General features: G+C 63.3%; 50 protein-coding genes (1 of these 50 running past the window's edge). 13 read left to right on the top strand and 37 right to left on the bottom strand.

Annotated features, from left to right (window positions below; translation table 11 throughout):
• The 3 genes in view from ACCO56_RS31595 to ACCO56_RS31585 are tightly spaced (at most 11 nt apart) and all read right to left on the bottom strand, a layout consistent with a single transcriptional unit that may run on beyond the window.
• On the bottom strand, positions 1 to 2,462 hold the 5' portion of the coding sequence (locus ACCO56_RS31595) for a hypothetical protein (protein WP_433644934.1). It extends 136 nt beyond the left edge of the window; only the first 2,462 of its 2,598 coding nucleotides appear in the window; its start codon is at positions 2,460 to 2,462; its stop codon lies beyond the left edge, outside the window.
• Positions 2,463 to 2,468: 6 nt separating this feature from the next.
• Positions 2,469 to 3,185, bottom strand: coding sequence for a 3-oxoacid CoA-transferase subunit B (locus ACCO56_RS31590; protein WP_433644933.1), 717 nt, complete (start codon positions 3,183 to 3,185; stop codon positions 2,469 to 2,471).
• A gap of 11 nt (positions 3,186 to 3,196) precedes the next feature.
• Complete coding sequence (locus tag ACCO56_RS31585) at positions 3,197 to 3,877, bottom strand: 3-oxoacid CoA-transferase subunit A (RefSeq protein WP_433644945.1); 681 nt, start codon at positions 3,875 to 3,877, stop codon at positions 3,197 to 3,199.
• 581 nt (positions 3,878 to 4,458) lie between these two features.
• On the opposite strand from ACCO56_RS31585, the gene ACCO56_RS31580 reads away from it, so the two are divergent.
• Both ACCO56_RS31580 and ACCO56_RS31575 read left to right on the top strand, forming a co-directional pair.
• The gene (locus ACCO56_RS31580; RefSeq protein WP_433644932.1) at positions 4,459 to 5,811 is read left to right on the top strand and encodes an ActS/PrrB/RegB family redox-sensitive histidine kinase; all 1,353 of its coding nucleotides are present in this window, start codon (positions 4,459 to 4,461) and stop codon (positions 5,809 to 5,811) included.
• 32 nt (positions 5,812 to 5,843) lie between these two features.
• Entirely contained in the window at positions 5,844 to 6,410 is a 567-nt protein-coding gene (locus ACCO56_RS31575) for an ActR/PrrA/RegA family redox response regulator transcription factor (RefSeq protein WP_433644931.1), read from the top strand.
• Between the two features lie 59 nt (positions 6,411 to 6,469).
• On the opposite strand, the gene ACCO56_RS31570 is transcribed toward ACCO56_RS31575, so the two are convergent.
• From ACCO56_RS31570 to ACCO56_RS31530, 9 genes are all read right to left on the bottom strand, one after another.
• Complete coding sequence (locus ACCO56_RS31570) at positions 6,470 to 7,525, bottom strand: HD domain-containing phosphohydrolase (RefSeq protein ID WP_433644944.1); 1,056 nt, start codon at positions 7,523 to 7,525, stop codon at positions 6,470 to 6,472.
• 163 nt (positions 7,526 to 7,688) lie between these two features.
• Positions 7,689 to 8,774, bottom strand: coding sequence for a protein-glutamate methylesterase/protein-glutamine glutaminase (locus ACCO56_RS31565; RefSeq protein ID WP_433644930.1), 1,086 nt, complete (start codon positions 8,772 to 8,774; stop codon positions 7,689 to 7,691).
• Positions 8,775 to 8,780: 6 nt separating this feature from the next.
• Complete coding sequence (locus ACCO56_RS31560; protein WP_433644929.1) at positions 8,781 to 9,638, bottom strand: CheR family methyltransferase; 858 nt, start codon at positions 9,636 to 9,638, stop codon at positions 8,781 to 8,783.
• 29 nt (positions 9,639 to 9,667) lie between these two features.
• Positions 9,668 to 10,150 (bottom strand): chemotaxis protein CheW, encoded by a 483-nt coding sequence (locus ACCO56_RS31555; protein ID WP_433644928.1) that lies wholly within the window; start codon positions 10,148 to 10,150, stop codon positions 9,668 to 9,670.
• Positions 10,150 to 11,970: a methyl-accepting chemotaxis protein gene (locus tag ACCO56_RS31550; protein ID WP_433644927.1), complete on the bottom strand. Its 1,821-nt coding sequence runs from the start codon at positions 11,968 to 11,970 to the stop codon at positions 10,150 to 10,152. Before ACCO56_RS31550 ends, ACCO56_RS31555 begins: the two co-directional genes overlap by 1 nt.
• 26 nt (positions 11,971 to 11,996) lie before the next feature.
• On the bottom strand, positions 11,997 to 12,515 hold the full coding sequence (locus ACCO56_RS31545) for a chemotaxis protein CheW (RefSeq protein ID WP_433644926.1): 519 nt from the start codon (positions 12,513 to 12,515) through the stop codon (positions 11,997 to 11,999).
• Positions 12,512 to 14,563 (bottom strand): chemotaxis protein CheA, encoded by a 2,052-nt coding sequence (locus ACCO56_RS31540; RefSeq protein WP_433644925.1) that lies wholly within the window; start codon positions 14,561 to 14,563, stop codon positions 12,512 to 12,514. The genes ACCO56_RS31545 and ACCO56_RS31540 overlap by 4 nt, the downstream gene beginning before the upstream one ends.
• The gene (locus tag ACCO56_RS31535; protein WP_433644924.1) at positions 14,560 to 14,928 is read right to left on the bottom strand and encodes a response regulator; all 369 of its coding nucleotides are present in this window, start codon (positions 14,926 to 14,928) and stop codon (positions 14,560 to 14,562) included. The genes ACCO56_RS31540 and ACCO56_RS31535 overlap by 4 nt, the downstream gene beginning before the upstream one ends.
• Positions 14,925 to 15,245 carry an STAS domain-containing protein gene (locus ACCO56_RS31530; protein WP_433644923.1) on the bottom strand — a complete coding sequence of 107 codons (321 nt, stop codon included), beginning with the start codon at positions 15,243 to 15,245 and terminating at the stop codon, positions 14,925 to 14,927. The genes ACCO56_RS31535 and ACCO56_RS31530 overlap by 4 nt, the downstream gene beginning before the upstream one ends.
• Before the next feature lie 290 nt (positions 15,246 to 15,535).
• On the opposite strand from ACCO56_RS31530, the gene ACCO56_RS31525 reads away from it, so the two are divergent.
• Positions 15,536 to 17,218 carry a hypothetical protein gene (locus ACCO56_RS31525; protein WP_433644922.1) on the top strand — a complete coding sequence of 561 codons (1,683 nt, stop codon included), beginning with the start codon at positions 15,536 to 15,538 and terminating at the stop codon, positions 17,216 to 17,218.
• A 57-nt stretch (positions 17,219 to 17,275) separates the two neighbouring features.
• Here ACCO56_RS31525 and ACCO56_RS31520 read toward each other — a convergent pair whose 3' ends face one another.
• The 4 genes from ACCO56_RS31520 to ACCO56_RS31505 are packed head-to-tail and all read right to left on the bottom strand — an operon-like array spanning position 17,276 to position 22,124.
• Positions 17,276 to 17,680 carry a Zn-ribbon domain-containing OB-fold protein gene (locus ACCO56_RS31520; RefSeq protein ID WP_433644921.1) on the bottom strand — a complete coding sequence of 135 codons (405 nt, stop codon included), beginning with the start codon at positions 17,678 to 17,680 and terminating at the stop codon, positions 17,276 to 17,278.
• Complete coding sequence (locus tag ACCO56_RS31515; protein ID WP_433644920.1) at positions 17,677 to 18,852, bottom strand: thiolase domain-containing protein; 1,176 nt, start codon at positions 18,850 to 18,852, stop codon at positions 17,677 to 17,679. The genes ACCO56_RS31520 and ACCO56_RS31515 overlap by 4 nt, the downstream gene beginning before the upstream one ends.
• A 19-nt stretch (positions 18,853 to 18,871) precedes the next feature.
• Positions 18,872 to 20,965 carry a 3-hydroxyacyl-CoA dehydrogenase NAD-binding domain-containing protein gene (locus tag ACCO56_RS31510; protein ID WP_433644919.1) on the bottom strand — a complete coding sequence of 698 codons (2,094 nt, stop codon included), beginning with the start codon at positions 20,963 to 20,965 and terminating at the stop codon, positions 18,872 to 18,874.
• 25 nt (positions 20,966 to 20,990) lie between these two features.
• Positions 20,991 to 22,124 carry an acyl-CoA dehydrogenase family protein gene (locus tag ACCO56_RS31505; protein ID WP_433644918.1) on the bottom strand — a complete coding sequence of 378 codons (1,134 nt, stop codon included), beginning with the start codon at positions 22,122 to 22,124 and terminating at the stop codon, positions 20,991 to 20,993.
• Positions 22,125 to 22,229: 105 nt separating this feature from the next.
• Here ACCO56_RS31505 and ACCO56_RS31500 point away from each other — a divergent pair, with 105 nt between their 5' ends.
• From ACCO56_RS31500 to ACCO56_RS31490, 3 genes are read left to right on the top strand one after another with little or no spacing between them, the layout of a single operon-like run.
• A complete protein-coding gene (locus tag ACCO56_RS31500) occupies positions 22,230 to 23,027 on the top strand; it encodes an SDR family oxidoreductase (protein WP_433644917.1) in 798 nt (265 codons plus the stop codon).
• A gap of 40 nt (positions 23,028 to 23,067) precedes the next feature.
• A complete protein-coding gene (locus ACCO56_RS31495) occupies positions 23,068 to 23,850 on the top strand; it encodes an enoyl-CoA hydratase/isomerase family protein (protein WP_433644916.1) in 783 nt (260 codons plus the stop codon).
• Positions 23,851 to 23,900: 50 nt separating this feature from the next.
• Positions 23,901 to 24,692, top strand: a complete 792-nt coding sequence (locus ACCO56_RS31490; RefSeq protein ID WP_433644915.1) for an IclR family transcriptional regulator — start codon at positions 23,901 to 23,903, stop codon at positions 24,690 to 24,692.
• Between the two features lie 56 nt (positions 24,693 to 24,748).
• Here the strand turns inward: ACCO56_RS31490 and ACCO56_RS31485 are convergent, their stop codons facing one another.
• From ACCO56_RS31485 to ACCO56_RS31475, 3 genes are read right to left on the bottom strand one after another with little or no spacing between them, the layout of a single operon-like run.
• Entirely contained in the window at positions 24,749 to 26,053 is a 1,305-nt protein-coding gene (locus tag ACCO56_RS31485) for a TRAP transporter large permease (protein WP_433644914.1), read from the bottom strand.
• A gap of 13 nt (positions 26,054 to 26,066) precedes the next feature.
• Positions 26,067 to 26,606 (bottom strand): TRAP transporter small permease, encoded by a 540-nt coding sequence (locus tag ACCO56_RS31480; RefSeq protein ID WP_433644913.1) that lies wholly within the window; start codon positions 26,604 to 26,606, stop codon positions 26,067 to 26,069.
• 7 nt (positions 26,607 to 26,613) lie between these two features.
• A complete protein-coding gene (locus ACCO56_RS31475; RefSeq protein WP_433644912.1) occupies positions 26,614 to 27,714 on the bottom strand; it encodes a C4-dicarboxylate TRAP transporter substrate-binding protein in 1,101 nt (366 codons plus the stop codon).
• 234 nt (positions 27,715 to 27,948) lie between these two features.
• Between ACCO56_RS31475 and ACCO56_RS31470 the strand changes: the two genes are divergently transcribed.
• Positions 27,949 to 29,097 (top strand): acyl-CoA dehydrogenase family protein, encoded by a 1,149-nt coding sequence (locus tag ACCO56_RS31470; RefSeq protein WP_433644911.1) that lies wholly within the window; start codon positions 27,949 to 27,951, stop codon positions 29,095 to 29,097.
• 47 nt (positions 29,098 to 29,144) lie between these two features.
• Entirely contained in the window at positions 29,145 to 31,256 is a 2,112-nt protein-coding gene (locus ACCO56_RS31465) for an acetate--CoA ligase family protein (protein WP_433644910.1), read from the top strand.
• Positions 31,257 to 31,370: 114 nt separating this feature from the next.
• Here ACCO56_RS31465 and ACCO56_RS31460 read toward each other — a convergent pair whose 3' ends face one another.
• The 11 genes from ACCO56_RS31460 to ACCO56_RS31410 all read right to left on the bottom strand — a co-directional run bounded on the left by ACCO56_RS31460 (position 31,371) and on the right by ACCO56_RS31410 (position 42,491).
• Positions 31,371 to 32,666: an MFS transporter gene (locus ACCO56_RS31460; RefSeq protein ID WP_433644909.1), complete on the bottom strand. Its 1,296-nt coding sequence runs from the start codon at positions 32,664 to 32,666 to the stop codon at positions 31,371 to 31,373.
• Positions 32,667 to 32,672: 6 nt separating this feature from the next.
• A complete protein-coding gene (locus tag ACCO56_RS31455) occupies positions 32,673 to 33,527 on the bottom strand; it encodes an HpcH/HpaI aldolase/citrate lyase family protein (protein WP_433644908.1) in 855 nt (284 codons plus the stop codon).
• The gene (locus ACCO56_RS31450; protein WP_433644907.1) at positions 33,527 to 33,982 is read right to left on the bottom strand and encodes a MaoC family dehydratase; all 456 of its coding nucleotides are present in this window, start codon (positions 33,980 to 33,982) and stop codon (positions 33,527 to 33,529) included. The genes ACCO56_RS31455 and ACCO56_RS31450 overlap by 1 nt, the downstream gene beginning before the upstream one ends.
• A 61-nt stretch (positions 33,983 to 34,043) precedes the next feature.
• The gene (locus ACCO56_RS31445) at positions 34,044 to 35,204 is read right to left on the bottom strand and encodes a CaiB/BaiF CoA transferase family protein (RefSeq protein ID WP_433644906.1); all 1,161 of its coding nucleotides are present in this window, start codon (positions 35,202 to 35,204) and stop codon (positions 34,044 to 34,046) included.
• Positions 35,201 to 36,466 carry an acetyl-CoA hydrolase/transferase family protein gene (locus ACCO56_RS31440; protein WP_433644905.1) on the bottom strand — a complete coding sequence of 422 codons (1,266 nt, stop codon included), beginning with the start codon at positions 36,464 to 36,466 and terminating at the stop codon, positions 35,201 to 35,203. The genes ACCO56_RS31445 and ACCO56_RS31440 overlap by 4 nt, the downstream gene beginning before the upstream one ends.
• A gap of 6 nt (positions 36,467 to 36,472) precedes the next feature.
• A complete protein-coding gene (locus tag ACCO56_RS31435; protein ID WP_433644904.1) occupies positions 36,473 to 37,639 on the bottom strand; it encodes an acyl-CoA dehydrogenase family protein in 1,167 nt (388 codons plus the stop codon).
• A gap of 2 nt (positions 37,640 to 37,641) precedes the next feature.
• Positions 37,642 to 38,865, bottom strand: a complete 1,224-nt coding sequence (locus ACCO56_RS31430) for a CaiB/BaiF CoA transferase family protein (RefSeq protein ID WP_433644903.1) — start codon at positions 38,863 to 38,865, stop codon at positions 37,642 to 37,644.
• Between the two features lie 198 nt (positions 38,866 to 39,063).
• Entirely contained in the window at positions 39,064 to 39,525 is a 462-nt protein-coding gene (locus ACCO56_RS31425) for a MaoC family dehydratase (RefSeq protein ID WP_433644902.1), read from the bottom strand.
• Positions 39,526 to 39,562: 37 nt separating this feature from the next.
• The gene (dctP, locus tag ACCO56_RS31420; RefSeq protein ID WP_433644901.1) at positions 39,563 to 40,585 is read right to left on the bottom strand and encodes a TRAP transporter substrate-binding protein DctP; all 1,023 of its coding nucleotides are present in this window, start codon (positions 40,583 to 40,585) and stop codon (positions 39,563 to 39,565) included.
• A 40-nt stretch (positions 40,586 to 40,625) separates the two neighbouring features.
• Positions 40,626 to 41,912: a TRAP transporter large permease gene (locus tag ACCO56_RS31415; RefSeq protein WP_433644900.1), complete on the bottom strand. Its 1,287-nt coding sequence runs from the start codon at positions 41,910 to 41,912 to the stop codon at positions 40,626 to 40,628.
• Positions 41,913 to 41,915: 3 nt separating this feature from the next.
• Complete coding sequence (locus ACCO56_RS31410) at positions 41,916 to 42,491, bottom strand: TRAP transporter small permease (RefSeq protein ID WP_433644899.1); 576 nt, start codon at positions 42,489 to 42,491, stop codon at positions 41,916 to 41,918.
• Between the two features lie 309 nt (positions 42,492 to 42,800).
• On the opposite strand from ACCO56_RS31410, the gene ACCO56_RS31405 reads away from it, so the two are divergent.
• The 3 genes from ACCO56_RS31405 (at position 42,801) to ACCO56_RS31395 (ending at position 46,241) form a co-directional block, all read left to right on the top strand.
• Entirely contained in the window at positions 42,801 to 43,562 is a 762-nt protein-coding gene (locus ACCO56_RS31405; RefSeq protein ID WP_433644898.1) for an IclR family transcriptional regulator, read from the top strand.
• A gap of 122 nt (positions 43,563 to 43,684) precedes the next feature.
• Positions 43,685 to 45,271, top strand: coding sequence for a class I adenylate-forming enzyme family protein (locus ACCO56_RS31400; RefSeq protein WP_433644897.1), 1,587 nt, complete (start codon positions 43,685 to 43,687; stop codon positions 45,269 to 45,271).
• Positions 45,272 to 45,425: 154 nt separating this feature from the next.
• Positions 45,426 to 46,241 (top strand): type III pantothenate kinase, encoded by an 816-nt coding sequence (locus tag ACCO56_RS31395; protein ID WP_433644896.1) that lies wholly within the window; start codon positions 45,426 to 45,428, stop codon positions 46,239 to 46,241.
• A 130-nt stretch (positions 46,242 to 46,371) separates the two neighbouring features.
• Here ACCO56_RS31395 and ACCO56_RS31390 read toward each other — a convergent pair whose 3' ends face one another.
• Together ACCO56_RS31390 and cueR are read right to left on the bottom strand one after the other, a co-directional pair.
• Positions 46,372 to 46,872: an MmcB family DNA repair protein gene (locus tag ACCO56_RS31390; protein ID WP_433644895.1), complete on the bottom strand. Its 501-nt coding sequence runs from the start codon at positions 46,870 to 46,872 to the stop codon at positions 46,372 to 46,374.
• Positions 46,873 to 46,911: 39 nt separating this feature from the next.
• Positions 46,912 to 47,316: a Cu(I)-responsive transcriptional regulator gene (gene cueR, locus ACCO56_RS31385; RefSeq protein WP_433644894.1), complete on the bottom strand. Its 405-nt coding sequence runs from the start codon at positions 47,314 to 47,316 to the stop codon at positions 46,912 to 46,914.
• A 228-nt stretch (positions 47,317 to 47,544) separates the two neighbouring features.
• Here cueR and ACCO56_RS31380 point away from each other — a divergent pair, with 228 nt between their 5' ends.
• Positions 47,545 to 48,159, top strand: coding sequence for a L,D-transpeptidase (locus ACCO56_RS31380; RefSeq protein WP_433644893.1), 615 nt, complete (start codon positions 47,545 to 47,547; stop codon positions 48,157 to 48,159).
• A 333-nt stretch (positions 48,160 to 48,492) separates the two neighbouring features.
• Here the strand turns inward: ACCO56_RS31380 and ACCO56_RS31375 are convergent, their stop codons facing one another.
• The 5 genes from ACCO56_RS31375 to ACCO56_RS31355 form a co-directional block, all read right to left on the bottom strand.
• Complete coding sequence (locus tag ACCO56_RS31375; RefSeq protein WP_433644892.1) at positions 48,493 to 49,062, bottom strand: NifU family protein; 570 nt, start codon at positions 49,060 to 49,062, stop codon at positions 48,493 to 48,495.
• Positions 49,063 to 49,188: 126 nt separating this feature from the next.
• Positions 49,189 to 49,680 carry a universal stress protein gene (locus ACCO56_RS31370; protein ID WP_433644891.1) on the bottom strand — a complete coding sequence of 164 codons (492 nt, stop codon included), beginning with the start codon at positions 49,678 to 49,680 and terminating at the stop codon, positions 49,189 to 49,191.
• Between the two features lie 174 nt (positions 49,681 to 49,854).
• Entirely contained in the window at positions 49,855 to 50,922 is a 1,068-nt protein-coding gene (trpS, locus tag ACCO56_RS31365; RefSeq protein WP_433644890.1) for a tryptophan--tRNA ligase, read from the bottom strand.
• Positions 50,923 to 51,014: 92 nt separating this feature from the next.
• On the bottom strand, positions 51,015 to 52,607 hold the full coding sequence (gene murJ, locus ACCO56_RS31360) for a murein biosynthesis integral membrane protein MurJ (RefSeq protein ID WP_433644889.1): 1,593 nt from the start codon (positions 52,605 to 52,607) through the stop codon (positions 51,015 to 51,017).
• A 45-nt stretch (positions 52,608 to 52,652) separates the two neighbouring features.
• Positions 52,653 to 55,457 carry a [protein-PII] uridylyltransferase gene (locus ACCO56_RS31355; protein ID WP_433644888.1) on the bottom strand — a complete coding sequence of 935 codons (2,805 nt, stop codon included), beginning with the start codon at positions 55,455 to 55,457 and terminating at the stop codon, positions 52,653 to 52,655.
• A 180-nt stretch (positions 55,458 to 55,637) separates the two neighbouring features.
• Between ACCO56_RS31355 and ACCO56_RS31350 the strand changes: the two genes are divergently transcribed.
• Positions 55,638 to 56,900 carry an Hsp70 family protein gene (locus ACCO56_RS31350; protein WP_433644887.1) on the top strand — a complete coding sequence of 421 codons (1,263 nt, stop codon included), beginning with the start codon at positions 55,638 to 55,640 and terminating at the stop codon, positions 56,898 to 56,900.
• Positions 56,901 to 56,924: the final 24 nt, after the last annotated feature.

Here is a 56,924-nt window from a genome sequence, read left to right as displayed (position 1 = left end):
CTCGTCTCGATCTCGGCTCGGGATAATATCAGCGCCGAAGAACCGGCAGCCCGGACCATGTGCGCCCAGAGCTCCTGCGGCTTCTCGCTCGCCACCGCCAAAAACCGGACTCCGGCGGCACTGCCCAACAGATCCGAAGGCGATCCTGCAAACGCCGGATAGCTCGTTATGGCGCGGAGGATATCTGCACGCTCGCCGAGATTCGTTGTCGTGACCGATATCAGGCCGCCGGCATCGCCAGAGGTCGGTACGAATATCGAGACGCCGTATGCGTCCGGCTCGGAGGAGATCATCACGACAGCGCAATTCGCGTCATCGCCGCGTGCAATCATGCCTTCGCTTAACCGCCCATCCGTGGCTCCGGCAGCGTTGAAAACACCTGTCTTGCCTTGTCTGGCCGCCAAACAAGCAAGTTCGACAGGGCTTTGGCCAAGGGAAAGCGCCGCAAGGCCAGTGGCTTTATCAGTAGCGCCATTGGCGATATCAGCAGCCGGAAGCCGGAGAGGGCGCACTACCTTCGCCGCGAGCAGCCCTGCCAGCCGGGTAAAGCCGTTTCCATGCCAAAGCTCGGCGCTCTCGACGCTAAGCGCCAGGCCGTCAGCCACTCCAAGCGGCAGACCCGTTCCGTGTAGCGCCCGGGACACGAGCCTTCGAAGCTCGACCGGCGAGCAGACCTGCTCCTCGAATGTCTCGCGGCCCTCAACACCAGGGATGCTCTCGGCCGCGTCCCCGGCCGGCCGATACCTGACCGGATCAGCGGCATCGGCCAAGGGCGCGAGGGGAAAAGGCCAATCTCCTTCGCCGCGCCCGGCCATGAGATCGGCCATCGTCGGCGCTCCTTGGAGCAAGGCGCCGCGCACAGACTTGGGATACGTGGGATCGAGCTTGTCCATTCCATAGAAAGCAAGCTTCAGGCGCATCGCTGCAAAGGGCGTATATGCGGCATCCAGCCGGTTCTCATGCAGTTCGCCATAGGAACAGCCTGAAAGGGCCTGCGATCGGCGCGCCACATCGCGATGCTCGGGATGTTGCGCTAAAACATGCGCCAACGGGGTTTCGGCGGGCAAACTTTCCAGCAGCCGGTTCAAGTTGGCCACACGCCAGGCAGTGTCCATCCGCCATTCGAATTCAGAACCCGGATCTTGTTCTCGAACCCCAAGCCGCGGATCGAGCGGGGCGGCAATCGAGCGATACCAGAAGTTGCGGGCAGCATTCCTGGCGGTGAAGTCGTATTCCAGCGCCCAACCAAACTGTTCGCGCAGCAGGGTACGCAATTGGTCAGCCGTCTGCCTGAAATCCAGTTCCGGCAGTGCGGATGCCCGCATCGAGGCGCGATAGCGTTGAAGTCTTTCCTCGGGCAGGAGTTCGACCAGCAGCGCGTGAAAAACCTCTGCAACGTCTGGTTCCTGCGTCGCAAGCCGGTCGGCAAGGGTCGAACGAAAAGATTCGGGCGTCGGCCCTTCGGCTTGAGCCTGCGCCAGCACCAGCGGCTGCAAGGCCCGCAGCCCTGTTGCAATGGATATGTTCCCGGAAAATATCCCGTTTCCGTCGCGCCCATCCTCGGTGAAATACGCAATGGCTCGTTCAAGCAACGTCGCCAGCCGCCCTGCATCGACCGATTTCGCCGCGATCGGAAGTTGCCATGCCTCAGCAATGGCGCGTTCATTCAGGTCAATCCAGCGGTGAATGGTCGTGGGGTTTGCGGCCACATAGGCCACGAGGCCCGCTCCGGCGGCGTTACCAACACCCAGATAACGCCGATAGGAATCGGGCAATCTGATCGCGCTCGAGCTGCGTTGTGCTGCCATCGCATCGACCAGTTCGAAGACGAATTCCCGCAGGAGCATCGCGGAAACCATCTGCAAATAGTAGGGCAAAGCAAAGGGATGATCATCGCCAAGCCCCTCGAAAGGGCGCATTCCCAAGGCACCGTTGGCGATCAGGCCGGTGGTGCGCACGATATAGCCGACATCGGCCAGCCTTGCGGAGTCGGGCAATCGCCCGGCAGCCAGACTTTCCACGACGTGGTCGAACACCCGCCCGCTGCGATTGCCCCGCAAAGTGACCAGCGTGTCGTAGTCGAAGCGACCGGCGCGCTGCTTTGGCGTTTCAGCCAGCAAGTATGTCTCGCGCGCCGCCGACCACGCCCCTTCGCAGAGCACCGCCGAAATGTCCCAGTTCTCGCCGAAACTCCGGTCGGTCTTCTGATCCGCCGGAAAATTCTTCGATACTACGAGGAAATGAAAAGTCTGTGCGCCCCAGTCCAGCCGATAAAGCGCTGTGCCAATTCCTTCGGCGTTAATGTCGAAACGCAGACGGGTCAACCTCCAGTCGTGTCTTGCCAGATGCGCGACAGTCGAGCGGGCGAAGTTCAGCGCCGTGGGATAGGCAGCCAACAGGCGGCGAGGCGCCATCACGGCGGCGGAGGAACGCAAACCTGACATGCTGACGTTGGTCGCCATGCTGCGTTACCCTTTCGGCCCCAGCGATGTGGCCGGACCGTAAGGCTGGTCCTTTCGCAGGCTGGTGAAATCCAGCTTCGCGGCTGTCCTGTCCTGCAAGGACTCCGGTGTTAGCCCGGCAACCATCTCCAGAACGCAAAATCCAGTTTCGCGTATCTCAATCAACGCCAGATTTGTGTAGATTCGGTCCACGACACCCTTGGCAGTCAGCGGCAAATTGCAGCGCTCAACCAAGCGACTCTGACCGTTTCGCGTTTCATGTTCCATGGCGACCCACAGCCGCTTAGCGCCCGCAGCGAGGTCCATCGCCCCGCCAACAGCAGGTGCCGTCTTGCCCAGGGACGTTGCCCAGTTGGCGATGTCGCCATTGCAGGCCACCTCAAAGGCCCCCAGGACGCAAAGGTCCAAGTGGCCGCCCCGCACGACCACGAAACTGTCAGCCTGATGAATGAAAGCGCCTCCCGGCAGAAGGGTGACGTAGCCCTTGCCGGCATTCACCAGCCATGGATCGATCGCTTCCCCGGCTGGGGCCGGGCCCATTCCCAAAACACCGTTTTCACTATGGATGACGATCTCGCGGTCAGCCGGCAAGACGTCCGCGATCAGTGTCGGAATGCCAATACCCAGATTGACATACCAGCCTCCCTCGATGTCGCTGGCGATCCGGCTCGCCATATCGCGACGGCTGAGCGGGATGATCAAGGTATTGTCCTGCGTGTCCATATTAGGTCTCATCAGAATGTAGGAGGATTGCCGTAGGCGACGTGCACGACCTGATCCACGAATATTCCGGGCGTTACGATCGCCTCCGGGTCTAGTTCTCCCAGTCCGACAACATGCTGGGTTTGGGCCACGGTTCGCCGTGCGGCCATCGCCATTACCGGATTGAAATTCCTGCCGCTTTTCCGGTAGACGAGATTACCCCAGCGGTCCGCTTGCCAAGCTTCTATGAGCGCTAGATCGCCCTGCAGAGCTTGCTCCAGCACATAAGCTCGACCATCAAACTCACGCACTTCCTTGCCTTCGGCCAGTGCAGTTCCCACCGCAGTCGGCGTGTAAAATGCCGGGATTCCCGCGCCGGCGGCGCGCATTCGTTCAGCCAAGGTACCCTGCGGGACAATTTCCAGTTCGATGCGCCCGGCATCATAAAGCTTCTGAAAGACCACAGGGTCAGAGCTGCGTGGAAAACTGCAGATAACCCGGCGTACCCTGCCCAGATCCAGAAGGCGCGCCAGACCGGTCCGACCTACTCCGGCGTTGTTTGCGACGATCGTCAAGTCACGCGCGCCATGCTCGACCAATGCGTCAATCAGCGCGTGAGGTTGCCCCACCGCACCGAAGCCACCTATCAGCACCACGGCACCATCTGCGACGCCCTGCAGCGCCTCGGCGGCTGTTTCACGAAATTTGTTTATCATTCCAATCCAACAACTCTCTTCTGCGGATGAATACTGAAAGAGAGTTTTATTAAAGTCCAATAGCAATATTTTCGGCATTATCGAAAAATACTGATCAATAGAATTGCCAAGCGCACCCTCACACACGCAAAGCAGAGGGCCTTCTTCACATTGTGCGCGGAGCACGGCCAGGCCAGCCTGTTGCGTGGATCGAAAACCTCCTTGTTCCGGTAGAGGTTCTTCACCACATCGGCGTGGCACAGATCCTCGACTATGGGCGCATGCGGCCCACAGGTTGGGCCACAACTGTTCGGGTCGCTTATCGAGGGTTATTGGCCCCTGACAATGGCCGCAACGGGTCGGCCTTGGCCTGGGTCACAGCGCACCGAACACTCCGCTCTTGTAGTTTCGTAGCCTAAAGCCGGCCGTCAGCTTCGGCCCCTATCGAGACGTTCAACACCTCGGCACTGAGCATAGGGTTGTGGCGCAATGAACCGTGCAAGCCGTTCAGATCGACGTAGGAACTCAGCATCAGCGCATCCAGCTTCGTCTCGCACTAGCCATTTGCCCTTCAGCCCGCACTGGAGCATATACCTTCCATGCAGGAACTTCGACCCTTCGACCCCCACAGCAACGGGCTCAGGCTCAACACGCTGATCCGCCTGCGCTGGCTGGCGGTGGTCGGACAGAGCGCGGCGGTCGTCTTCGTCGCCTACTGGCTGGGCTTTCCGCTGCCGGTCAGCTTCTGCTTCGCGCTGATCGCCTGCTCGGCCTGGCTCAACCTGTTCCTCGCTTTCCGTTTTCCGGCTGCGCATCGGCTCGGGCCGCTCGCCGCGCTCAGTATCCTGACCTTCGACGCCCTGCAGCTCGTGGGCTTGCTTTTCGTGACGGGCGGCCTCACCAATCCGTTCTCGCCCTTGATGGCGGTGCCGGTGATCATCTCGGCAACCTCGCTGCCTCTTCGCATGACCGCGGCGATCGGCGGCCTGGTCGTGGTGGCGGCAACCGCGCTGGTCTTCTACCATATGCCGCTGCCCTGGGCGGAGGGCAGTCAGCTCGTCATGCCGTTCGTCTATGTCGCCGGCATGTGGGTGGCCGTGGTCTCGATGATCATCTTCACCGCTGTCTATGCCTATCGCGTCGCGCAGGAGGGGCGGCTTCTCGCCAACGCGCTCGCCGCCACCGAACTCGTGCTGCAGCGCGAGCAGCATCTGTCGGCGCTGGACGGCCTGGCCGCGGCCGCCGCGCACGAGCTCGGCACGCCCCTCGCCACGATCGCGCTCGTCGCCAAGGAGATGGAGCGCGCGCTGGGGTCCGATCCCCGCTTTCAGGAGGACGTGACCCTCCTGCGCAGCCAGAGCGAGCGCTGCCGGGAAATCCTGAAGCGGCTGACCAGCCTGTCCTCCGAAGCGGAAGAGCATCTTGCGCATATGCCGCTCACCTCGCTCATCGAAGAGGTGATCGCGCCTCACCGGGACTTCGGCGTCGACATCAAGCTCGAGCCGGGCGAGAGGATCGGGCCGGAGCCTGTCGGGCGGCGCAATCCCGGCGTGATGTACGGGCTCGGCAATCTGGTGGAGAACGCCGTCGATTTCGCCCAGAACGCGGTGACGGTCAACTGGCGGTGGAACGCCGACACGGTCGCGCTTACCGTGATCGACGACGGCCAGGGTTTCCCGCCCGACATCATCGACCGGATCGGCGAGCCCTATATGTCGACCAGGCGTGGCGGGGAGCCCGGCGGCGGGCTTGGCCTGGGGCTATTCATCGCCAAGACCCTGCTGGAGCGCTCCGGCGCCACGATGAGTTTCCACAACTCCTTCGTGCAGGGGCAAGGCGCGATCGTCGAAGTGTCCTGGCCGCGTGCGGTTTTCCAGGGTCACGTCGAGGCGGGCGTCAAGGAAGCGGATTCGCAGGGCAATTTTGATTCTCGCGCGCAAGCCCATATATAGTGGCAGAATATAGGCAGATCACGGAAGACACGATGACCACGGAAACCGACGCCGCGACGGCGGGCACGCTCGAAGGCGACACTTCGCTGCTGATCGTCGACGACGACAAGCCGTTCCTGACCCGACTGGCCCGCGCGATGGAAATCCGTGGATTCCATGTCGATACGGCGGAGAGCGTCGAAGAAGCCGTCGGCAAGGCGCGCGCCAATGCCCCGGCCTATGCCGTCGTCGACATGCGGCTCGGCGACGGAAACGGCCTCGATGTGGTGGCGGCGATTCGGGAAAAGCGCTCGGATTCGCGCACGGTCATACTGACCGGCTATGGCAACATCGCCACGGCGGTGACCGCGGTGAAGCTCGGCGCGATCGACTACCTGTCGAAGCCCGCCGACGCCGACGACATCTACGCGGCCCTCACGCGGATGAGCGGCGAGCGCGCCGCGCCGCCGGAAAACCCGATGTCTGCGGACCGGGTGCGGTGGGAACATATCCAGCGTGTCTACGAAATGTGCGATCGCAACGTGTCGGAGACGGCGCGCCGGCTCAACATGCACCGCCGCACTCTGCAGCGCATCCTGGCGAAACGCGCGCCGCGCTAAATTGAACCAGGCATGTCGCGCGAATTGGGATTCGCGCGATCTACCGCTGATCGCTAAGCTCAAGCGCTCATCAGAAGTCCGGATTGCGGGACGTCACCTGTCATGACGGCCCGGATCTGCGGCCATTGCCGGATGAAGGCCTGCACGCAAGCGGGATCGAAATGCCGGCCACGTTGCGCGACGATCTCGCCATAGGCTTCGTCGATCGGCCAAGCCCGCTTGTAAGGCCGCTCCGAACAAAGCGCGTCGAATACGTCGGCGACTGCGACGATGCGGCCCTCCAGGGGAATCTCCTCGCCCGCGAGCCCAGATGGATACCCCGTGCCGTCCCATTTCTCGTGATGCGTCCCGGCTATCAGCGCCGCTTTGCGCACCAGATCGGAAGAGCCCCCGTCAAGTACATGGCAGCCGAAATTGACGTGTTCGCGCATGATGGCCATTTCGGCGTCGGTCAGCCGACCGGGCTTCTGGAGAATGGCGTCGGGGATGCCGATCTTGCCGATATCGTGCAGTGGCGCGGCGAGATAGATGATGCGCGCGCGCTCCTCGTCGAACCCCAGGCCGACGGCGATCAGGCGGGATATTTCGGCTACGCGCGAAATATGGTCGCCCGTGACACCGTCACGATATTCGATCGCGCGAGCCAGTCGCCAGATCACCTCCTCCTCGCGCTCGGCGAGATGGCGCGTCGCCGCCTCCACCTGCCGGGCAAGGTCCTGCGCCCTGCCGGCCAGTTCGAGCTGTGCCCGGCGCAGGGCAAGAAGGTTGCGGACCCGCGCCAGCAGTTCGACCTTGTCGAACGGCTTGGTGAGAAAATCGGTCGCGCCGACATCCAAGGCCTCGTGCCGCACCTTCTGGTCGAGCTCGGACGTCACCATGACGATCGGCACGAGCGCGTAGCGCTCGAGCCCGCGGATATTGGCGATGAACTCCACGCCGTTCATGCCCGGCATCATGTAGTCGACCAGGATCAGGTCGAAGCTCTGCGTCTGACACATCACGAGCGCGCCGAGCGGATCGAGGCAGGTATCGACGGCGCAGGATTGGAGTTGCGCGACCATCCGGGCGATGGCAACAGCGCTTGAGCGGCTGTCGTCCACGACGAGGACCCGCAGTCCGGCCTCGATGGTGTGGGCTCCAGCCGGATATCGGCTTGTGATCCCGTTGTGCAATCGCTTGGTCATCGAGCCCCCAATACTCGTTGTGATGTCTGCCGCTTCGATACGGCAGCCAAATCGTGTGTCGAATCTTGCGCTGCCATGTCGATCCGTGCCCGAGCTACCAGCTTTGCGTGGACTGCATGATTTCGCCCGGCAGGCGCTCGATCGGCAGGACCTTGAGCGCGGCGTCTCTGGCGATCGCCTCTTTCGGCATGCCGAAAACGACCGATGTCGCCTCGTCCTGCGCGACGGTGTGCGCGCCTGCTTCCTTCATTTCGAGCAGGCCGCGTGCACCGTCGTCGCCCATGCCCGTCATGATGATGCCGACGGCGTTCGCCCCGGCACAACGCGCGGCCGAGCGGAACAGGACGTCGACGGACGGGCGATGCCTGGAGACGAGCGGTCCCTGCCTGATCGACACGTGGTAGCGCGCCCCTTGCCGCTCCAGAAGCAGATGGTGGTCGCCGGGGGCAATCAGGACATGGCCGCGCAGCACGGGATCACCGTGCTCGGCTTCCTTCACCTCCACCTGGCACAACGCGTCGAGTCTGCGGGCAAAGGCGGCGGTAAATCTTTCGGGCATGTGCTGGACGATGACGATGCCCGGCGCATTGGCCGGCAGCGCTTCCAGCACTTCGCGGAGCGACTCGGTTCCGCCGGTGGAAGCGCCGATGCAAACCACCTTCTCCGTGGTCTTGGCCATGGCACGGCCGCTGGGCGGCGGCAGCACGGCATCCGCCGTCAGCTTCTTTTCCGGTCCGCCCGCGGAAGCGCTGTAGCCGCGCCGGACAGAGCCGAGACGAGCCTGCGCGGCGCCCTTGACGACCTGGCGGATGCGCTCGCCGATCTCGCTCAGATGATCGGCGGCGGCGATCTTGGGTTTCAGGATGACGTCGACAGCCCCTGCTTCGAAGGCCTGCATCAGCGTTTCCGACCCGTTTTCGGTCAGCGACGAACACATCACCACGGGGATGGGACGCTGCGACATCAGCTTACGCAGAAAGGTGATGCCATCCATGCGCGGCATCTCGACGTCGAGCGTGATGACGTCGGGGATTTCCTCCTGAATGCGCCGCGCCGCCACGAACGGGTCGGAAGCCACCCCCATCACCTCAATGGCGGGGTCGGCCTCGAGAACCGCGACCAGAGTCTGACGAACGCTTGCGGAGTCGTCGATGACGAGGACTCGGACCTTGTTGCGCATGGCCCCTCAAACGCGCTGCAGAACCGTGTTCGCCACGGTGCGTACCGGCAGGTTCAGGCCGGCTATGGTTTCGGAATGGCCTATGAAAAGATATCCGCCGGGCTCCAGGCATTCGCAGAGCCGGTGCAACACCTTTCCCTGCGTTTCCTTGTCGAAATAGATCAGCACGTTGCGGCAGAAGATGACGTGCATGGGATCGCCGACATTGTAGCGCTGATCCATCAGATTCATGCGCGCGAAGCCGATCTTGGACCGCAGGTAGGGCGTGATCCGCACCTCCCGCCGCACCGCATTCGCTGCCTTGAGAACGAAGCGGCGGCGCAGGTCTTCCGGAACGGGTTCGACCAATTCGGTCGGATAGATGCCAAGCCGTGCCTTTTCGAGCACGTCGGTGCTGAGATCGGTTGCCAGGATGGAGTAGGTAGCGTCGGCCGACGTGTCGAGAAAGGCCTCCATCACCATCGCCATTGTGTAGGGCTCCGCCCCTGTCGAGCAGGCGGAGCTCCACGCCCTTATCCGCCTGATCCCCCGCCGTGCCAGGTCAGGTAGCGCCTTTTCGCGCAGGTATTCGAAATGCTTGGGCTCGCGGAAGAAGTCGGTCTTGTTGGTGGTGACGGCGTCGATGAGGTGAACCATCTCGCTTTCCAACCCGCCATCGTCGAACACGTAGTCGCAGTAGCCGTCGAAGGTGATGATGCGCGTCGCCCGCAGGCGACGGCGCAACCGCCCCTCCAGCATGGTCAGTTTCGTCGCCGGCATCTTGATGCCGCTGTATTGGTAGATGAATCGCGAGAGCCGGTCGAAATTCCGCTGGCTCAGGCGATCGTGGTGGGATTGAGTTTGCAGTGCAGCGCCCGATGCCATGATGTTGCTTGCGCCCGAAAAAGGTGGGATCAGGCTGCTCGCGGGGCTTCCGCGAGCAGGTTGGTGTCCTGGTGTGACAGCAGTTTCGCCAGATCGATGATCACGACGAATCCCTGGTCCCGACGGACCACCCCGGCGATATAGTCGGAACGCCATCGGCTCCCGATATCGGGTGCCGCCTCCACATGGTCATGCCGGAATGCAGTGACTTCATGCACCCGGTCCGCGACCATGCCCAGCGTCAGAAGCCGGTCGGCCATCGGGATGTCCATAACCAGAACCCGCGTGTGGGAGGTGGGTACGGTGCGCGAAAGCCCTAGCTTCAGGCGAAGATCGATCGTCGGGACCCCTTGCCCGCGCACATCCCTCAGGCCCAGAAGGTAATCCGGGCCATTGGGGATGCGAAAGGCCTCCTCGTGGTCGAGGATTTCCCGGACCACTTCGACAGGCACTGCGAAGACCTCTTCACCCAGGCTGAAGGTGACGTATTGGGCTTCGGCGGATGCGTTCATCACGCAGACTCCCGGAAATCGGCGTCATGCTCGTCAGGGCCGCCCATCGACATGTCGAGAGCGAAGCCCCTGGCGCGTTCCTGCTGGGCATGGATCGACCGGCTAGCCGGCGTCGCGGGCTTCCGAAGAGCGGGCTTCGGCGAAGGCGCGATGTGGGCTACCTGCGTCTTCGGCGCGGCGGCGGGAGCAGACGCGCGCTTTGCACCTGCGGCATCGACCCGGAAGAAGGCGATCGAAGCCTGAAGCTCTTCCGCCTGGGCAGCCAGCTCCTCCGACGTCGCGGACATTTCTTCCGATGCGCCGGCGTTCTGCTGGGTGACCTGATCGAGCTGCTGGATCGCCTCGTTGATCTGGGCGGCGCCGATATCCTGCTCGCGGCAGGCCGCGCTGATCTCGGCGACAAGCTCGGCGGTCTTGCGGATATCCGGAACGAGGCGGGTGAGCATCTCCCCGGCTTCGGCTGCGACCTTCACGGTCTCGTCGGAGACGGAGCTGATCTCGGCGGCAGCCGTCTGGCTGCGCTCGGCGAGCTTGCGCACTTCCGAGGCCACGACCGCGAAGCCCTTGCCGTGCTCGCCGGCGCGGGCAGCTTCCACGGCCGCGTTGAGGGCGAGCAGATCGGTCTGGCGCGCAATCTCCTGCACGATGCCGATCTTCTCGGCGATCGTACGCATGGCATGGACCGCCTTCGAGACGGCCTCGCCCGAGGCTTCGGCATCCCTCGAGGACTGACGGGCCATCTTCTCCGTCTGGGCGGCGTTGTCGGCGTTCTGCTTGATGTTGGCGGCCATCTGCTCCATCGACGAGGAAGCCTCCTCGGCTGCCGAGGCCTGCTCGGTCGCGCCCTGCGACAACTGCTCGGAGCTGGACGACAGTTCCTGGCTTCCGGAAGAGACGTTCTCGGCTGCCGCGGCGGCGTCCGCCACGACCGAACGCAGACGCTCCACCATGCTCTGCAGCGACAGGCCCAGCGTGTCCTTGTCCGAAAGCGGCGTCGGGCGCACCGTCAGGTCGCCTTCCGAGATCAGCTCCGCGATGCGGGCCGTCTCGCGCAGGTTGGCGGTCATGACATTGACGTTGTCGATCAGATCCTTGATCTCGTCATTGGTCGTGACCTCGACCTTCTGACCGAGATCGCCGATAGCGACGGCCTTGGCGAGATCGATGACCTTGTTGAGGCCACGGCTGATGCCGAGCGCGATCCAAAGGGCAATGGCGAGGGCGGCGACAAGCGCAATGCCGGTGATGGCGAAGATGATATTGCGCGTGTTCGCATACTGCGCGTCGGTGGCCTGATCCGCAGCGACCATTGCCTGGTTGTTGGCTTCGACGCGCGCGTTGATCGTGTTTTCGATGCCATCCATGATGGCCCGGCCTTCCTGATTTGTCAGTCGAACGGCCTCCGCGGTGTTGCCGCTGCGCACGACAATGCGGATTCTGTCGTCTATCTGCGCCAGCCGGTCGAACTGCGCGCGAACGTCAGCCCATTGGCGAGCGTCTTCCTCTGAAGCGGCGTTGTCCTGCAGCCACTGGACGGTTTCGAGGAAGAGCGTCCGGTTGCGGTCGCTTGAGTTGATATGAGTCTGAATTTCTTCCGGAGTGTCGGCGTCCGCCAGGTTCAGCTGCGCACGAGCGATCCGCAACTGGTAGTTGGCCAGATTCTGCGCGCGCTCCAGGCGCTCGGCAGGACCGGCGACCATGTCGGTGATCGCCTGGTTGAGGCTCGACAGGCTGTAGATGCCATAGCCTGCCGTAACCGACAGCATCAGGATCAGCAGCCCGAATCCCAATGCCAGTTTGAGTTTAATGGTGAAACGCATTTGTACTTCGGTCCTGTAAGAAGCGCTCAGTTTATCGAGCGCGACGCACCAGCTGCCGGCGCATCGTTTTCCGCGAAAATGGCCTGGAGGTTCGGGAGGATGATGAATTCGCCTCCCCGCTTGAACAGACCTTGTATGAAGTCTGGCCGCCAGCGCATGCCAACGCTGGGCGGCGGCTCGCTGGCCGTCATGGCCAGCGTGGTTACCTCGTTGACTTTGTCGGTACGCAGACCGATCAGGGTCGTCTCTCCCCTGAGATCGATTTCGATGACGACGATGCGGCTGTCGATCGTCGTCTCCGTCGCCTCCATGCCGAAGGCCAGCCGCAGATCGGCCAGCGGTATGACACGTCCGCGAAAGTTGATGACGCTGTCCACGAACCGCTTCGCACCGGGAACGCGCGTTTCGGGGAGCACGTCCAGAATTTCCTGAACCTTGGTGGCCTCGAGGGCGAAGACTTCGCCATGGAGATTGAAGGTCAGCACTTCCATCTCGTCTTCTCCTCCAGGATTCTTGCTCTTGTCCTGCTCGACCATCGCGCTCATCCGGCAGCCCGAAGCTGCGCCTCCTGCTGCTGACCCGCGGCGACCAGATGGCCGACGTCGAGAATGAGCGCGACCGTGCCGTCGCCGAGGATGGTCGCGCCGGAGAAGGTGTTGACCGCAGCATGCAGCTTGGACATCGACTTGATGACCGTCTGGTGATCGCCGATGATCTGATCGACCACCAGGCCGACACGCTCGGAGCCGGTGGAAATGACGACGATCTTCTGGTGCGGATCGGGCTTCGTGCCGGTCCGGAACAGCTCGCGCAGTCGCAGGAACGGCACCAGCTTGTCGCGCAGCGAGATGAAGGAGCGCCCACGCGAGCGCAGGTCGTCTTCGAGCGAGAGCTCCAGGCATTCCTCTACCGCCGCGAGCGGAATGACGTAGCGCCCGTCGCCGACGCGTACGAGCAGGCCGTCGATGATGGCGACGGTCAGCGGGATGCGCAGCGAGATTTCCGAGCCTTTCCCCGGAGTGCTCGTCAGGTCGATGGTACCCCGAAGGGACTCGATCGTACGCTTGACCACGTCCATGCCCACGCCGCGACCGGAAAGATTGGTCACCTTCTGCGCGGTGGAGAAGCCCGGATGGAAGATGAACTGCAGGAGCTCGTGGTCGCCGACCTGCTGGTCGGCTTCGAGCAGCCCGGAAGCCACTGCCTTTGCCCGCACCCGCTCGCGGTCGATGCCGCGTCCGTCGTCGGTGATGTTGATGATCACCTCGCCGCCGGCCTGGCGGGCTGAAAGCCGGATCTGGCCGGTCCGCGGTTTGCCCGCCGCTTCGCGATCAGCCGGCAGCTCGAGCCCATGGTCGATGGAGTTTCTCACGAGATGAACCAGCGGGTCCGCCAGACGCTCGATCACCGTCTTGTCGACCTCGGTGCTCTCGCCTTCCGTGACAAGTTCGATCGCCTTGCCGGTTTCACGCGCAAGATCGTGAACCAGCCGGCGGAAGCGGCCGAACAGGGTCGCGACCGGCACCATGCGCAGCACCATCATCGTGTCGCGCAACTCGCCGGATAGACGCTCGATCTCTTCCGATACGGAACGCAACTGCAGATCCGTGCTGGCCGACGCAAGCTGGCTCAGCCGCGACTGGGCAATGACGAGTTCGCCGACGCGGTCCATGAGTTCGTCGAGCCGTTCAGCCGGGACTCGCACGCTTTCGGACGATTTGCCGTGCTTGGCGTCTCCAGACCCAGCCACCGGTTCCGCAGCGGCGCGCGGCGCGATGCTCGACGGCGCGGCCGGCGCATCCGCAGATGCCGCGATCGACGGCGCTTCCGCAACGATCTCCTCGGCCGGTGCTCGCGGTTCCGTTTCGGCGGAGAGCGACTCGATCCGGAGCTGCATATCGTCCATGACGAAGATGAAGACATCGTCGATCGCGGAACGAGGCTGGTCGGTGCGCAAGGTCACGGTCCAAGCAACGTAGAGATCGGCCGGTTTCAACCCGTCGAGCGGCGGTACCGAAGACGTATCCGCCTCGACATGCATCTCGCCCAGTTCGCCCAGCTCGGCCAGCAGCGCCAGCGGGTTGCTGCCATTGGTCATGGCGTTGGCCGGCAAGCTGAACCACAGCTTCCATCCGGCTTGAGCGGCCGGCGCCGGCGCATCCTGCGTCGCCGCAACCGGGGCTGGATCCACGGGAGCCGGCGCGCTCGACTTTCCCTGCGCGCTTTCGACCGCGCGGCGCAGATCGGCGAGAAGCCCCGCGCCCGCATCGCGATGGGTCTGGGTTACCTCATCCTCCACCAGGGAACGCATATGGTCGCGCGCCGACAACACCGCCGAAACGAGTTCGACCGTGGCGGGGACTTCTCCCTTGCGCACGCGGTCGAATGCGGTTTCGCAGTGATGGGTGAAGGCGGCGAGATCGTCGAAGCCGAACATCGCGCCCGAGCCCTTCAGCGTGTGAAGGCCGCGGAACACCGCGTCCACGAGATCTTTGTCCGTCAGCCTGTGCGTCAGGTCCAGAAGGCCCTGCTCCACCTGCTCCAGCAGCTCGGCTGCCTCGATCCTGAATGTTTCGACCGGATCCATGCTCATCTGCCGAGCACTTTCTTGGCGATCTTGACCAGTTGTTCCGGGTTGAAGGGTTTGGTCAGCCAGCCGGTGGCGCCGGCTGCCTTCGCGCGCTGCTTCATCGCCTCGTCGGATTCCGTCGTCAGGAAGATGATAGGAATACCGGCATGCGCCGGGTTCTTGCGCAGCTCCTCGATCATCGTCAGCCCGTCCATGACCGGCATATTCAGATCGGTGATGATGAGGTCGAAATTGCCGGCGTTTGCCTTGGCAATGCCGGCGGCGCCGTTTTCCGCTTCGTCGACGGAATAACCGGCCCCTGTCAGAGCCATCTTGATGGTGACGCGTATACTTGCCGAATCGTCAACCGTGAGAATCGTTGCCGTCATTGCAGCAGAGCTCCCTCGCTCCAGAAACCTGAGTCGTCGGCCGCCAGGAAGCCACCGCGCTCGAGCACGTCGAGCAGCGGCCCTGAAGCGGCATTCTTGAGTCGGATAGTCTTTCCGGCGGCTCGCGCGCTGCACCGGGCCGAGATCAGCAGTTGAACGAAGCTGATGTCGCAATCCGAGTCAGCCGGAAGATCGATGGTGACCTCTTGGCCGGAGGCCAAGGCAAGCTGCAGCTTCTGATGGAGATTTGCTGCATTTCGAATCGTGAAAGGACCCGCGAGGCGCAATTCGCCTGCGGTCCCAATTCTGTCGTCCATGATGCCCCCGCAACCGGCCCGCCGTGAAACCCGGGCGGAAGACGCCATGCTTCGACTTAAGACTCGGTTAAAAGTTTACCCTTTGGACTCATTTTTGTGCAGGGCCACTTGTCGCGCATCCGCGGAGCCCCATCAGCCGGGGTTCCAACACGCCTTCCCGACACCGCCGCTGTGCTGAACAGCCGGCCCCTCCGACCGATGACGGTCAAGCGGCAAGTTAACCGGACATTCGCAGTTCGACATCATAACCAGACAAAACAGAATTGATAACAGGTGGGGCAGTGCATTCCTTGGCCATTAAGTCCGCTCCCGAGAGCCTGCTTCCGGGAGCCCATCTTTCCGACAATCTGGAACGGGCAAGAAGTCGCCTCGAGGACAGGTTCCTCGAAGGAGGGGCCGTTCTTGCGAGGGCGCTCGATTCGGTCAGCGAAATGATAAACACGCTCGATCGGATGATGGCTGCTCTCGGCAAGGATGCCGTCGAGGCCACGATCAGCGACATCGGCTCGACGAACAGACAGCTGGCTTCGTTGCCGCAGAGCCACTCGGAGCGGCAAGCCAGCATGCGCGGCCTCGCCCAGTTGGTGATGTCGTTGCAACAGCCTGTCGACAACATGCTGGAGACGCTTCGCTATCTGTGCACCCTTGCCGTATCCATGAAAATCACTGGCGCCGGCGCGACGGCCTTTTCGAGTTTCGCCGACGAGATGGTCGAGAAGATCCAGTACGGACGTTCTCAGGTCGACGATTTCTCCGATCGTCTCGAAGGACTTGTCCGGCAAGTCCGGCAGGCTGGTTCCGCCGGCGAGGAACTTCAACGGCAGTACGAGAACATCGTCCCAAAGGTGACCAACGATCTGACGGCAGACGCACAGCGGATGACCGCGTATTACGGCGACGTCATGTTGGTGGCGACCCAGCTTGCCGGGCTCGTGCGGCAAGTGCAGGGGAAGGTTGCGCGCGTTCTCTCCGCGTTGCAGATCGGCGACGTCACACGACAAAGGGTGGAGCACGTCTTGGCCGGACTCAATCTGTTGGACCGGTCGGACGACGCGGTCGCCAGATCCGTGATCATCCGGCTCCTGTCGGCCCAGATGGAAGACCTGCTCGACGAATTCATCGAGGGATGCAGCACGATCACCTCCAGCCTCGCCGGCCTCGCCGGCGATTCCAAGCAGGTGATCGCACTGGGAAAAAAGGCAGGCGGCGACCATGACGGTGGCATGTTCATGAAGGCACTGCAGCAAAGTCTTACGGCCGCGCGCCAACTCGTCGGGCAGATCGAAACATCGGGCCGCAATGCGGACGAGGTGCGCGACAACGTTGCCTCAGTCGCCGGCGAACTGTCGGCCGCGGTCGGCAATATCCGGGCAATCCGCAACGAAATCCAGTACATGACCATCAACACCAGCCTGCGCTGCAGCAGAATGGGAGATGTCGGCAAGCCGATGAACGTCATCGCTACCGAACTGCGCGTTTTCGCTGAACAAATGGAAGCCGTCTCCGAATCCATGCTTGAAAGGCTCGAAGCCCTCAGCAAGGCCGCATCCGACCTTGGGAGCGATTCGGCGGACCTCAGCCGTTCGGTGGGCAGCGCGCTCGATAACGCGCTTGCCACCATCGGCGAAGTAGGCGGACGTATGGAGGATGACTTGGGCAGGCTCATCATGTCGGGGGATCGAGTCGCGCGCGACATCATGCACGGCGTCTCGCGTCTCGATTTCACGAGCGAGCTGGGCGACGTTCTGGAGGCCTGTACCCTGTCCATGATCCGACAGGTGGAAGACGCCCCCTTGTCGGAGATGCCGAACGACCCAGGTAACCCCACGGTGGCGATGGCGGACGAGATCTTTGCCACCTACACCATGGCGCGCGAGCGTGATATCCACCGTCGCTTCCTTCCGGCCGGCAGCATCTCAGTCGCGACGTCCTCTGCGCAAGACACGGTCGAATTGGCTGACTGCCTGTTCTGAATGAGGGGCGGTAGCGACGGCTGGAAGTGCGTCTCGACCTTCGGCCAGCCGTTGAGCTCACCCTGCCGGTCGGAAGACGGGCACCGCGACGCCATTTTCGTCCGGCCGGAACCGGACCGAGACCCTCTGGCCGATCGAAAGCCCGTCCGGATCACAATCGACGATGTTCGTGAACAACGAAATGCCTTCGTCGAGGGTCACATAGGCTGGCACTTGGCCTCCGCCTCGGCGCAGCACGGTAAAGCTGTAGATCGTTCCGCCACCTGAGGCTTCGACCCATTCCGTCTCGGAGGCTCCGCAATGCGGGCAATGGCTGCGCGGATACCAGTGGTGCTCGCGGCAGGCCCCGCAGCGCTTGACGACGAGCCGGCCTTCGGCCGCTTCTCGCCAGAAATAGCCGGTCTCCGGATTGCCGAAGGTCTGGGGGTCCAACGTCGATCCTGTGGTCCGTTCAGCCATCATTGCTCCCTTTCCAGGATGATTACGCTGCCGCCGTGACGCATGCCGAGCGAGCCGCCGATACCGCTCGCCAGTGCAAGATCGCAACCGGGCACCTGCACGGCGGGGTGCGCCTCCCCTCGCAGCTGTCGGACCGCTTCGATGATCTTGGTCATCCCGCCGCGATTGTTGGGGTGGTTGTTGCACAGCCCGCCGCCGTCGGTGTTGAAGGGCAGGCGACCCACGCCGGATATGAGATTGCCGTCCGCCACGAAACGTCCCCCCTCTCCTTTCGAGCAGAAGCCGAGATCCTCGATCTGCATCAGCACGGTGATGGTGAAGGAGTCGTATATCGAGGCGTATTTGATGTCGGCCGGCTTGACGCCGGCTTCGGAGAATGCACGCGGGGCCGCCGCCGCAATGGCCGAATAGGTCAGGTCGACGCGGCCGCCACTCTGCCCCTTCATGGCCTCTCCCATGCCGATCACGCCGACGCGCGGCCGGCCAAGCTGTCGCGCGACCTCGGGACTTGTGACGACAAGGGCACCGCCGCCGTCGGTGATCACGCAGCAATCCAGCCGATGCAAGGGGTCGGCGACCAATGGCGAATTCACGACCTCCTCGACCGTGACGACGTCTCGCAGCAAGGCGCGTGAGTTGTGCTGCGCGTGATGCGATGCCGCCACCTTTACCCATGCGAGCTGCTCGCTCGTCGTGCCGAACTCGTACATGTGCCGCTTGGCGCACATGGCGTAGGAGCCCGCGATCACATTGCCGAAGGACAGCTCGAAGGGAATATCGGGCTGCGCGTGGTGATACGGACGGGGCGCAGTACCGGTCGAAGCCCCTTCGGCTCGAGGCCGCCCGCCAAGCGTGATGAGCGCGACGCTGCATTTTCCCGCCGCGATCGCCTCCACCGCATGCGCGACATGGATCATGTAGGAGCAGCCGCCCGTGTCGGTGGTGTCGACATGGCGCAGCTTCAAATTGAGATAATCGACGATGGCGAAGGCGCCGAGTCCCGGCATATCGTTGCCGCAGAAGAAGCCATCGACGTCGTTCAAACCGAGGCCGGCATCGGCCAGAGCCCCGAATGCCGCCTCGGCATGAAGCTGAGCTACAGTCTTGTCTGTCGCCAGCCGCGTAGGATGTTCATACGCGCCCATGATATAGGCGCGGCTTTTGCGTGCAGTCATTCGCCGAATGTTCCTTTCGCTAGTCTGCCCGAGCGCCGGCCTCGGCCAACGAGCCGCCCGCCTCGGCAAGTTCGCGCAGCAGCCGCGCCGGCCGCAGCTCCTCGTCGCCGAGCATGTCCGCCATGCGGTCGAGATCGTCGGCCACCGCCTTCAGCCCGCAGGCTTCGGCGTGGTGCATCGGCCCGCCTTTGTCGCGCGGCCAGCCATAACCATAGAGATAAACGACATCGATATCGCCCGGGCGCTCGACTATCCCTTCCTCGACGACCCGGAATCCTTCGTTGATCAAGGGAAAGAGCAGGCGTCGCTGGATCTCCTCGCGGTCGACATGCCGCCTGCGGACTCCCAACCGCTCCGCGACACCCGTGACGATCGCCGTCAGTTCCGGATCGTCCACCGGGGATCGAGTCCCCTCGGGATAGAGGTAATAACCCTTGCCCGTCTTCTGGCCCCAGCGGCCGGCGTCCGCGATCGTGTCGACCGGCTCCATCCGCTCGCCGCGCGCCTTGCGCAATCGCCAGGCCACGTCCACGCCCGCCAGATCCTGCATCTGGCAGGGGCCCATCCTGAAGCCGAAATCCGTGAGAACGGTATCGATCTCGCGCGGCGAACATCCTTCGAGGAGCAGTTTCTGCGTCTGGACAGTGCGCTGCCACAGCATCCGGTTGCCGACAAAGCCGTAACAGACGCCGACCACCACCGGGATCTTTCCCGTTTTCCTGGCCACGTCGAGCACGGTCGCAAGCGTCTCGGCGGAAGTGGCCGCCCCGCGCACCACTTCGAGGAGCTTCATGACGTTGGCCGGGCTGAAATAGTGCATTCCCACGACCCGCTCGGGCCGCGCCGTCTCGCGGGCGAGCGCGTCGATATCCTGGTAGGAGGTATTGGATGCCAGGATGGCGTGTTCGGGAGCCAGGCGCGACAGGTCGGCGAAGATCTGCTTCTTCAGCCCCATGTCTTCGTAGACGGCCTCGATGACGAGGTCGGCTTCGGCAACGCCTTCGGCCAGACCGCTGAACCAGCGCAAGCGGGAAAGGGCCGTCTCGGCGGCTTCAGTGCTCATCCGTCCGCGTGCGACGAGGTCGCCATAGGCGCGGCCGATGCGCTGCTTGGCGGCGTCGATTGTCTGCGGGTTTGCATCCACCACGCAGACTGAATAACCGGCGCTGGCGAGGGTAATGGCGATCCCTCCGCCCATGGTGCCGGCGCCGATCACCGCGATGGTGCGAACTGGCTGACGTGGCGTATCGCGATCGACGCCCCGGACATGCCGCGCGGCGCGCTCGGCAAGGAATGCATGGATCCGCGCCTGCGCCACCGGCCCCGTGCGCAAGCGTGTGAATGCTTCGCCCTCGTGAATAAGCGCCTCGTCGAAATCGCGATCGAGCGTGTGGGCGACGGTGGCGATCGCCTCTGCGGTCGAGACGGCCCCATCCTTCGCAAGCTCGGCCGCCTTGCGATCGACATCGGCACGTGCGTCCTCGATCGTCGCGGCCGCGCCGAGCGGGTGGCGATCACGTGCTCGAGGCAAAGCTTCCCCGGCAAGCAGCCTGTCGACCCAGGCACAGGCCGTTTCCATCAGGCCGTTCTCCACCACCGCGTCGACGGCACCGAGCCGCAGCGCCTCCTCGGCAGGCAGGTGCCGCCCCGAAACGATCATATCGAGCGCAGTGGCCGCCCCGACAAGTCGCGGCAGTCGCTGCGTGCCGCCTGCTCCAGGGATCAGCCCCAGCGTCGTTTCGGGCAGGCCGACGCGGATTCCGGAGAGCGCCACGCGGGCGTGGCACCCCAAGGCGATCTCGAAGCCGCCGCCCAGGGCCGAACCCTGCATGGCAGCGACGACGGGCTTGCGCATGGCTTCGACATAGGCGAGCAGATCGCCGATCGTCGGTCCGGTGCGCGGCATGTTTATGAGCTTGAGGTCGGCTCCCGCGATGAAGACCTTGCCGGTTCCCGTAAGAACCACGCCGCGAACCGACGGATCCGCGTCGGCCTTGCGGATCAGTTCGTTCAAGGCGAGACGCACATGCGGTGACAGCGCATTGACGGGTGGGTTGTCCACCCGCAGCACGGCGATCCCTCCGATCGTCTCGTAGTTTACACCCTCCGGCATGGCGCTCCTCCCTGCTAAGTCCGTTTCAAGCCGCCACGCGCTGCAGTGCCGGCAGAGAATGCTGGATGCGCTGGCGATGAAGGACTGGATTGCCGAGCCAGGCATTGAGCTGCATGATGCGCTTCACGTAGAGGCTCACGTCGCATTCGTGCGTGTAGCCGATGGCGCCGTGGAGCTGGATCGCCTGGCGCGCCGCCAGAAAGGCCGCGTCTCCGCACCGGCTCTTGCACCCGGCGATGCGCATGGCTCTGTCATCTGCATTTTCAGCCAGCAGCCGCGCAGTGTTGGCGAGCACCGAATTGGCCAGTTCGATCTGGACGAAGAGGTCGGTGGCGATGAACTGGAGTGCTTGGTTCGCCCCGATCGGTCGCCCGAACTGCTTGCGCTGGCGCAGATAGTCGAGGGTCATGGCGAAGACCGCCTCGGCCGCCCCAACCAGCTCGGCCGACGCCGCCAGGCGCCCCAGATCGAGGATCTCGTCAAGGCAAGCGGCGCCGCAGTCCGGCGCGCAGATCACGGCTTCGTCAGCCAGAAAGGCGTCCTGCAGAGCCACGCTCGCGATCTCCGACTTGTCGACGCCTGTTCCCGAAGAGATGGTCGCGGACGTGCCTGCCACGGGCATCCAGCCGAGCAGCAGGCCCTCCGGCGCGGCCGCGGCAATCACGATCGCGTCGGCTTGGCTCGCCCAGGGGACGAAGCGGAAAGTCCCATCGACTTTCCATCCGCCGGACACCCGTCGCGCATGCGCTCCGCAGCCTGCCGAATCGATTGCTCCGGCCGCTCCCTGCCAGGCCAGCGTCGCGAACACTTCACCCGCACAGAGCTGGTCCAGCCGCTCGGCGAAGGCCGGGTTGCCCGACCGCGCAAGAATGCCCGCGGCGAGGACTCCGCTCGCCAGCACCGGCTCCGGAAGCACCTTCCGCCCCAGTTCCCGGTGGAGCGCGGCGAGGTCGCTCGCGTCGAGCTCGCCTTCCCCGGAGAACACCATGCCGATCCAGCCGAGCTCGGCCATCTGCCGGAAGAAGCCTCGATCGAACGCCCGCTCCTCCGCCAGGGCACGAATCTCGGCGAGCGGCCGGGCGGCCAGAAATTCCGATGCGTTGGCGCGCAGGATGCGTCGGTGCTCGGGCTCATGGGTCGTGATTGCCTTGGCGAACATGCGCATCTCCCTTCTGCAAATTGCAAACCCTATTGCACGCGCACTTCATATGGTCAAGAATACGAATAGTGTTTTAATATATGAATACAAAAGGGAGAGGCTGTGATGCGTTTCGATTATGCCGGTACATCGGTATTCGTCGCCGGCGGTACGAGCGGCATAAATCTCGGCATTGCGGACGCGTTCGCCGAAGCGGGCGCGAAGGTCGCCGTGATGAGCCGCAATGCCGAGAGGGTGAATGGCGCCGTCCAGGAGCTTTCCAAGCACGGCGGCAAGGTCCTGGGTCTGCAGGGCGATGTCCGAGATTTCACCCAGGTGCGCACGGCCATGGAAGCCGCCAAGGAAGCGCATGGGGCCTTCGGTGTTCTCGTCTCCGGCGCCGCCGGCAATTTCCTCTGCCCAGCGCTCGACCTGTCGCCGAACGGGTTCAAGGCCGTGGTCGACATCGATCTCCTGGGCACATTCCATGTCATGCGGGCCGGCTTCGACTTTGCGCGCCGCCCGGGCGCGTCGTTCATCAACATCTCGGCCCCGCAGTCGATCTCGCCCGCTCCCATGCAGGTGCATGTCTGCGCAGCCAAGGCCGGGCTCGACCAGGTAATGCGCGTCCTGGCGCTCGAATGGGGCGAGCATGGCGTCCGCGTGAATTCGATCATGCCGGGGCCGATCGAAGGAACGGGCGGATTGAGTCGCCTGCTGACCGAGACCGAGCGGCCGCAATTCGAAAGCCGGGTTCCGCTCCGCCGCGTCGGGCAGAAGGACGACGTGGCGAACATGGCTCTGTTTCTCGGCTCGCCGCTGGCCAGCTACATCACCGGCGCGCTCATTCCCGTGGATGGCGGCGTGTCGCTTCTCGGCGGCCGCAACTACGCCGGCACGCCCCAGCCGACGCCCCGCGCCTGACCAATTCACGGCAAACCAAGAGACGTAGAAGGAACGAGCAATGACCGAACAGGCTATCACCCGCGAGCTGCGAGACGGGGTCATGATCTGGCAGATGAACCTGCCGCATTTGCGCAACCCGCTGTCGACAGAACTCAAGACCGCATTCGCCGAGGGCATCGCCGAATTCGCTCGGGATCCCGGGCAGCGGGTCCTGGTCGTCACCGGCCGGGAAGGCGCATTCTGTGCCGGCGGGGACCTGCGCACCATGGACAGCACGCCGGGAACGGTGGCCACACGCGAGCGCATGCAGCTCTCCCATGGCTTCGTCCGCGGCTTCGCACGGGTCGAGAAGCCGATCATCATGGCCGTCAACGGCACGGCGGTCGGTGCCGGGGCTTCGCTCGCCATGCTGGGCGACATCATCGTCGCCTCGGAGAAGGCCTATTTCGCCGCCGGCTTCCCGCGCGTGGGCGTGCTGCCCGATCTCGGCCTGCTCTGGACGCTGCCACGTGTCATCGGGCTTGGCCGCGCCAAGGACTTCGTGCTGAGCAACCGCAGCTATACGGCGCGTGAGGCGCTCGAGATCGGCATGGTCAGCCGGCTGTTGCCGGATGAAGGCTTTCTCGACCAGGTCATGGAGCTTGCCGCTTCCATAGCGCGGGGACCGGCTGTATCACTCGGCATGTCCAAGACGCTCATGGATCTCGGCCTGTCCGACACTCTTGACGCCTATCTGCTTCGTGAGGAAATGGCGCAAGCGGTCGTGTTCGGCACGGACGACTTCAAGGAGGGTACGCTCGCATTCCGGGAAAAGCGAAAACCAGTGTTCAAGGGGCGGTGATCAACTTCCTGCAGATTAGCGCAAAGACAGCTACGAAAGCCGGGAACGGAATGAACGAGAAACGAGCCATCCAGCACGCGACGCCCCGCTCGGCCGATCGTCTGCTTGCCATTCTGGAGATGCTTGCCGAAGAGGAGCGCGGCTGCACTCTCGCCGCCTTGAGCAAGGGCATAGGCACGCCGAAGAGCAGCGTCCTCAACCTCATGCGCGCGCTTAGCCAGGGCGGCTATGTCGACCACGCCGACGGCATCTACCGCCTGGGGGGCCGGGCCTTCAGCCTCGCCTCGGCGATCGTCGCGCGCAGGCGCTTCCCGGAGGCCGCGCTGCCGATCCTGCGGCGTCTGGCCGAGACCACGTCGGAAACCGCGATGATCTGCGAGATGGCTCCCGGTGGCGACGAGTTCGTCTACATCGCCAAGGCCGAATCGACGCAGGCGCTGCGCTTCGCCGCGACGGTGGGCGACCGGCGTCCTCTTTATGCAACAGCCGGGGGGCTGGTTCTGCTGGCCTACCTGCCCAAGCGCTTTGTCGACGACTATCTGAGCCGCACGACATTCCGGAAGCTGACGCCTTACACCAAGACAGACAGGGCCGACATCGAGGCGCTGCTCCAGGAGGTTCGCGAGCGCGGCTATGCCCTGACCACCGCCGGTTCGACATTGGGCCTTACCGGAATCGCGGCACCCATTTTCGGCAGTGGTGGCCTGGTCGGGGGTGTCGTTCTCGGCATCCCCACCGAACGCTACCAGCTTCACAGCCAGCAGCTGATCGACGAGACGGTAGCAGCCGCGCGCGACATTTCGCAGGTGCTGGGCCAGATCAGCCAGACACAATCCGTCTGAGCGGACTATCTGGAGATCCCTCGAGGAGCGGGGCGCCGACGCGCCCCGCTCCGACCCTACATACGGTTCGGCAGGACGAGCACGATTTCCGGAAAGATCGTCAGCAACAGGACGACGACGACCTCGGCAACGATGAACCAGCCGAGGCCGCGGAAGATCGTCCCGAGGCTGATGCTGTCGCCCACTATGCCTTTGACGACGAATGCATTGAGACCCACCGGCGGCGTGATCAGACCGATCTCGATGAACTTGACCACCATGATCCCCATCCAGACCTTGTCGTAGCCCGCCGTCTCAAAGAAGGGCAGGAAGATCGGCACAGTCAGAAGCAGCAGGCCCAACGGGTCGAGGAACATGCCCAGGATCAAATAGATTCCGCCGACGAACAGGAGCAGCAGAAGCGGGCTGAAAGCCATGGTCTCCGCAAGTCCGGCCATATATTGCGGCAAGCCGCAAAAGGTCAGGAAACGGCTGAAGAAGATCGCGCCGAACGAGATGAACAAGATCGATGACGTGCTCCTCAGCGCTTCTATGACCGAGTCGCGGACGACGCTCACTTTCAAAGTCCTGTTCATGGCAGCCATCGCGAGTGCGGCAAGGGCTCCCACGGCCGCAGCCTCGGTGGTCGTGGCCAGTCCGGTGTAGAGCGACACGATCACGATCAGGATCAGGATGGGGAGTTGCCAGATTTCCGCCAGCACCTTGAACCGTTCACCCCAACTCACTTTCTCGGCGAGCGGCGGAGCGAGCTTCGGATTCCATGTACAACGGGCAACGATCATGATGGCATAGACGAGCGCCGTCAGAATGCCAGGCAGGATGCCGGCGATGAAGAGCTTGCCGATCGAGGTTTCCGTCATCATGCCGAAGATGATCAGCATGATGCTCGGCGGGATCAGCGAGCCGAGGGTGCCTGCCGCGGCGACAACACCCGTCGCCAATCCCGGATCGTAATTGTATCGCCGCATTTCGGGAATGGTGAGGCGCCCCATGGACGCCGCCGTCGCCATGCTCGAGCCCGATGCTGCGGCAAAACCGGCGCAGCCGAAATTGGTGGCGACCGCCAATCCGCCCGGGAGCCGCGAGAACCAGAGACGCATGGCGCGAAACAGGCTGGTCGTAAGCCCGGAATAATAGGCTATCGCTCCCATCAGCAGGAACATGGGAACCGACGACAGTTCCCACTTGGCCACGAAGGCATAAGGCATGGTGCGCGCCGCGCCATAGACCGCGTCGAAGCCGCGAACGAGACCGATGCCGATGAGCGATACGGCCCCCAGAGCGACGGCAATGGGTACGCGCAGCGCCAGGAGCACGAGCAAGACTACGATTCCGGAGAATCCGATCATCAAGGGTGTCATTTCCGGCTCCGGATCAGTGGGCTGCGGGATCGCTGTGAGGAGGCTGTGATCCCGATCGGAAGCTCTGGGCGAGTTGAACGACGATCACGAAGCTCATGGCGGCGAGACCGAGCGGTACCAGGAGACGGGTCGGCCAAAGCGGGAAATCGGTCTGGATGACTGTCACCACTTCGTTGCGGGTGAACGACCTGACAGTCTCCATCCAGCCCCACCAGGCGATGAACGTCACGTAAGCGAGCGTGAAGAGCTGGGCTCCGCGATCCACCCAGAGATTGACCCGTGCCGGCATCAGCTGGGAGACGACCTCGACGATGACATGCCCTCGTTCTTCCTGAACACGGCCGAGCGGGAGAAAGACGACGGCGACCATATAGAGGTAGGTGACGTATTCGAGCGTGCCCACGATGGGGGTACCGAGAAAGCGCCGACTCAAGACGTCGGCGCAGATATGAAGCATCATGGCGACCATCGCGATGGAGCCGCCGAGCATCAGGAGGGAAGTGCCCGCCCGAACAGGGCGGGGCAGCATCTGCCGTTCGGATGTCGTGGTCATCGCCGGCTCAATGGATCTTGTCGTAGATTTCGGTCTTGAGAGCCGTCGCGTATTTGCTCCAGTCCTCGCCGGTTTCCGAAACCAGGCCATCCCACTTCGCGATCAATTCCTGGAAGCGCCCGAACAGTTCGTCCGTGTTCTCGAGGCCACGGCTCTTTGCAAGCTCACCGACGCGCTTGAGCTCGTCCTGCTTGAAAGCATCGAGCGCTTCGACCAGCGCGGGGTCGGGCTTGGCGAAAACGACGCCGGCCTCGGTTGCCACCTTGCGCGCATGGGCGTCCTCCGCGATCGCACCCTCGGTCAGGTTCGCCATGGCCTGAGGAATGTTGTCGACGAAGGCCTTCTTCTCGTTTTCCGTCAGCCCATCCCAGACCGACGAGTTCAGGTTGAAGACATGGGCGCCGTGAAAGGTGCCGATGGGAAGGTCCACGACATATTTGGCGACTTCGAAAAGCGAATAATTCGTCAGCGCCGGAACGTTGATGAGCGTGCAATCCACCTGCCCGCGCTGCAATGCCTCGTATTGCTCGCCGGAGGTGATGTTGACCGGCGTCGCCCCGATCGACGTCGCGAAGATCGCCCACGCACCAGTGGCGCGTATGCGTGTGCCCTTCAGGGATTCCAGCGTCTCGAACGGCTTGTTGCAGATCAGATGATAGGGCGCGCTGGCGTAGATCGCGAGGATCTTGAGATTGTTGTCTTCGCCCTCTTTGAGACAGGACGGACAATTGAGAAGCTGCATTTCGTTGATTGCCGCTGTCATGACGGCCGCGTCGGATCCGAGCATGGCGAGCTCGGTCAGGATCGTGCTCGTCTTCAGGTCGTTGGGCGTATAGAAATCGACGATCGTCGACATGTCGATCAGGCTGTCGCGTATTCCCTGCAGCGAGTCCCGCCCGCTGACCAGCGTGCCATCGGCCGCCAGTTCAAACGTCAAGGAGCCTCCAGTCGCCTGCTCCACGGCCTTCATCCACGGGACGACGCTGGTGACGTTCGTAGCGTGTCGGGCCGACAGATAGGTTCCGTAAGTCAGTGTCTTGGCCCCGGCAATCGATGGCGTCAGGACAAGTGCCGCGAAGGCGGCGGCAATGCGGATCGCGTGCTTCATACTGCTCCTCCCAAAAAATCACGCCGCACCGATACGGAGCGGACCGTGCAAAAAATCCCGATCCGGTACCCTCAGGCCCCCTCCCGGTCAGGTCCGATATGGGTAGCAGCCACAGACAAAGCGTTCAAGAATAAAAATATTGTTCGGATAATTGACCGATCCGAACACGGCGGATACGTTTTCCTCGCTCAGCGGACGAGAGCCTTTCCGCGGAATGGAGGAGATCATATCGACATGGCCGACTATAATTCGATGCCCGAGGCCGAATTCCGCGCGATGGTCCGCGAATTCGTGACCGGCATATTTCCGCCCGACCTGCTGCATGTTGCTCGCCGTGTCGGCCCGCTGGAGGTCGCCCAGTACAACAGGCAGATGGCAGGGAAAGGCTGGATCGCCCCGGCCTGGCCGGTGGAATATGGCGGCATGGGTCTCGACGTCGCCCATCAGATCGCATTCGCCGAGGAGCTGAGCGCCATCGGCGTCCCCCGCCTCCACGAAATGGGGCTGGTGATGCTCGGTCCCTTGCTGATGCAGTTCGGCACGGAAAAGCAAAAGCAGTACTATCTGCCGAAGATCGTCAGCGCGGAGCATGTCTGGTGCCAGGGTTATTCGGAGCCGAATGCCGGCTCCGATCTTGCCTCGTTGCGGCTCGCGGCACTGCGCGAAGGGAAGGAGTGGGTGCTGAACGGCCAGAAGATCTGGACCACGATGGCGCATCAGTCGAACATGATGTTCCTGCTCGCCAGAACCGATCCCTCACCGCGCATCCGGCAGGAAGGCATCAGCTTCTTCCTCGTCGACCTCGCAGCGCCCGGCATAACGGTGCGCCCGATCCGAACCCTTTCGGACGAGCTCGAGTTCTGCGAGGTGTTCTTCGACAATGTGCGCGTTCCCATAGAAAACCTGGTCGGGGAACTGCACAAGGGATGGACGATCGCAAAAGCCCTGCTTGGCCACGAGCGGCTGTTCGTCGGCAGCCCGCGTTATGTGAAGGGAGCAATGGATCGTCTCGATGCGCTCGCCGCCGCGTCCGGCCGCGAGGCTCCCGGCTTCAGCCCTGACCGCTACACGAAGTTGCATCTCGACTATCAGGACTTCCTGGCGCTCTACGCCGACTATTCCAGTTTCGTCAAGAACGGCGGCGAGCTAGGCGCCGAGGCTTCGATCCTGAAACTGCTGAGTTCGGAAACCTATCAGGCGGTCACCGAAGAGATCCTCTCGATGTCGGCCGAGGCGGGGGTTGCGGCCGGCGGGGACAATGCGGAGCAGGCGGAAGCAGCGACGATGTTCTTCCAATCGCGTCCCTCCACCATTGCCGGCGGCACAAGCCAGGTGCAACGCAACATCATAGCCAAGGCGGTTCTCAACCTGCCCTCAGCCTGATGAGCGCGATCCGCAGTACCGATTTCCCTGGCATCCAAGGTTTCCAAATGAGCGGCAGCTACGATTTCTCGTCGATCAAACACCTCCTCGAACCCAAGTCGGTCGCCGTGATCGGCGCGTCGTCGGACCGGAGCCGCATCGGCGGTCGTCCGATCTGGTGGATGCTGGAAGCCGGCTTCGAGGGCGCGATCTATCCGGTGAATCCGAACCGACCGGAAATCCAAGGGTTGAAGGCCTATGCCTCGATCGCGGATTTGCCGGCAGCCCCCGAAGCCGCGGTCGTCGCCGTGCCGGCGCCACAAGTCGCCGAAACGCTGCGGGCGCTGGGCCAGCGAGGCTGCCGTGCGGCAATCGTCTTTTCGTCCGGTTTCGCCGAAATGGGCGATGATGGCGCCAAGGCGCAATCCGAACTCGCGGCCATCGCCCGGGAGTCGGGGCTGCGCATGCTGGGTCCCAATTCGCTCGGCCTGTTCAATGCGCGCTGCGCCTGGTTCCCCACCTTCACGACGACATTCGAATCGGGCTGGCCGATCGACGGGGGCGTCAGCATCGTCAGCCAGTCCGGCGCCTTCGGCTCGCATCTCGCGACCCTGGCGCGCAACGCCGGCATCGGCGCGCCGCTCTGCGTGATGACCGGCAACGAGGCCGACGTGTCGGTAGGCGAAGTGATCGGCTATCTCGCGACGGATCCGAAGACGCGCGTCATCGCCGCCTATATGGAAGGCATCAAGGACGGCTCCACCCTGATGGCGGGCCTCGCCGCCGCCAGGGAAGCGGGCAAGCCGGTGCTGATCATGAAGGTCGGACGCAGCCAGCTCGGCGCCCAGGCGGCCGCCTCGCATACAGCCTCCATCGCCGGCGACGACCGCGTCGCCGATGCCATCTTCGAGGAATTCGGCGCGATCCGCGTCCAGTCAGCCGATCAACTCCTGGACTTCGCCCGCGTCGCCGCGCATGGCATCTACCCCGCGCCCAATCGCCTCGGAGTGATGACGGTGAGCGGTGGCGCAGGCGTGCTGATGAGCGATGCCGCCGAAGCGCGCGGCGTTGCGATGCCGGAAATGCCGGCCGAGACACGCCAGCGCCTGCAAGCGGTTCTGCCCTTTGCCTCGTTCCGCAACCCGGTCGACTGCACTGCCCATATCGTCAACGATTCGTCGCTGCTGCACACGTGCCTCGAGGCGATGATGACCGAGGGGGACTATTCCTCGATCGTCGCCTTTTTCGCGCAGGTGGCCGGGACAGAACATTTCGGCAAGCTGCTCTACGAAGAGCTGTCGGAAAAACGCCGTCGCTTTCCCGAAACGCTGATCGTCTTGGTCGCGGTGCTCTCTCGCGAACAGGCACGTCGCTACGAGGAGATCGGCGTGGCGGTGTTCGAGGATGCCGACAGAGCCGTCGCCGCCGTCGCCGCGATGGGCCGCCTCGGCGCAAGCTTCGCGGAGCGGCGGGACAGCAGCGGCACGGCACCTGCGCGACAGGCCGCGCTGCCCAGCGCCACACCGAGCGAGGCCGAGGCAAAGGAACTGCTTGCCGGACATGGAATAGCTTTCGCGGAAGAGCAATCCTGCGCCAGCGCGAAGGAGGCGGTCGCGGCGGCCGAGCGGATCGGCTATCCCGTGGTGCTGAAGATCCTTTCACCCGATATCCACCACAAGACGGAAATCGGCGGTGTGTTGCTCGGCGTCTCCGATGCCGCTGCCGTCGAGGAAGGCTATACGACGTTGATGGAACGCGCGCGCCGCGGCGTTCCCAATGCCCGCATCGAAGGCGTCCTGGTCGCGCGGCAAGTCTCAGGCGGAACGGAGGTTATCATGGGGGTCAAGAACGATCCCGTGTTCGGCCCGATCGCCGTGTTCGGCCCAGGCGGCATCTTCGCCGAGCTGATGGAGGACTCCGTGTTGCGCCGCTGCCCTTTCTCCGAGGCGGAGGCGCGTGCGATGATCGAGAGCACCCGGATCGCCGCCATTCTCAAGGGCGCACGCGGACGCCCGTCGGGAGATATCAATGCGGCGGTAAAGCTCCTGTCGAACCTCTCGAAATTTGCCGCCAGCGCCGACCAGCGGCTGCTCAGCATCGACCTCAATCCAGTCGTCATCCTCGAGGAGGGCAAGGGCGCGCTGGCGCTCGACGCGCTGATCGAGCTTCGGCCGGCCTGATCAAGGTTTAATGCCATCGGCGTTGAACTTCGACCGATCGCGAGTAGCCCATCACTGTCCTGCCGGGATTGGGTGACAGCTTTCTTATCAGCCGGCTAAGCCCGACGCGAAGGATCAGGGAGCGGGAGGCGGCAACTCCCGCGCTTCTACGAGACGACGTGTCACCAGGAACGGCGCCGCGGCCAGAAAAACGGAAAGGCAGGCAACGGCGAAGGCGGCGGTATAGTCGCCTGTCACGTCGTGCAGGAGCCCGGAGAGCCAGGCTCCGAATGCCGATCCGAACGACATGATCATGAAGATCAGGCCGTAGATCGAGCTGACCCGCCCCCGCGCGAAGATGCGGGCGTTGAGCGCGCTGATGACAGGACCGCGTGCCCCCTGGCTGGTGCCGAAAGCCACGACAAAAAGCAACACCCAGCCGACATGCGGCCAAAGCGCGAAACAGACCAGGCCCGATATGCCGAGGAAGGTGCCGATAAAGGATATAACCGTCGCGCGCCGTACGCCGAACCGCACCATGGCCCAGCCCGACACCATGACACCGCAGATCGACAGCATGCCGGCAACCCCGAAGGCGAGCGCCGCCTCCAGCGGCGGATAGCCGCGGTCGATCAGGAAGGCGATGACCTGGACCGAGGTGAGATAGGCGGCGACCGCCGTGAAGAAGAAGGCCTGCACGAGAAGCCAGAATTCAACGGTGCCGATCGCCGTGCGGATAGTCCATTGCGGGACATCATCGGCGGGCGTAGCGCCCCGCTGTCCTTCCTTCGTCACGCGGGCACGCGGATTGCCGGGCGCACCGATGGCAATGCGGCTCCATGGCAAAAGAAGCAGCAGCGGAACGATCGCCAGAAGCGCCAGGAACATCATCCTGTAGGTCTCGCGCCATCCGAACGCCTCGATGCCTGCCTGGGCCAGCGGCACGACGAGCAACATACCTGAACCGAAACCGGCATAGGCCAGCCCGATCCCCACGCTCATCTGGCGGTCGAACCAGCGACCTATCAGCGCCGCCGCCGGGACCATGCCCATCAGCGAGGACGCCATGCCGCACATGATGCCGATCGCCAAATAGAGCTGCCACATGGCGGAGGCTTGCGAGGCGAGCAGCATGGCGCCGGCCATCAGACCGACGCCTGCGAGATAGGATACGCGCGGCCCCCACCCGTCCAGCAGAGCTCCGGTCAGGGGTGACATGACGCCGAGCGTGATGAGGTAGGCCGAATAGACACGGGTGAGATCGGCATGCCGCCATCCGAATTCGTGCTCCAGCGGCAGCATGAACACCATGTAGGTGTCGACCACGCCGCGGGCGACGAAATTGCAGGCAAAGCCGATGACGACGACCAGCGTGGCGATGCGCGTCGTGCTCCAGAAGCCCGGGCGAGCATCCGGGTCCGCCGTCGTCATGCCGCTTCACCCCCCAGCCGCGGCGAGGATGTTGCGGGCCGCACGTTCGTGAGGTTTGTCGATCATCTTGCCGTCGATCTGGACGACGCCCTGGCCGGGGTTTTCCTCGAATGCGCGCACCACCGACCGGGCCCAGTCGATTTCCTGCTGCGTTGGCTGGAACGCCGCGTTCACGGGATCGATGTGGTTCGGGTGGATGACGGCCTTTGCCGAGAATCCATCACGTCGAGCGGCACGCGCCTCGGCCGCGACATAATCCAGATCGCCGAGATTCGTGCAGACGGTATCGATCGCCGGAACGCCGGCGGCCGAAGCCGCCATCAGGCACAGGTTGCGCGCGAGAAGAAAAGGACCGCTATAGGCCGCGCCGTCGCGATTGCCGGTCGCATTGATCGAAGCCGTCAGGTCCTCCGCACCCCACAACAGCCCGCGCAACCGTGGATGCGGTCGATAGCCGGACAGGCCCAGCACCGACTCGCCGGTCTCGGTCGCGACCGCGATCACGCCGGTCTTGCCTCTCTCCAGGCCATTGGCCGCCTCGAAAGCGGAGAGATAATGGTCGAGCAAATCGAGATCGCTCCGGCCACGGCATTTCGGCAGCATGACTGCGTCCGGAGCCTGCGGCATGACGGCGGCGAGGTCGTCGAGGGTCAGCCCGGTATCGAAGGCATTGACGCGAACGACAAGGCTCTTCCCGGCACGATCGGCGGCCAGCATTTCGGTGACCGTCCGGCGCGCCTCGCTCTTGGCCGACGCGGCGACGGAATCCTCCAGGTCGAGGACCAGGGCATCGGCGGCCGTGCCGATCGCCTTGGCGAATTTTCGCGGGCTGTCGCCCGGGACGAACAGCAGCGACCGCATCACGCCACCGGCCGCTTGTGCATCATGCCGGTGCGGCGGCACGAGGCGACGACGTCGCCGCGCTGGTTCAGGCAGGTGTGCTCGAACTCGACGATCCCGGCAGTGGGTCGCGAAGCGCTCTCACGCTTGCTGACGATCCTGGTACGGGCGCGCAACGTGTCCCCGGCGAAGACCGGCTTGGGGAACCGGACATCGCTCATGCCCAGATTGCCGATGGTCGTGCCGAGCGTCGTGTCCTGCACCGACATGCCGATCATGATGGCCAGCGTATAGAGGCTGTTGAAGAGCGGCTGCCCCCATTCCGTGCCTGCGGAGAAATGATTGTCCACGTGCAAAGGTTGCGGGTTCATCGTCATGAGGCTGAAGGAGATGTTGTCATGCTCGGTCACCGTCCGCGAGAGCGGGTGCTCGTACTCCTTTCCCACCTCGAATTCTTCGTAATAAAGTCCGGCCAATTTCCACTCCCTTACCAAGTGCCTCGCTGACGCACGAAGCGGTGTCGATCCATCTTGTCTGCTAAAGCAAAGCTCCCGAGCGACGCAGCTGCGCGATGCGGTCGGGCTCGATGCCCCATCGGGTGAGCGTGCCATCCAACTCCGACCTGTCCCGTTTCGGCCCCGACGGACAACCGGCCGGAGTTTCGGAAAAGCGCGGGCCTGGCGCAGGCTGAACCTTGCCGCCGATTTCTACGTAGGACGCGCGCGCCTCATTGTGCGGGTGTGCAATCGCTTCCTCGAAGGTGAGCACCGGGGCGACGCATGCATCCGTGCCCTCGAAGATGTCGATCCATTGCGCGCGCGGACGGCTCGCGATGCGCTCGGCGATCAGCCGCCGCGCCTCGGCCCAGTTCTCGCGCCGGGCGACATCGGGGAAGCCGTTGGGGTCGAAGCCAAGACCTGTCAGAAGTTGCGCCCGAAATTTCGGCTCGATGGCCGCAACGGAAAGATAGGCTCCATCGGCGCAGGGATAGACATCGTAGTGTGGCGCCCCGGTGTCGAGCAGGTTTTCTCCGCGCCCGCGATCGTGAATCCCGGCCCCGATGAGACCGAGGAGCGGAACGGCGAGTAGCGAAACCCCATCGACCATCGCTGCGTCGACCACCTGTCCCCGTCCGGTCGTCCGCGCCGACAGAATGGCTGCAAGCAGGCCGAAGGCCATCAGCATGCTGCCGCCGGCATAGTCGCCGAGAAGATTGATCGGCGGGGTCGGGGAAGAACCTGCCCTGCCCAGTCGGTCCAGCACGCCTGTGAGCGCGAGATAGTTGAGATCGTGCCCCGCGGTGCTCGCCAGTGGGCCGGACTGCCCCCAGCCTGTCAGCCTGCCGTAGGCGAGCCGTGGATTGAGCCTCAGGCAAGGTTCGGGGCCAAGCCCGAGCCGCTCCATGACGCCCGGCCGGAAGCCCTCGACCAGGCCATCGGCTTGCGTGATCAGGCCAAGCGTGAACGCCACCCCCTCCTCGCGCTTGAGATCGACCGACACTGCGGCGCGGCCTCGGGTCGCGAAGTCGAATTCGCGAGGCCGCGCGACCCCGATGCCGGATTCCGCCATGCGTTCGACACGCATGACATCGGCGCCGAGATCGGCCAGGAGCATCGCCGCGAGCGGCGCCGGCCCGATACCCTGCATCTCCACGATCTTGACGCCTGCGAGCGGCCCCTTTCCCGCGTTCATGTTCATTGCAGATGCTTCCTGCCCTCATGCCAGGCACGCGCGAGAGGTTCGCGCCACTGCGGCGCGGCGATCGCGATCATGCGCCGGGCCCGTTCGTCGAGGCTTTGTCCACGAAGCTCCGCCACGCCATGTTCGGTGACGACGGTATCCGCGTCCGACCGGGCGCAGGTGACGGTGCTCACCTGGATGACGATGCGGCTCGCGCCGTCCCTGGTTGTGGCGGGAAGGGCGATCACCGCGCGCCCGCCCGGGGAATGGCGCGCGGCGCGGACGAAATCGACTTGACCGCCGATCGCGCCGACATGCCGGTTGCCCGCGACCTCCGCGCCGACCTGGCCTGTGAGATCGATCTCGAGCGCCGAGTTGATGGCGTGGAAGCGCGACAGCCGCGCGATATGGGCCAGGTTGTGCGTTTCGTCCGGCCCCGCCAGGCGCAATTGCGGATTGCGGTGGGCGAATTCATAAAGTCGGCGGCTGCCGAGAAGGATGCCGGTGACCGATACGTTGGCGTCGATCTCCTTGCGTGCATTGGTCAGCGCGCCCGCCTCCGCGAGATCGACAAGACCATCAGACGCAGCGCCGGAATGGAAACCGAGATCCTGGTGGTCTGTGAGCGCCAGGAGAACGGATGCCGGAATTGCGCCGACGCCCACCTGCAGCACCGCGCCGTCCGGCACCAAGGCGGCGACGTTCGCCGCGATGCGCTTTTCCGTGTCGCCGACGGGGTATGGCGGGATTTCCACCGGCGGGAACTCCGCTTCCACCAGCGCCGATATCGGCAGGTCGTCGCCGACGTCGCCGCCGCAGCAGGCGGGCAGCGCCAGGTTCAGCTCGGCAATGATGCAACGCGCCCGGCGGGCCGCGTCGATCACGAAATCGCGCGCCACGCCGAGATTGTAACCGCTGCCTGTGAGCGAAGGGCGCAACTGGATCAACAGGCAGCCGACCGGCAGTCGCGGTCCGCCCAATTCCTCCGCCAAGCTGGAGAAATGCTCGGGATAGATCGAAAGCCGCCCGGAGCGCGCGAGCTTCGCGGCGGCGCCGATGGCGCCGTAGCTTTCGAAGGAGATGTGCTCCGGAGCGTCTGCCGTGAAGGTGTCTGAGTAGGTCGGACCTATGAAGAGGCTGCATGGAGGCAGCCGCTCCCCCTGTCGCACAAGTGACCTCGTCAACGTCAGCGGTTCAGCCGTTCCTTGCCCGATCAGTACACGGTCGCCCTTCCTGATGAAGGTCGACAGATCGAGCTGTGCGGCCGGGATCGCGAACATGACGCGTCAGTAGGACTTGGCCAGGCCAAGCACGCGTTCGGCGATGAAGCTCAGGGCCAGTTGCGGACTGATGGGCGCGATCCGCGGAACCATCACTTCCCTCATATAGCGCTCGACATGATATTCCTTGGCATAGCCGAAGCCGCCATGGGTCATGACGGCCGTCTGGCAAGCCTCGAACCCGGCTTCGCCCGCGAGGTACTTCGCGGCGTTGGCCGCCGCGCCGGCCGGCTTTCCCGAATCGTATTGCCAGGCCGCATTCAGAACCATCAGCCACGCAGCCTCGAGATTGCACCAGCACTTCGCGAGCGGATGCTGGATGCCCTGGTTCTGCCCGATCGGTCTGTTGAAGACGATGCGCTCCCGGGCGTACTGAGTTGCCTTTCGCAAGGCGGCCATGCCCAGCCCGACCGCCTCGGCGGCAATCAGGATGCGCTCCGGGTTCATGCCGTGCAGGATATATTCGAACCCACGCCCCTCCTCGCCGATCAGGTCTTCCTCGGGGATGCGGAAGTCCTCGAAGAACAACTCGTTGGAGTCGACGCATTTGCGTCCCATCTTCTCGATCTCCCGGACCTTGATCCGGTCGCGGTCGAATTTGGTGTAGAACAGGCTGAGGCCGAGTGTCGGCTTCGCGACTTCCTCAAGCGGCGTCGTGCGGGCAAGCAGCAGGATGCGGTCGGCCACCTGAGCCGTCGAGATCCAGACCTTCTGGCCGGTGACGTGATAGTGGCCGCCGCGCTTTTCGGCGCGCAGCTTGAGTTGGGTGGTGTTCAGTCCGGTATTCGGCTCGGTGACGGCGAAGCACGCCTTCTCCCGCCCCTCGGCCATCGGCCGGATCATTCGGTTCTTCTGCTCTTCCGTTCCGAAAACATCGACCGGCTTCAGCCCGAAGATGTTGATATGAACGGCGGACGCGCCCGACATGCCCGCGCCAGACTCGGCGATCGTGCGCATCATGATGGCGGCCTCGGTGATGCCCAGTCCCGAGCCTCCCTGAGCCTCGGCCGTGCAGATGCCGAGCCAGCCTTCGTGGGCCAGGGCGTCATAGAAATCCTGGGGGAAGCCGCCTTCCTTGTCACGCTTGAGCCAGTAAGCGTCGTCGAATTGAGAACAGATCCGCTCGATCGCGTCGCGAATGGCTTCCTGTTCGCTGGTGAGGCCGAAATCCATCTTTACCCTCTTTGGTCTGGCGGGGCGGACTGCTCCGCGGTGACAATCCCGCCGTCCAGCAGCCCCCTTATCTTGTCGTCATCGGCACCGAGTTCGCGCAGAACCTCGATCGTGTGCTCCCCCAGCCGGGGGGCGAGTCGCTGCGGCTGAACCGGCGAGGCCGACATGCGCACCGGATTGGCCATGGTGACGATCTCGCCCTCGCTGGGATGATCGACGCGTCGGAAGAACCCGACTTCGGCGAGGTGCGGATCCTCGAGCACCGACTCGAAGCTGTGCATGGCCATCACGGGCACATCGAGTTCGTCCAGCAATGCGATCCATTCCGCTGAAGTGCGCGTCTGAAACACATCGGTGAGCCATCCATACACATGCGCGACATGGTCCATCCGCGCGCGGAAGGTGGCGAAGCGCGGATCGGTCTTCATCAGGTCGGGTTGGCCTATGGCCTCAACGAACCGCCTCCAGTGATCATCCGTATAGACGAGTGCACAGACGTAGCCGTCGGCGGTCCGGAACGGGCGGCGGTCCCGGGCAAGCTGGCGAGGATAACCGCCGCCATCCAACGGCGGATCGAAGGTGAGACCGCCAAGGTGATCGCCGAGGATGAAGCCGACCATCGTCTCGAACATCGGCACGTCGACCCTCTGGCCGCGACCGCTGCGTTCGCGTTCGATCAATGCCGCGAGGATGCCGCTGAGCGCGGTCAGGCCGACGATCCGGTCGGCGATCGCGGCCGGCACATAGCGCGGCTCGCTCGAGCCCGACAACATGAAGAGATGCGGCAGGGTGGCGCCGCCTTGTATGAGGTCGTCATAGGCAGGCCGTTTGGCGTAGCGACCCTCCTGGCCGTATCCGTAAAGGCCTGCATAGATGATGCGAGGATTGGCGGCCGAGACCTCCTCGTAGGATAGACCGAGCCGTGCCATCGCGGCCGGCCTCACATTGTAGACAAGCGCGTCGGCCGTTCGGCACAGGTCCAGCAGCAGCTCCCGTCCCTGCGCGGTCTTCAGATTGATTCCGATCGACCGTTTGGAACGGTTTGCGTTGAGGAAAATGGGCCCCATCCCCGGCGAACGCCCGGGCCCGATCGAACGCACGAGATCACCGCTCGGCGGCTCGACCTTGACGACGTCGGCGCCGAAATCCCCCAGGAACTGGGTGGCATACGGCCCCATCAACACTGCCGTGAGATCGACGACCTTCAATCCTGAGAGCGGCCCCATTCGCCAACCTTGTCTTAAATCATGTACTTTTTGTGCATGTATTTGGATCATATTCAATTGATCGGTTCAAGCCGAAAATGGAAAAAGATTCTGCTTTCTTTCGCCTTTTGACGGTGCTTGGAAGCAGAACTATGGGCAATAGCACGCCACATCGTCCACACACATGGACGACACTGTTATCATTCTGGATTGATCATCCTAAGCGGTGTCAGGTCCGGCCATCAGGCGGAGCGGCGTATAGACCATGACTATCTCGCCCCGCTGATTGACCACCGCATTTCGGGTGCGGATCAAGCCGCGCCCTCCCTTCGACGCAGGGCGTTGCTCCGTGACCGTGATCTCGACATGGATCGTGTCGCCCTGCTGTACCGGGCGTTCCACCGTCAGTTCCATGTTCAGGAAAGCAAGCCCGGTTCCCTGGGCGGTGGCGTTCAAAACGAGTCCTTCGGCCAGAGCCAACACCAGCGCAGCCGGCGCTGGCCGTCCAGGGATAGCGGAATGCGCTGCGCGAAACTCGGCGTCGACGAACAGCGACTCGAGCATGCCGGCGACCGAGACGAAGTTCACGATATCCGTCTCGGTCACGGTTCGCCCGAAGGTACGCAAGGCCGTCCCCACCGGAAGCTCGGTCCAGTTGAGTCCCTTGCCGACAAGGCGCATTCCAGCCTCCGCTTATTGTCCCGCTACGGATGGTGACCTATTGCGAGCCGCCGAGCGCGCCTCGGAATGCGTTGAGAATTGCCTTGCCAGGCTTGCCGCGCTGCTCGAGTTCATCCGCCCAGCGATCGCTCAGCGTCCCGAGCATCTCCTCCAGCTTGGCCTTGTCGGCGTCGGGCAGGCTGACGAAGGACACGCCGCCATCGGCGATCGTCTTCTTGTCGACGCCGTCCAGCCTGTCGGCGACCTCGCATCCATGCATCGTTGCGGCCTCGCCGGCTTCGGTGAGGACCTTCTGCGTTTCCGCATCGAGCTGATCCCAACGCTGCTGGCTGATGACGTAGGTGACCACGAAGGACCCGAAGTTCAGATCCTGGGTCGCGTATTTCAGATAGGGAACGACATCGTAGGGCAGGATCGAGGAATGGGGAAACAGCAATCCGTCGAGCGTACCTCGCGACAGCGCGTCGCGCGCCTCGGGAGCAGCCATCTGAACAGGCACGGCTCCGATCATATCGGTAGCGATCTCCTTGGCTCCGCCCGTGGTCCGCAGCTTGAGCCCTTTGAAGCTGTCCAAACCCGAGATCTCCCGGTTCGACGTGAATATCTGATAAGGCGGGAGCACCATGACCAGGAGCACACGAACGCCGTTGGGAGCGAACTCCGCCTGATCGAGCGCGCCGCCCGGCTTGGCGATCTCCCAGAACGCCTTGGTGCCCTGGCAGGATGTGGTGAACGCTTCCGGCAACTCGCCAACGGAGGACAAGGGCAGCTTGTCGCTGACATAGGACGGGCCGACATAACCGATGTCCAGAACGCCGCTCTGGGTGAGCGACAGCAGATCCTTGGCCTTGCCCATCTGCTCGGCGGGGAAATAGGCGAATTCGATCTTACCGCCCGATCTCGACTTGACTTCCTCCATCCAGAACTTGGTCATGTTTTCCGCGATGTAATGCCCAACGGGAAATGAATCCCCTATGCGGAAGGTTTCGGCTGCCGCCGGAAAGGCCGCGGCGGCCAGAACCGATATCAGGGCCACGCCCCTGCTCAGGCATTTCAACATTGCTAGTTCCTCCAACTTCGACTGATTTCGCTACTGCAGGTCACTGCATGGTGGACGGGAGCCATAGGATGAGGCCCGGGAAGAGGGTGAGCAGGGCGATCACGACGAGATGCGCCCACACGTGGGGCATGACGCCCCTGAACAGTTCGCCCAATGGCCGCCTCGTATATCGGGCCACCACGAAGACGTTCATGCCCAGCGGCGGCGTCACCATCCCGACCTCGGCCGTGACCACCACGATCACGCCGAACCAGACGGGATCGAAGCCGAGCTTGAGGATAATCGGCAGGACGACCGGCACCGTCAGGATCAGAATGGCGATCTGATCCATGAAAAAACCGAGAATGATGTAGCCGACCAGGATCAGCCCCATGATCGCCAGCGGCGCCAGCGGCAACGCCGCGACCCACTCGCTGAGGTCGTTCGTCACGCGCGTAATGGTGACGAAGTAGCCGAATATGTGCGCGCCGAGGATGATGAAGAGGATCATGCAGCTCGTCTGCGCGGAATTGCGTAGCGCGATCCACAAAGTCGCTGGCGTGAGCTTCCGCTCCTTGACCGCCAGCAGCATGGCGATGAACGCACCGATGCCCGATGCCTCGGTCGGTGTCGCGATGCCGGAATAGATCGTGCCGGTGATGGCGAGGAACAGCACCAGCATCGGGCCGACCCGCTTCAGCGACGCGAATTTCTCGGTGAAGCTGTAGGTGTGTCCTTTCGGCGCCGACCCCGGCCACAGGATCACCAGGACCCAAACCGTGAGGATGATCGCCATAGTGACGATCAAACCTGGTATGACGCCGCCGATAAGCAGTTTCGAAATCGAGACATCGGCCAGGATGCCGTAGAGGATCAGCGCCACGGAGGGCGGGATCAGCATCGCGAGAGTGCCGGAAATAGCCACGACGCCGCCGGCGAGCTTGGGCTCGTACCCCTGCTTGATCATCTCGGGCAGGGAGGTCGCTGCCAAGGTAGCTGCTGCGGCCGTGCTGGATCCGGAAATCGCCCCGAAACCGGCTCCGGCGATCGCTGTCGCCATGGCGACACCGCCGCGAATGCGTCCCACCCAGATCGTCGCCGCCCGGAAGAGGTCGCTTGCAATCCCGGAAAGGATCACGAACTCCGCCATAAGGATGAACATCGGGATCGTGATCATCTCGTAGGAGTTGGCGGTGGTCAGCGGTGTCGTATTCAGGATGCCGGACAGGATCGGCATGCCTCCATAGAAATAGAGGCCGATCGCACCCGACACCGCCATGGCGAAGGCGACCGGCAGGCCGATGACGAGCAGAATTCCGAGAAGGCTGAGGACGGCGAGGACGAGCATGGATCAGATCTCCTCGGGACCTGCTTCGGTGGGTGGCGGCGGCATGTCGACGACTTCCCGGCCGGTCGCAGCGGAGGCCAGGTGGCCGTAGACCCTGGCAAGACAGCGCAGGATCATGGCGGCTGACCCGACGACGACCAGCAGATACGCGATCCAGGTCGGCCATGGGACGACGGCGGCTATGCGTTCATCCCGCAGGAAGGCTGTCGTCAGCCGCTGGCCCGCACCCCAGGTGATCAGGGTCATGATCCAGGTCGATAAGGCGTAGCCGAGCCCGAGCAGGAGGTGCCGCAGGCGGAATGGAATCAGACGCTGGAAGATGTCCACCGCGATATGACCGTGATGGGTGAGCGTGTCCGGCAACGCCAGAAAGAAAACAGCCACCATGAGGTAGAGGCCGATCAACTCATAGGACCAGGTCAGGGGCGACGAGATGACGTAACGCAAGGTCGCATCCAGGGTGACGACGAGCATGATGGCTGCGATCGCGACAGCGGAAACCGCCACCAGCCCTACCTCCAAAGCACCGAGCATCCGTGAAAACCCGCCGGATCCCGACGCATGGGAACTGCGAATCATACCTTCCCCTCCCCAACCGACACCCCGCTCCTCCGGGGTCCGCATCCCAGCAGGGTCAAGTTTGTACACATATTTGTTCAATAAGTTCTTGCATGTGGATTTTATGGAAGAATTACCCTTCGTCAACACATAATGAGCCCAAGCGTTCAAGTTTTAAGGAGGCGATCCGGAACACATCGCTGCACTTGCGCTTTTTCGGGGTTCATGGCAGCTGGTTTGCCATATATGTAGACAACCGGCCGCAGCGATTTCCGTCTGCGTCTGACCTCAGGGCGGGAGGACAATATGCTGGTCAGGCAAGTCGCGAATGTGCTCGATCTGCTCGAATTCTTTGCTGCGCACGGGAAACCCGCCAGCCTGGCCGAGATATCGCAGCATTTCGGCTGGCCGCGTTCGTCCACATTCAACCTTCTGTCGACGCTCGGCGCGCGGGGCTATCTCTTCGAGCCGGAAGGCCGCGGGCGATTTTACCCGACGCCTCGCTGGCTGGCGATCGCGCATACGATTTCCGCAGCCGAACCCATACCCGACACGCTGGTGCGGCTCGCAGGCGACCTGAACGAACGGACTGGCGAAACCGTGTGCGTGGGTGCGGCGTCAGGAGGGAACGTGATCTTTCTCGAAGTCGTCCAATCCAAGGCGCGCGTGCGCTACGCCGCCGAAGTCGGACAGCGGATCCCCCTGCATGCCACGGCCTCGGGCCAGGCAATCATGAGCCAATGGCCGGGCCGCCAACGCACCGCATTGCTGCGCAAGGTGGAGTTCGAGCGTTATGGGCCAGGGACGCCCATGAGCGTCGAAGCCGTAGAGGACCAGATTCGGGCCGGACTGTTTCGAGGCTGGTTCCGCTCCGCTTCGAACTACAGCCAAGACCTCGGTGGCGTCTCTTTGCCGATCAGCATCTCAGAGCGCGTGTTCTCGCTGACGGTCGCCGGTCCCTTGAACCGCATCGAAGTCAGAATGCCCGAGATTGCCAAGCTGATGCATGCGACGGTGGCGCAGCATTTTGGGCCGCGCTATCTTGGCAACGAGATCAAAGGGCTGACGACTCCACCACTGGATGTAATCTAGCGCGGTTCAATTGGCCGGAATCTTGGACATTTCTGACAAGATCATAGACAGCGAGCCGCGTCCTGTCGTAGCATTCTCCCATGGCTCGCAGCGGCCAGGCTTCGCAAGGGAGGATTTGCGGCATGAATATCGCCAACTGGCTGGAGGCTACCGCGCGCGCCAAACCGGATGCGCCGGCGATCTTCCTCGGAACGCGGCAGATGGCGTCCTATGACGAGTTCCTTCGGCGCGTCAGAGCGCGTTCGGCCGGCATGGTGGCCCTGTACGGGCTGAAACAAGGCGACCGCGTCGCCGTCTTCCTGAAAAACGTGCCGGAATATCTGGAGCTGTTCTACGCGGTGTGGTGGTTCGGTGGGATCATCGTTCCTGTGAACCACAAGCTGCACGCCCGGGAGGTGGCATGGATCGTCGAAAATGCGGGCGCGCGATTGCTCGTCTCCGAGGACGGTGCCACCGGATCACAGGCGGCTCTGCCTGAAGACTGCCGCGAAATCGCGCTCGGCTCGCCCGAATGGGCCGCGCTGGATACCAAAGGGCCAGGCAGCGCATTGCCGGCCGAAGCGGCGGGCGCCGATACAGCCTGGCTCTTCTACAGTTCCGGCACGACCGGCCGGCCAAAGGGGGTCATGCTGACCCACGACAACTTGCGGATGGCGAGCCTCACCTATGCTCTCGATGTCGATCAGATCGCCAGCGATCAGGCGACGATCTACGCGGCCCCGATTTCGCACGGCGCCGGAATCTACAATTTCGTATTCGTCCGCCTCGGCGGCGGCCACGTCTTCCCTGTCTCGCGTGGCTTCGACCCGCCGGAGATCGCCGAACTGTCGAAGCATTTCGGGCAGACCGTCATGTTTGCCGCCCCGACGATGGTCAAGCGTCTGGTGGAATGGTCGAAGACATCAGGCTATCGGGGCGAGGGCGTCCGGACCATCGTCTATGGCGGAGGTCCCATGTACGCCGCTGATATCGAGGAAGCGCTCCAACTCTTCGGTCCGCGCTTCGTCCAGATCTATGGCCAGGCCGAAAGCCCGATGACGATCACCTCCTTGCGGCGCGACATCGTTGCCGACCGCGCCCATTCCAGCCATTCGGCACGCCGAGCCTCGGTCGGGCAGGCCATGGCGGGCATTGAAATCCGGATAGAAGGGGAAGATGGCGGCGTAGTGCCGACCGGCGAGCCTGGCGAGATTCTGGTGCGCGGTCCCACGGTAATGAAAGGCTATTGGGACAATCCCGAGGCAAGCGCCAAAGCCCTCGCCGGCGGCTGGCTGCGCACCGGCGACATTGGCCGGATGGATGGCGACGGCTTTCTCACCCTGACCGACCGGTCAAAGGACGTGATCATCTCCGGCGGGACCAATATCTATCCCCGCGAGGTCGAGGAAGTCCTTGCCCGGCACCCGGGCGTGCTCGAAGTTTCCGTGGTCGGCGAACCGGACCAGGAATGGGGAGAAAATGTCGTCGCATTCATCGTTGCCCGCCCCGGCACGACTTGCGACCTGTCCGCCCTGGAAACGTGGTGCCGCGCCGAGATCGCTTCGTTCAAGAAGCCGAAACGCTACGTCTTCTGCCGCGAGCTGCCCAAAAACAGCTACGGCAAGGTGCTGAAGACGGAATTGCGGGGGAAGCTGGCGGAATCCAAAGCGTCCAATTCCCCCAGCGATGCATCGTACCCGGATCCGCTCGCAATATTTCCCCCCACATGATCTCGTCATCGTTCCGAGACCGAGCGGGCAGTTCATCGGTAGCAACATATCGATGAAGTTTGGAAGTTGCCCTCACAATTAGCTGGCGAACATGGCCCTGGAGCCGTAGCTTGTCACACGACGCGGGCGGCAGAGGGATCTGCGGAATCCAACTATGCTCTTAGCGATAGAACAAGGGAATACCAACAGCCTGTTCGCCGTCCACGATGGCGAGCGATGGCTGGCACAGTGGCGCGCGGCAACGGAACCCAACCGCACGGCGGACGAATACGCGGTCTGGCTCTCCCAATTGCTGTCGATGGCGGGCCTGGAACTGCGGATGCTCGACGCCTGCATCATCGCCAGCGTGGTGCCGCAATCGCTCTTCAACCTTCGCAACCTTTCGCGCCGCTACCTGAACGTCGAACCGTTTGTGATCGGCGAGAATGCCGAACTCGGCATCGCGGTGCGCGTGAACAAGCCGGCGGAGGTCGGCGCCGACCGCGTCGTCAACGCGCTTGGCGCCCATGTCGCCTATCCCGGGACGCTGATCGTGGTCGACAGCGGGACGGCAACGACCATCGACGTGATCGGAGCGGACGGGAGCTTCGAAGGCGGCGCGATCGCGCCCGGAATTCACCTGTCCGTCGAAGCTCTTCACGCCGCGGCGGCCAAACTGCCGAGAGTCGCCTTGAAGAAACCCAGCCGGGTGGTCGGCAACGATACGGTGAGCGCCATGCAGTCCGGCGTGTTCTGGGGCTACGTCTCGCTGATCGAGGGCATGATCGCCCGGATCAAGGCCGAGCGAAGTGAACCGATGACCGTCGTGGCGACCGGAGGCGTTGCCGCGCTGTTTTACGATGCGACCACCGCGATCGACCATTTCGATCCGGATGTGACGATTCGGGGGCTGCTGGAAGTCTACCGGCGAAACGCTGACATAACCCTCATGGGCGGATCGTCGCGGTTGCGCAACAAGGCCGCCGAGTAGCAAGCCGGTTCTGCTAAAGCGTGTCGCGATCTTTCAGATTCGCTCCATACGCTTTAGCTCTTTGTTTTTTTCGCATGTCTTTATCCCGAAACCGGTTCCCACTTTCGAGAGACATGCTGTAGCCGTCCGTCTATTCGCTTTCTCCGTCCAGCGCCGGAACGGGCACGCCGGCAAGCTCGGCGGCGAGCAGGCGCGAAGCGCCGGCACGCGCAATGCGCAGCATCAGCGCCTTGCGGGTCGCTGGCGGCAGACGGTGCTCCGGCGCCTCGCGCAGGATTTCGGCGCCATATCCATCGGAGAGGATGAACCCGCATTCCTCGGGGAAAATCGAGTCCGGCACCTCCGGATGGGTTGCGAAGAAGAAACGGTCGGAATGAAGCCGGTAGTCCGGCCACTTGCGATCGACCCTGAAGTCCTCGATCGAGGACTTTATCTCGATGATCCAGATATCGCCCTGCCGGGTGAGCGCCACCAGATCGGCACGGCGGCCGGTAGCCAGGGAGAGTTCGGGCAGCACATGCGCGCCCATTTCCATGAGCAGGCGCTGCACGCCCCGGCGAATGACCATGGCGCGTTCCGACTGGCGGCCGTCGGCGAGTGGATTGAATTGGATCGGCGAAACAATGGGCATGAGCATACCATGCCATCAGATGTTCACGTTTTGAACCCTCTACGATGTCGCGGCTTCCGCCTTTCCCGCAATGTCGTCAAGGATCGGGCAATCCGGACGGTTGTCACCATGGCAGGCATGGATCAGCTTCTGGAGCGTCGCACGCATCGATTGCAGCTCACGCAGCTTTTCCTCGATCGCCGCGACATGAGCGGACGCGATCTCCCTGACGTCGTGGCTCGCCCGGGCGCGGTCCTGATAAAGCGCCATCAATTGCCGACAGTCCTCGATTGAAAAGCCGAGATTGCGCGCCCGCGCCAGGAAGGCCAGTCGATGGACATCCTCCATCGAGTAGTCCCTATAGCCGTTGGAGGCACGGTCCGGGCGGATCAGTCCAATATCTTCATAGTAGCGGATGGTCTTGGCCGGCAGGCCCGACCGGCGCGCCGCATCGCCCACATTCATGCAAGAACTCCCGGTTGCTGAATTTACTGAATAGATAGGTGCTCGCGGCCGGCTTGTCTTCACTTCGTGTGAGCATCTGTTGCCAAAATGTCATAGCCGACAACTTAAGATCGGCGAGCCGCCTTCCCTCACGTCACAGGGCCTTGGCAATCAAAGTAAACGCGAATTAACAATGACGGCAGAAATAGGGCTCGAATCGAGCTATCCGTTTGGGGATACGAAGCAAGCATGCGCATAAAGTCCTTCCTGGCTGTGGCCGCTATCGTGGCAACCGCTGCTCTCTCAGGTTGCGTCGGTGGCGGTTCGGTGTTCACGTCGGAGTACGGCGCCAGGAAAGATGCCGGTTATCAAATCCCGTCGGTTCCGATCTACAAGGTCGACAGGAAGTATCATCGACAGGTGGTCGACTATCGCGGCCCTGAGAAGCCCGGAACGATCATCGTCGATACCGGAGACAAGTTCCTCTACCTCGTTATGGATGGCGGCAAGGCCATGCGCTACGGCATCGGCGTCGGTCGCGAAGGCTTCGAATGGTCGGGCACGGCACGCATCGCGCTGAAGCGCGAGTGGCCGACCTGGACACCTCCGGGTGCGATGATCCAACGCCAGCCCGAGCTCGCCAAATGGGCGGGCGGCATGCCGCCCGGCCTCACCAACCCGCTTGGGGCACGCGCGCTCTATCTCTTCAACAAGGGTGGAGATTCCGGCTATCGCCTGCACGGAACGCCGGAATGGAATTCGATCGGCAAGGCGATGTCGTCGGGCTGCATCCGCCTGATGAATCAGGACATCATCGATCTCTACAACCGCGTCGATGTCGGCGCGAAGGTGATAGTGAGCTAAGTCGCGGACCGTCTCGGCAACAATACAGCTGTCCGTTGAACGAAAAACCGGGCTGGGGGGCCCGGTTTTTTGTTTTGCGTCGCCGTTATGCCTGCGGCAATAAGGATTGACCTTTTGGGCAAGCCCCTCATCGGCCTGCCGGCCACTTCTCCCCGCCAGCGGGGAGAAGATCGCTGTCATCTCCAGTTTCGCCAATCGCGCGCCATTGGCGACTAGCGAAACCCAAGCGGCTGTCGTCTCTCTCCCCGTTTTTACGGGGAGAGATGTCCGGCAGGACAGTGAGGGGCGACTCGCGACCAGTCAAAGATCACACCCATTATTTATTCGAAGTCGTCAGCCAACCTGCTCGACATGCTCGACTTCGGGCACGAAATGGCGGAGCAGGTTCTGGATGCCGTGCTTCAGCGTGGCCGTGGAAGAAGGACAGCCGGAGCAGGCACCCTTCATGTGCAGGAACACAGTGCCATTCTCATACCCCCGGAAGGTGATGTCCCCGCCGTCCTGCGCCACCGCCGGCCGCACACGTGTGTCGAGCAGTTCCTTGATCGTGAGGACGATCTCCTCATCTGCCTTGTCGTAGAACTCGTCGGTCGCGTCGTGGGCAGTCGTCGTGGCGTCTGTCGCCATCACCGGCGCGCCCGACATGAAATGTTCCATGATGGTGCCCAGGATCGCCGGCTTGAGGTGCTGCCAGTCGGGTCCATCCTTGGTGACCGTGATGAAGTCATAGCCGAAGAAGACGCCGGTCACGCCGTCTACGTCGAAGAGCCGGCCCGCGAGGGGCGATGCGGCCCGAGCGCTGTCGGCATTGCGGAAGTCCGCCGTGCCTTCGGCAAGCACTTCCTTGCCCGGCAGGAACTTCAGCGTGGCCGGATTTGGGGTGGACTCGGTCTGGATGAACATTGTCGAGTTCTCCGTGCCTGCATCGCAGGCTTCTTTTTTGGAATAGTTCTAAATCTAGATAAGCCGAACCGTCCCGATCTTCAAGCGAAACGCTTCGCCCACAGGCAAGCCCGCCGGAAACTTTTTCTAGGCCAGGCTCTCTATATCCTCGTCGGAGAGATTCTGCGGCACAACAGTGACCGGGATGGGGAAGGCCGCCGCCTTGCCGGCGATCGATGCCACGAGCGGACCTGGCCCCTCTTTCCCGGCACCTGCCGCCAACACGAGGATGGCGATGTCCTGGTCATCCTCGATGAGCTTGTGGATCTCTTCCGTTGGCGTTCCCTCTCGCACGACCAGTTCCGGCTCGATGCCGATCTGCTCGCGCACCTTGGTCGCGAATCCGTCGAGAGCGGATTGAGCGGTTTCCATCGCCTCCGCCCGCATGATCTTTTCGACGCCCAGCCAATGCTGGAAATCGCCCGGCTCGATGACATAAAGCAGAACCAGGGCGCCGTTCGTGCTCTTGGCCCGCCGCGACGCGTAGGCGACCGCGCGCTCGCATTCCGGCGTGTCGTCGATGATGGCGAGAAACTTGCGCCGGTGGCCGGCTTCACGGCTCAGACGTTTCGATACCATCGCTCTCCTGCCCGTTCCGATTCCGCGGCAATCTGCCACCGGCAGGGGCGGCCGGCAAGCGGCCGCACCCATCACCGAAGCGTGAGCCGGCTTAAAAGCGCCTCTGGTGTTCCCTTCGAATCCGAAATTCGCACTGCACCATCGAACAGCTTACGGAATTTCGGATTCGGAACACTAGTCGCCGAGCAGGCCGATAATTTCGCGGACCGTCTTCATGGTCGCCTCGGCCTGGATTTCGGCTCGTTCGCCGCCTTCGCGCAACACCCCATCTATGTAACCCGGATCAGCCGAGATGCGGCGCATCTCGGCGGCGATCGGGGCGAGCTTCTCGACGGCCAGATCGGCGAGCGCCGGCTTGAACACGGAGAATTGCTGACCGCCGAAATCGGCGATCACCTTTTCCTTGGTCGTATCGGCAAGGGCGGCATAGATGCCGACAAGGTTTTCCGCCTCGGGGCGCTCCTTCAGGCCGTCCAGTTCCGACGGCAGCGGCGCTGGGTCGGTCTTGGCCTTGCGGATCTTCTTGGAGATCGAGTCGGCATCGTCGGTCAGGTTGATGCGCGAGAGGTCGGAGGGATCCGACTTCGACATCTTCTTCTGACCGTCGCGCAGGCTCATCACCCGGGGCGCAGGCCCCTCGATCAGCGGCTCCGTCAAGGGGAAGAACCCGTTGACCTTCTCGTCACCCATCATCATCTCGACGCCCGCGCCGAGATCGGCGATGCGGGTCGAATGATCGTTGTTGAACTTCTGGGCGATGTCGCGTGTCAGCTCCAGATGCTGCTTCTGGTCATCGCCGACCGGCACATGGGTGGCGCGATAGACCAGAATGTCGGCCGCCATCAGGCTCGGATAGACGAACAGCCCTGCCGAGGCGTTCTCGCGATCCTTGCCCGCCTTCTCCTTGAACTGCGTCATGCGCGACAGCCAGCCCATGCGGGCAACGCAGTTGAACACCCAGGCGAGTTCGGCATGCTGCTTGACCCGGCTCTGGTTGAAGACGATGTTTTTCTTCGGATCGATGCCGGCGGCGATGAAGGCCGCTGTCACCTCGCGCGTCGCGCGCATCAGTTCGACAGGATCGGGCGCGATCGTGAGAGCATGCAGGTCGACGACGCAGTAGATGCAGTCGTAGCTGTCCTGGAGCGCGACGAACTTGCGGATCGCGCCGAGATAGTTGCCGAGATGGAGATTGCCTGTCGGCTGGACGCCGGAAAAGACAAGCGGATTGAAGCCGTTCATTGTTTCCTCGTGGCTTGTGGAGGGCCGTTTCGCGCGCGGCGAAAGTCGAGCGGCGCTTATGAACGAGACATCGTCGGGGATCAAGTGGCAGCTCAGCTTTCAGGCATTTCCCGAGGGGTCTTTCCCCCGCGCTTGAGGCTGCGCTTCAGCATGCCCATGTCGGCCCCGCCGATGGCGAATGCCGTGGCGAAGTAGAGAGCAGCCCCCGCCGCCACCAGGATGGCGAGTGTCGCGGCCTGGGTGTAAAGCGGTGCGGACGAGGCGAGTTGCGGTTCGAGCCAGTGGACCGCGCCATAGAGAAAACCCGCCATGACCGCCGACGCCAGGAGAAGCCGGGGGATGCGCCGCAGAAGGGCGGCGTCGCGCCCCCAATGGCCGCGCCGGACAAGGACGCCGAGGAGAAGCATGGCATTGACCCAGCCGGCGATCGCGGACGCGACCGCGATACCGGGCGCACCGATCGACGGGAAGAGCGCCAGCGCCACCGAAATGTTGATCGCCACGGAGGCGGCGGCGAACCACATCGGCGTGCGCGTATCCTCGCGCGCGAAATAGCCCGGCGTGAACGCCTTGATGAGCACGAAGGCCGGCAACCCCAGGCCGAATATCGCGAGCACCGCCGACACGACCGGCGTGCCGTTGGTCGCCGCGAAGGCCCCTCGTTCGTAGAGGACCCGCACGATGGGTTCAGACATGACGAGCAGCGCGGCCGCGGCCGGCAAGGTCAGGAACAGGGTGAACTCCACCGAGCGGTTCTGCAGGTTCGATGCCTCCTGCGCATTGCCCGCCTTCAGCGCGCGCGACAGCTCCGGCAGGAGCACGATGGCCACAGCGATACCAACCACGCCGAGCGGCAGTTGATACACCCGGTCGGCATAGGCGAGCGACGACACCGCGCTGTCGCGACCGGAGGCGATCGCAGTACCTATGAGCTGGTTGATCTGCGTGATGCCGCCGGTGATCGCGGCCGGGAATGCCAGCACCAGCAGGCGCTTCACATTGTCGGTCAGGCGCGGTCGGCGGAAGCCGATCGATATGCCGGCGTGCCGCACGGCAATCCAGACAATGCCCAACTGGACAAGGCCAGCCGCCAGCACGCCCCAGGCCAGCGCATAGCCGACCTTGAGCCCGTCATGGCCATTGTACCAGGCATGGGCCAGCACCCCGATCAGGATGATGTTGAGGAAGACCGGGGCGACGGCGGCCGCGAAATAGCGCCGCAGCGAATTCAGCATGCCGCTCATCATGGCGCCCAGCGACATACACATGAGATACGGGAACATGATCGCGGCGAGCGACGTCGTCAGGTCGAACTTGTCGGGATTGTCGACGAAGCCGGGAGCCACGATCGTCGAGACCAGCAACGGCATCGACAGTTCCATCAGGATGGTCAGCGCCAACAGCACCGTGAAGAGCACGCCGAAGACCTCTTCGGAGAAGCGCTTGGCGCCGTCGAGGCCGTTCGCCTCGATCTCCTTGGCGAAGAGAGGCACGAAGGCGGCGTTGAAGGCGCCCTCTGCGAAAAGACGTCGGAACGTGTTCGGAAACTGGAAGGCGGCGTTGAAGGCATCGGCTACCGGACCCGTGCCCAGCGCGGCGGCCATGAACATTTCGCGCGTGAAGCCGAGAACCCGGCTCATCAGCGTGCCCGACGCGACGGTGGCGAATTTCTTGACGAGGCTCATCGTATCGGGATCGTGCTTTCCAATTCGGGCAAGAGCGAGAGCGACTTATTCGGCCGCAGCCGAGAGGCGCACCTTGCCGCGTTGCGGCGCCGTACCTTGCAGCGTGGCGATCAGCCTTTCGCGTATCGCGGCGAGACGGGTCGCGTTCTCGATCTTCTGGCCGGTGAGATCGGTCACGTAGAATGTGTCGATGACCTTCTCGCCGAATGTCGTAATATGCGCCGAAGCTATGTCGAGCGACAGATCCGACAGCGTGCCGGTGATTTCCGACAGCAGGCCGGGCCGGTCGAGGCCGGACACCTCGATGACCGAAAAGCGGTTCGACAGGGTGTTGCGGATATCGGCGCGCGGTTCGATACGGAACGTCTTGGCGCCGCGCTTGGGCTTGGCGCGCTTCTCGATCATCTCCGGCAGCCAGCTCTTGCCCGACAGGACGTCCTCGATCAGTCGGCCTACCCGCTCGGCGCGGCGGCGCTCGTCCTCGTCGCGGTCGAATTCGCGCGAGATCAGGATGGTGTCCAGCGCACGCCCATCGGATGTCGTGAAGATCTGGGCATCGACGATATTGCCGCCGGCGGCCGCACAGGCGCCGGCAATGACCGAGAGAAGGCGCGGATGGTCGGGCGCAAGCACGGTGATCTCCGTGACTGCTTCGAATTCATGGGTCTTGACCATGGTCGCGAGGCGCCGTTCGGCCACATCGGCCTCGCGAATGAACACGGCGTGGCGCAACTGGTCGCCGAGATCCACGGCCAGCAAATAGTTGTCGTAGTGCAAGCCGACATAACGCTTGCGTTCGTGTTCCGGCCAGTCGGCGAGCGCTTCGTGCAATTCCTGGCGCGCCTCCTCGGCGCGCTGCGCACGAGACACCTCGGAGAAACCGCCGGTCAGAAGCAATTCGGTCTCGTAGTAGAGGTTGCGCAGGAGCTGTCCCTTCCAGCCGTTCCACACGCCCGGGCCGACACCTCGGATGTCGCAGACGGTCAGCACGAGCAGCATTTTCAACCGCTCGACCGATTGCACGACGGCGGCGAAATCGTCGATGGTCTTGCGGTCGTTCAAGTCGCGTGTCTGCGCGGTCATCGACATCAGAAGATGCTGCTCGACCAGCCAGGCGACGGTTTCCGTCTCGCTGGGCGACAGGCCCATATACGGACAGATGCGCCGCGCGATGCGGGCGCCCGCTTCGGAGTGGTCTTCCGGCCGCCCCTTGGCGATGTCGTGCAGGAGCACCGCGAGGAACAGCACGTCGCGCTGTTTCTTGAGGCTCGGCATCAGCTGGTGCGAAAGCGGATGCAGCTTCTCGCCGCTGCCCCGCTCGAGTTCGGACAGCACGCCGATACAGCGCAGGAGATGCTCGTCGACCGTGTAGTGGTGGTACATGTTGAATTGCATCATCGCCACGATGCGTCCGAATTCGGGGATGAGCTTGCCCAGCAGACCCGCCTCGTTCATCCGGCGCAAGTTCAGTTCCGGATCGCGGTCCGAAGTCAATATGTCCAGGAAGAGCCGGTTGGCCTCGGCATTCCTGCGCAAGTTGCGATCGACCAGCTTCAGCGAGCGGGTGACCAGCTTGATCGCGTCGGGATGGTATTCCAGCCCGTGCCGGTCCCCAAACCAGAAAAGCCGCAGCAGGTTGACGGGATCGCGCTCGAAGACCCGGCCGTCGGCGATGTTGATGCGCTCGTTATCGACCATGAAGTCGCTCGTGCCGGCAAGTTTCCGGCGCCGGCGCGAGAACGACAGGAACAGCCGATTGAAGCCCGGCACGTGCTTGGCCTGCTCTTCTTCCAGTGCCGCGCAGAAGATGCGCGTGAGGTCGCCGACATCCTTGGCGATCAGGAAGTAGTGCTTCATGAACCGTTCGACGGCGGAAAGGCCGGGATGGCTGGTGTAGCCGAGCCGCTCGGCGATGTCGCGCTGTATGTCGAAATGCAGCCGTTCCTCGGCCTTTCCGGCCAGGAAATGCATGTGGCAGCGCACCGCCCAGAGGAAATCCTCGGCCTTCAGGAACAGATTGTATTCCGCCTGGGTGAAGACTCCCTTTCCGACGAGCTCCTGGCCGGTGGGCACGCGGTAGTAGTATTTGCCGATCCAGAACAGCGTGTGCAGGTCGCGCAGGCCGCCCTTGCCATCCTTCACATTGGGTTCGACGAGATAGCGGCTTTCGCCGACCTTGCGGTGGCGCTCGTCGCGCTCGGCAAGCTTGGCCTGGACGTATTCGGGACCGGTGTTTCTCACCACTTCCTTGTCGAAGCGGGAAAGCAGGTCTTGATAGAGGGGCTCCTCCCCCCCGATGAATCGCGCCTCGAGGAGCGCCGTGCGAATCGTGATGTCGGGGCGCGACAGGCGGATGCACTCATCGACATTGCGGGTCGAATGGCCGACCTTCAACCCCATGTCCCACAGCATGTAGAGGATATACTCGACGATCTGCTCGCCCCAGGGCGTCTGCTTGTAGGGAAGAAGGAAGAGCAGATCGATATCCGAGCCCGGGGCCAGCGTGCCGCGCCCATAACCGCCGACCGCGACCAGCGCCATGCGCTCGGCGGCCGAAGGATTCTTCGAGCGATAGACATGGGTGGCGGCGAAATCGTAGAGCGCGCGGATGATCTCATCCATCAGGTGCGACAGACGCTTGGCGCAGGCCCCCCCGCCGCCATCCTCCATCAGCATCCTCTCGGCGGTCATGCGCCCGGCAGCGAGATGATGTTTCAGGATCTGCAGGGCCGAGCAGCGAACGGTCGGGGCCGATCCGTCGCCGTCCAGGCCCTGGGTAAGCGCGCTCAGCTCACGTCGAAGCGCACCGCCATCGATCAGTTCATCGAGTTTCAGGGGGATTTTCGCCATATGCGCCGGCCGGCCTCGCTTCCCGGCGTCTATAGAGCATTTTGTGCCTGAGTGGAATCTTTTGGCGGGGTGGCCACGGTCGCGGAAACGGAAAAATTACGGCCCCGGACTCGACTTTGCCACCCGGCTTGTGTAACCGCCTCCGCTCTCGCACCCCACCACAACAAAGGACGAAGGACCATGAGGCCGATCAGCGGCGGCATCGACTTTGGCACGTCCAACTCGACGGTCGGCTTCATGGAAGACGGTCGTCCGCGTCTTGTTCCGCTCGAGAACGGACAGGCGACGCTGCCGAGCGCGCTTTTCTTCAATTTCGAGGACGACCGGACCTATTTCGGCCGCCAGGCAATCGCGAATTATGCCGACAATATCCAGGGCCGATTGCTGCGCGCGCTGAAGAGCGTGCTGGGGACCTCGCTGATCAAGGAAAAGACGCGGATCAAGGCGCACTCCATCGCCTTCACCGACATCATCGGCTCCTTCCTGCTCTACCTCAAGGACGCGCTGGAAAACCAGGTCGGGGAAACCGTGGACAACATCGTGCTCGGACGGCCTGTGCAGTTCGTCGACGACGACCAAGAGGCCGACCGCCGGGCCCAGGACGAGTTGGAGAAGGCCGCCCTCAAGCGCGGCTTCAAGAACATTGAATTCCAGTTCGAGCCGATCGCCGCGGCTCTCGACTACGAGCGCGGCATCGATCGCGAGGAGCTGGCGCTGATCATCGACATCGGCGGCGGCACGTCCGATTTCTCGATCGTGCGCGTGTCGCCGGAGCGCGCCAAGGCCACCGATCGCAAGGACGACATACTGGCAAGCACGGGCGTCCACATCGGCGGAACGGATTTCGACAGGCTGCTGTCCGTCGCTCACGTCATGCCGGAACTCGGCTACAAGACGGCAACCAAGGACGGCAAGCGCAACCTGCCGGCGGGCTATTTCTTCGACCTCGCCACCTGGCAGCGCATCAATCTTCTCTATTCCGCCAAGGCGATGACGGATTTGCGCCAGATCCGCTACGAGGCGGCCCGTCCCGAACTCGTCGACCGCATGATCGGCATCGTGCAGCACCGGCAAGGCCACGCGCTGGCAGGCAGGGTCGAGCAGGCCAAGATCGAGCTCACCGAACGGTTAGAGACGAGGATGGATATCGAGCTGGCCGACGAGACGCTCAGGATACCGATGACGCGAGCCGGCCTCGAAGAGGCCATCGAGACGGCGGTTGGCCGGGTGGCGGACACCGCGCTGAAGACGCTTGCCGAAGCCGGCGTGCGGGCAGACCGGATCACGACGCTGTTTCTCACCGGCGGCTCCACGGCCGTGCCGCTTCTCCGCCGGCGCATGCTTTCCCTCTTTCCCCAGGCGGCCGCGGTCGAAGGCGACATGTTCGGCAGTGTCGGGCTCGGTTTGGCGCTTGATGCGGAGCGTAAGTTCGGCCGGGCGTAAGTGCCTGGGATCGGCGCTTACCCT

This window comes from Mesorhizobium sp. 1B3 (assembly GCF_050958605.1).
In the GTDB taxonomy this organism is placed as follows: Bacteria; Pseudomonadota; Alphaproteobacteria; order Rhizobiales; family Rhizobiaceae.
Note: the sequence above shows the minus strand (reverse complement) of the source record. Positions and strands in the feature narration are given on the sequence as shown.

Bases quoted from the DNA above. Each gene is read 5' to 3' on its own strand.
- ACCO56_RS31590 (WP_433644933.1), bottom strand. From the start codon at position 3,185: ATGGACACGCAGGACAATACCTTGATCATCCCGCTCAGCCGTCGCGAT.
- ACCO56_RS31580 (WP_433644932.1), top strand. From the start codon at position 4,459: ATGCAGGAACTTCGACCCTTCGACCCCCACAGCAACGGGCTCAGGCTC.
- ACCO56_RS31575 (WP_433644931.1), top strand. From the start codon at position 5,844: ATGACCACGGAAACCGACGCCGCGACGGCGGGCACGCTCGAAGGCGAC.
- ACCO56_RS31565 (WP_433644930.1), bottom strand. From the start codon at position 8,774: ATGCGCAACAAGGTCCGAGTCCTCGTCATCGACGACTCCGCAAGCGTT.
- ACCO56_RS31560 (WP_433644929.1), bottom strand. From the start codon at position 9,638: ATGGCATCGGGCGCTGCACTGCAAACTCAATCCCACCACGATCGCCTG.
- ACCO56_RS31555 (WP_433644928.1), bottom strand. From the start codon at position 10,150: ATGAACGCATCCGCCGAAGCCCAATACGTCACCTTCAGCCTGGGTGAA.
- ACCO56_RS31550 (WP_433644927.1), bottom strand. From the start codon at position 11,970: ATGCGTTTCACCATTAAACTCAAACTGGCATTGGGATTCGGGCTGCTG.
- ACCO56_RS31545 (WP_433644926.1), bottom strand. From the start codon at position 12,515: ATGAGCGCGATGGTCGAGCAGGACAAGAGCAAGAATCCTGGAGGAGAA.
- ACCO56_RS31540 (WP_433644925.1), bottom strand. From the start codon at position 14,563: ATGAGCATGGATCCGGTCGAAACATTCAGGATCGAGGCAGCCGAGCTG.
- ACCO56_RS31535 (WP_433644924.1), bottom strand. From the start codon at position 14,928: ATGACGGCAACGATTCTCACGGTTGACGATTCGGCAAGTATACGCGTC.
- ACCO56_RS31530 (WP_433644923.1), bottom strand. From the start codon at position 15,245: ATGGACGACAGAATTGGGACCGCAGGCGAATTGCGCCTCGCGGGTCCT.
- ACCO56_RS31520 (WP_433644921.1), bottom strand. From the start codon at position 17,680: ATGATGGCTGAACGGACCACAGGATCGACGTTGGACCCCCAGACCTTC.
- ACCO56_RS31515 (WP_433644920.1), bottom strand. From the start codon at position 18,852: ATGACTGCACGCAAAAGCCGCGCCTATATCATGGGCGCGTATGAACAT.
- ACCO56_RS31510 (WP_433644919.1), bottom strand. From the start codon at position 20,965: ATGCCGGAGGGTGTAAACTACGAGACGATCGGAGGGATCGCCGTGCTG.
- ACCO56_RS31505 (WP_433644918.1), bottom strand. From the start codon at position 22,124: ATGTTCGCCAAGGCAATCACGACCCATGAGCCCGAGCACCGACGCATC.
- ACCO56_RS31500 (WP_433644917.1), top strand. From the start codon at position 22,230: ATGCGTTTCGATTATGCCGGTACATCGGTATTCGTCGCCGGCGGTACG.
- ACCO56_RS31495 (WP_433644916.1), top strand. From the start codon at position 23,068: ATGACCGAACAGGCTATCACCCGCGAGCTGCGAGACGGGGTCATGATC.
- ACCO56_RS31490 (WP_433644915.1), top strand. From the start codon at position 23,901: ATGAACGAGAAACGAGCCATCCAGCACGCGACGCCCCGCTCGGCCGAT.
- ACCO56_RS31485 (WP_433644914.1), bottom strand. From the start codon at position 26,053: ATGACACCCTTGATGATCGGATTCTCCGGAATCGTAGTCTTGCTCGTG.
- ACCO56_RS31480 (WP_433644913.1), bottom strand. From the start codon at position 26,606: ATGACCACGACATCCGAACGGCAGATGCTGCCCCGCCCTGTTCGGGCG.
- ACCO56_RS31475 (WP_433644912.1), bottom strand. From the start codon at position 27,714: ATGAAGCACGCGATCCGCATTGCCGCCGCCTTCGCGGCACTTGTCCTG.
- ACCO56_RS31470 (WP_433644911.1), top strand. From the start codon at position 27,949: ATGGCCGACTATAATTCGATGCCCGAGGCCGAATTCCGCGCGATGGTC.
- ACCO56_RS31465 (WP_433644910.1), top strand. From the start codon at position 29,145: ATGAGCGGCAGCTACGATTTCTCGTCGATCAAACACCTCCTCGAACCC.
- ACCO56_RS31460 (WP_433644909.1), bottom strand. From the start codon at position 32,666: ATGACGACGGCGGACCCGGATGCTCGCCCGGGCTTCTGGAGCACGACG.
- ACCO56_RS31455 (WP_433644908.1), bottom strand. From the start codon at position 33,527: ATGCGGTCGCTGCTGTTCGTCCCGGGCGACAGCCCGCGAAAATTCGCC.
- ACCO56_RS31445 (WP_433644906.1), bottom strand. From the start codon at position 35,204: ATGAACATGAACGCGGGAAAGGGGCCGCTCGCAGGCGTCAAGATCGTG.
- ACCO56_RS31440 (WP_433644905.1), bottom strand. From the start codon at position 36,466: ATGTTCGCGATCCCGGCCGCACAGCTCGATCTGTCGACCTTCATCAGG.
- ACCO56_RS31435 (WP_433644904.1), bottom strand. From the start codon at position 37,639: ATGGATTTCGGCCTCACCAGCGAACAGGAAGCCATTCGCGACGCGATC.
- ACCO56_RS31430 (WP_433644903.1), bottom strand. From the start codon at position 38,865: ATGGGGCCGCTCTCAGGATTGAAGGTCGTCGATCTCACGGCAGTGTTG.
- ACCO56_RS31425 (WP_433644902.1), bottom strand. From the start codon at position 39,525: ATGCGCCTTGTCGGCAAGGGACTCAACTGGACCGAGCTTCCGGTGGGG.
- dctP (WP_433644901.1), bottom strand. From the start codon at position 40,585: ATGTTGAAATGCCTGAGCAGGGGCGTGGCCCTGATATCGGTTCTGGCC.
- ACCO56_RS31415 (WP_433644900.1), bottom strand. From the start codon at position 41,912: ATGCTCGTCCTCGCCGTCCTCAGCCTTCTCGGAATTCTGCTCGTCATC.
- ACCO56_RS31410 (WP_433644899.1), bottom strand. From the start codon at position 42,491: ATGATTCGCAGTTCCCATGCGTCGGGATCCGGCGGGTTTTCACGGATG.
- ACCO56_RS31400 (WP_433644897.1), top strand. From the start codon at position 43,685: ATGAATATCGCCAACTGGCTGGAGGCTACCGCGCGCGCCAAACCGGAT.
- ACCO56_RS31395 (WP_433644896.1), top strand. From the start codon at position 45,426: ATGCTCTTAGCGATAGAACAAGGGAATACCAACAGCCTGTTCGCCGTC.
- ACCO56_RS31390 (WP_433644895.1), bottom strand. From the start codon at position 46,872: ATGCCCATTGTTTCGCCGATCCAATTCAATCCACTCGCCGACGGCCGC.
- cueR (WP_433644894.1), bottom strand. From the start codon at position 47,316: ATGAATGTGGGCGATGCGGCGCGCCGGTCGGGCCTGCCGGCCAAGACC.
- ACCO56_RS31380 (WP_433644893.1), top strand. From the start codon at position 47,545: ATGCGCATAAAGTCCTTCCTGGCTGTGGCCGCTATCGTGGCAACCGCT.
- ACCO56_RS31375 (WP_433644892.1), bottom strand. From the start codon at position 49,062: ATGTTCATCCAGACCGAGTCCACCCCAAATCCGGCCACGCTGAAGTTC.
- ACCO56_RS31370 (WP_433644891.1), bottom strand. From the start codon at position 49,680: ATGGTATCGAAACGTCTGAGCCGTGAAGCCGGCCACCGGCGCAAGTTT.
- trpS (WP_433644890.1), bottom strand. From the start codon at position 50,922: ATGAACGGCTTCAATCCGCTTGTCTTTTCCGGCGTCCAGCCGACAGGC.
- murJ (WP_433644889.1), bottom strand. From the start codon at position 52,607: ATGAGCCTCGTCAAGAAATTCGCCACCGTCGCGTCGGGCACGCTGATG.
- ACCO56_RS31355 (WP_433644888.1), bottom strand. From the start codon at position 55,457: ATGGCGAAAATCCCCCTGAAACTCGATGAACTGATCGATGGCGGTGCG.
- ACCO56_RS31350 (WP_433644887.1), top strand. From the start codon at position 55,638: ATGAGGCCGATCAGCGGCGGCATCGACTTTGGCACGTCCAACTCGACG.